General features: G+C 49.8%; 42 protein-coding genes and 2 tRNA genes. 18 read left to right on the forward strand and 26 right to left on the reverse strand.

Annotation, left to right across the window (positions count from 1 at the left end; all coding sequences use genetic code 11):
• On the forward strand, window positions 1-407 hold a 407-nt coding region (gene rplI / locus ABWO75_RS05035), incomplete at its 5' end, for a 50S ribosomal protein L9 (protein WP_353183204.1).
• Between the two features lie 175 nt (window positions 408-582).
• A complete protein-coding gene (locus tag ABWO75_RS05040; protein ID WP_353183206.1) occupies window positions 583-1248 on the forward strand; it encodes a hypothetical protein in 666 nt (221 codons plus the stop codon).
• 91 nt (window positions 1249-1339) lie between these two features.
• On the opposite strand, the gene ABWO75_RS05045 is transcribed toward ABWO75_RS05040, so the two are convergent.
• The 4 genes from ABWO75_RS05045 to ABWO75_RS05060 are packed head-to-tail and all read right to left on the reverse strand — an operon-like array spanning window position 1340 to window position 7197.
• Complete coding sequence (locus tag ABWO75_RS05045) at window positions 1340-1843, reverse strand: lipid-binding protein (RefSeq protein WP_353183208.1); 504 nt, start codon at window positions 1841-1843, stop codon at window positions 1340-1342.
• 20 nt (window positions 1844-1863) lie between these two features.
• Window positions 1864-2481, reverse strand: coding sequence for an immunoglobulin-like domain-containing protein (locus ABWO75_RS05050; RefSeq protein WP_353183210.1), 618 nt, complete (start codon window positions 2479-2481; stop codon window positions 1864-1866).
• Between the two features lie 24 nt (window positions 2482-2505).
• Window positions 2506-4008 carry a SusD/RagB family nutrient-binding outer membrane lipoprotein gene (locus tag ABWO75_RS05055; RefSeq protein WP_353183212.1) on the reverse strand — a complete coding sequence of 501 codons (1503 nt, stop codon included), beginning with the start codon at window positions 4006-4008 and terminating at the stop codon, window positions 2506-2508.
• 12 nt (window positions 4009-4020) lie between these two features.
• Complete coding sequence (locus tag ABWO75_RS05060) at window positions 4021-7197, reverse strand: SusC/RagA family TonB-linked outer membrane protein (protein WP_353183214.1); 3177 nt, start codon at window positions 7195-7197, stop codon at window positions 4021-4023.
• A gap of 559 nt (window positions 7198-7756) precedes the next feature.
• On the opposite strand from ABWO75_RS05060, the gene ABWO75_RS05065 reads away from it, so the two are divergent.
• Entirely contained in the window at window positions 7757-8029 is a 273-nt protein-coding gene (locus tag ABWO75_RS05065; protein WP_353183216.1) for a hypothetical protein, read from the forward strand.
• Here the strand turns inward: ABWO75_RS05065 and ABWO75_RS05070 are convergent.
• From ABWO75_RS05070 to recQ, 6 genes are all read right to left on the reverse strand, one after another.
• Window positions 8022-9314 (reverse strand): sensor histidine kinase, encoded by a 1293-nt coding sequence (locus tag ABWO75_RS05070; RefSeq protein WP_353183218.1) that lies wholly within the window; start codon window positions 9312-9314, stop codon window positions 8022-8024. The two genes, ABWO75_RS05065 and ABWO75_RS05070, sit on opposite strands and share 8 nt — an antisense overlap.
• Window positions 9315-9323: 9 nt before the next feature.
• A complete protein-coding gene (locus ABWO75_RS05075; protein WP_353183220.1) occupies window positions 9324-9998 on the reverse strand; it encodes a response regulator transcription factor in 675 nt (224 codons plus the stop codon).
• Window positions 9999-10057: 59 nt separating this feature from the next.
• Complete coding sequence (locus tag ABWO75_RS05080) at window positions 10058-10942, reverse strand: bifunctional 5,10-methylenetetrahydrofolate dehydrogenase/5,10-methenyltetrahydrofolate cyclohydrolase (protein WP_353183222.1); 885 nt, start codon at window positions 10940-10942, stop codon at window positions 10058-10060.
• 142 nt (window positions 10943-11084) lie between these two features.
• The gene (gene lepA / locus ABWO75_RS05085; RefSeq protein ID WP_353183224.1) at window positions 11085-12875 is read right to left on the reverse strand and encodes a translation elongation factor 4; all 1791 of its coding nucleotides are present in this window, start codon (window positions 12873-12875) and stop codon (window positions 11085-11087) included.
• A gap of 161 nt (window positions 12876-13036) precedes the next feature.
• Window positions 13037-13852: a 3-deoxy-8-phosphooctulonate synthase gene (gene kdsA / locus ABWO75_RS05090; RefSeq protein ID WP_353183226.1), complete on the reverse strand. Its 816-nt coding sequence runs from the start codon at window positions 13850-13852 to the stop codon at window positions 13037-13039.
• An 81-nt stretch (window positions 13853-13933) separates the two neighbouring features.
• Window positions 13934-16126 (reverse strand): DNA helicase RecQ, encoded by a 2193-nt coding sequence (gene recQ, locus ABWO75_RS05095; protein ID WP_353183228.1) that lies wholly within the window; start codon window positions 16124-16126, stop codon window positions 13934-13936.
• A 96-nt stretch (window positions 16127-16222) separates the two neighbouring features.
• Here recQ and ABWO75_RS05100 point away from each other — a divergent pair, with 96 nt between their 5' ends.
• The 5 genes from ABWO75_RS05100 (at window position 16223) to ABWO75_RS05120 (ending at window position 21987) form a co-directional block, all read left to right on the forward strand.
• Complete coding sequence (locus ABWO75_RS05100; RefSeq protein WP_353183230.1) at window positions 16223-17191, forward strand: KpsF/GutQ family sugar-phosphate isomerase; 969 nt, start codon at window positions 16223-16225, stop codon at window positions 17189-17191.
• Window positions 17192-17264: 73 nt separating this feature from the next.
• Window positions 17265-18347 carry a mannose-1-phosphate guanylyltransferase gene (locus ABWO75_RS05105; RefSeq protein WP_353183232.1) on the forward strand — a complete coding sequence of 361 codons (1083 nt, stop codon included), beginning with the start codon at window positions 17265-17267 and terminating at the stop codon, window positions 18345-18347.
• A gap of 30 nt (window positions 18348-18377) precedes the next feature.
• A complete protein-coding gene (locus ABWO75_RS05110) occupies window positions 18378-19130 on the forward strand; it encodes an enoyl-CoA hydratase/isomerase family protein (protein ID WP_353183234.1) in 753 nt (250 codons plus the stop codon).
• A gap of 4 nt (window positions 19131-19134) precedes the next feature.
• Window positions 19135-21057: an OmpA family protein gene (locus tag ABWO75_RS05115; RefSeq protein ID WP_353183236.1), complete on the forward strand. Its 1923-nt coding sequence runs from the start codon at window positions 19135-19137 to the stop codon at window positions 21055-21057.
• Window positions 21058-21114: 57 nt separating this feature from the next.
• A complete protein-coding gene (locus ABWO75_RS05120; RefSeq protein WP_353183238.1) occupies window positions 21115-21987 on the forward strand; it encodes an SMP-30/gluconolactonase/LRE family protein in 873 nt (290 codons plus the stop codon).
• 3 nt (window positions 21988-21990) lie between these two features.
• Here the strand turns inward: ABWO75_RS05120 and ABWO75_RS05125 are convergent, their stop codons facing one another.
• Window positions 21991-22554, reverse strand: coding sequence for a type 1 glutamine amidotransferase domain-containing protein (locus ABWO75_RS05125; protein WP_353183240.1), 564 nt, complete (start codon window positions 22552-22554; stop codon window positions 21991-21993).
• A 186-nt stretch (window positions 22555-22740) separates the two neighbouring features.
• Here ABWO75_RS05125 and ABWO75_RS05130 point away from each other — a divergent pair, with 186 nt between their 5' ends.
• A complete protein-coding gene (locus tag ABWO75_RS05130) occupies window positions 22741-23175 on the forward strand; it encodes an acyl-CoA thioesterase (protein WP_257656666.1) in 435 nt (144 codons plus the stop codon).
• A 70-nt stretch (window positions 23176-23245) separates the two neighbouring features.
• Here the strand turns inward: ABWO75_RS05130 and ABWO75_RS05135 are convergent, their stop codons facing one another.
• From ABWO75_RS05135 to ABWO75_RS05150, 4 genes are all read right to left on the reverse strand, one after another.
• Complete coding sequence (locus ABWO75_RS05135) at window positions 23246-23686, reverse strand: Hsp20/alpha crystallin family protein (RefSeq protein ID WP_353183242.1); 441 nt, start codon at window positions 23684-23686, stop codon at window positions 23246-23248.
• 125 nt (window positions 23687-23811) lie between these two features.
• Window positions 23812-25212 carry an FAD-binding oxidoreductase gene (locus ABWO75_RS05140; RefSeq protein ID WP_353183244.1) on the reverse strand — a complete coding sequence of 467 codons (1401 nt, stop codon included), beginning with the start codon at window positions 25210-25212 and terminating at the stop codon, window positions 23812-23814.
• Between the two features lie 12 nt (window positions 25213-25224).
• On the reverse strand, window positions 25225-25590 hold the full coding sequence (folB, locus tag ABWO75_RS05145) for a dihydroneopterin aldolase (RefSeq protein ID WP_353183246.1): 366 nt from the start codon (window positions 25588-25590) through the stop codon (window positions 25225-25227).
• A 20-nt stretch (window positions 25591-25610) separates the two neighbouring features.
• Window positions 25611-26312: a helix-turn-helix transcriptional regulator gene (locus tag ABWO75_RS05150; RefSeq protein WP_353183248.1), complete on the reverse strand. Its 702-nt coding sequence runs from the start codon at window positions 26310-26312 to the stop codon at window positions 25611-25613.
• A gap of 322 nt (window positions 26313-26634) precedes the next feature.
• Here ABWO75_RS05150 and ABWO75_RS05155 point away from each other — a divergent pair, with 322 nt between their 5' ends.
• The gene (locus ABWO75_RS05155) at window positions 26635-27807 is read left to right on the forward strand and encodes an acyl-CoA dehydrogenase family protein (protein WP_353183250.1); all 1173 of its coding nucleotides are present in this window, start codon (window positions 26635-26637) and stop codon (window positions 27805-27807) included.
• A gap of 65 nt (window positions 27808-27872) precedes the next feature.
• Window positions 27873-28616: a 3-keto-disaccharide hydrolase gene (locus ABWO75_RS05160; protein WP_353183252.1), complete on the forward strand. Its 744-nt coding sequence runs from the start codon at window positions 27873-27875 to the stop codon at window positions 28614-28616.
• A gap of 135 nt (window positions 28617-28751) precedes the next feature.
• On the opposite strand, the gene asnB is transcribed toward ABWO75_RS05160, so the two are convergent.
• Window positions 28752-30440 (reverse strand): asparagine synthase B, encoded by a 1689-nt coding sequence (gene asnB, locus ABWO75_RS05165; protein WP_353183254.1) that lies wholly within the window; start codon window positions 30438-30440, stop codon window positions 28752-28754.
• 345 nt (window positions 30441-30785) lie between these two features.
• Between asnB and purN the strand changes: the two genes are divergently transcribed.
• The 4 genes from purN (at window position 30786) to ABWO75_RS05185 (ending at window position 35104) form a co-directional block, all read left to right on the forward strand.
• The gene (purN, locus tag ABWO75_RS05170) at window positions 30786-31358 is read left to right on the forward strand and encodes a phosphoribosylglycinamide formyltransferase (RefSeq protein WP_353183256.1); all 573 of its coding nucleotides are present in this window, start codon (window positions 30786-30788) and stop codon (window positions 31356-31358) included.
• Window positions 31359-31501: 143 nt separating this feature from the next.
• Entirely contained in the window at window positions 31502-32296 is a 795-nt protein-coding gene (locus ABWO75_RS05175; protein ID WP_353183258.1) for a collagen-like domain-containing protein, read from the forward strand.
• A gap of 326 nt (window positions 32297-32622) precedes the next feature.
• Complete coding sequence (purH, locus tag ABWO75_RS05180) at window positions 32623-34149, forward strand: bifunctional phosphoribosylaminoimidazolecarboxamide formyltransferase/IMP cyclohydrolase (protein WP_353183260.1); 1527 nt, start codon at window positions 32623-32625, stop codon at window positions 34147-34149.
• 85 nt (window positions 34150-34234) lie between these two features.
• Entirely contained in the window at window positions 34235-35104 is an 870-nt protein-coding gene (locus ABWO75_RS05185; protein ID WP_353183262.1) for a DUF72 domain-containing protein, read from the forward strand.
• A gap of 36 nt (window positions 35105-35140) precedes the next feature.
• On the opposite strand, the gene ABWO75_RS05190 is transcribed toward ABWO75_RS05185, so the two are convergent.
• Genes ABWO75_RS05190 through ABWO75_RS05200 form a run of 3 tightly spaced genes read right to left on the reverse strand, consistent with a single transcriptional unit; the run spans window position 35141 to window position 37831 of the window.
• On the reverse strand, window positions 35141-35869 hold the full coding sequence (locus ABWO75_RS05190) for an RluA family pseudouridine synthase (RefSeq protein WP_353183264.1): 729 nt from the start codon (window positions 35867-35869) through the stop codon (window positions 35141-35143).
• A gap of 11 nt (window positions 35870-35880) precedes the next feature.
• Window positions 35881-36945: an NADH:flavin oxidoreductase/NADH oxidase gene (locus ABWO75_RS05195; RefSeq protein WP_353183266.1), complete on the reverse strand. Its 1065-nt coding sequence runs from the start codon at window positions 36943-36945 to the stop codon at window positions 35881-35883.
• Window positions 36946-36985: 40 nt separating this feature from the next.
• The gene (locus ABWO75_RS05200; protein ID WP_353183268.1) at window positions 36986-37831 is read right to left on the reverse strand and encodes a 3-hydroxyacyl-CoA dehydrogenase family protein; all 846 of its coding nucleotides are present in this window, start codon (window positions 37829-37831) and stop codon (window positions 36986-36988) included.
• Window positions 37832-38164: 333 nt separating this feature from the next.
• On the opposite strand from ABWO75_RS05200, the gene ABWO75_RS05205 reads away from it, so the two are divergent.
• Window positions 38165-39100, forward strand: coding sequence for an ABC transporter ATP-binding protein (locus ABWO75_RS05205; protein ID WP_353183270.1), 936 nt, complete (start codon window positions 38165-38167; stop codon window positions 39098-39100).
• Window positions 39097-40398: an ABC transporter permease gene (locus ABWO75_RS05210; RefSeq protein ID WP_353183272.1), complete on the forward strand. Its 1302-nt coding sequence runs from the start codon at window positions 39097-39099 to the stop codon at window positions 40396-40398. The genes ABWO75_RS05205 and ABWO75_RS05210 overlap by 4 nt, the downstream gene beginning before the upstream one ends.
• 11 nt (window positions 40399-40409) lie before the next feature.
• Here the strand turns inward: ABWO75_RS05210 and ABWO75_RS05215 are convergent, their stop codons facing one another.
• The 7 genes from ABWO75_RS05215 to ABWO75_RS05245 all read right to left on the reverse strand — a co-directional run bounded on the left by ABWO75_RS05215 (window position 40410) and on the right by ABWO75_RS05245 (window position 48655).
• Window positions 40410-42251, reverse strand: a complete 1842-nt coding sequence (locus ABWO75_RS05215; RefSeq protein WP_353183274.1) for a UbiD family decarboxylase — start codon at window positions 42249-42251, stop codon at window positions 40410-40412.
• Window positions 42252-42256: 5 nt separating this feature from the next.
• Window positions 42257-43540, reverse strand: a complete 1284-nt coding sequence (locus ABWO75_RS05220) for a M16 family metallopeptidase (RefSeq protein WP_353183276.1) — start codon at window positions 43538-43540, stop codon at window positions 42257-42259.
• Window positions 43530-44777 (reverse strand): M16 family metallopeptidase, encoded by a 1248-nt coding sequence (locus ABWO75_RS05225; protein WP_353183278.1) that lies wholly within the window; start codon window positions 44775-44777, stop codon window positions 43530-43532. Before ABWO75_RS05225 ends, ABWO75_RS05220 begins: the two co-directional genes overlap by 11 nt.
• A 28-nt stretch (window positions 44778-44805) precedes the next feature.
• Window positions 44806-45711 (reverse strand): oxygen-dependent coproporphyrinogen oxidase, encoded by a 906-nt coding sequence (hemF, locus tag ABWO75_RS05230; protein WP_353183280.1) that lies wholly within the window; start codon window positions 45709-45711, stop codon window positions 44806-44808.
• A gap of 22 nt (window positions 45712-45733) precedes the next feature.
• Complete coding sequence (ggt, locus tag ABWO75_RS05235; protein WP_502922393.1) at window positions 45734-47431, reverse strand: gamma-glutamyltransferase; 1698 nt, start codon at window positions 47429-47431, stop codon at window positions 45734-45736.
• 11 nt (window positions 47432-47442) lie between these two features.
• A complete protein-coding gene (locus ABWO75_RS05240) occupies window positions 47443-48450 on the reverse strand; it encodes an NAD(P)H-dependent glycerol-3-phosphate dehydrogenase (RefSeq protein WP_353183282.1) in 1008 nt (335 codons plus the stop codon).
• A gap of 131 nt (window positions 48451-48581) precedes the next feature.
• Window positions 48582-48655: transfer RNA gene (locus ABWO75_RS05245), tRNA-Arg, on the reverse strand.
• Between the two features lie 178 nt (window positions 48656-48833).
• Between ABWO75_RS05245 and ABWO75_RS05250 the strand changes: the two genes are divergently transcribed.
• Window positions 48834-48918 (forward strand) — tRNA-Ser (locus tag ABWO75_RS05250).
• Window positions 48919-50037 lie beyond the last annotated feature (1119 nt).

Genomic DNA, 50037 nt, shown 5'->3' on the forward strand with positions numbered 1-50037 from the left:
GCGAAAAAGACGACATCGTATCGGTAAAACCCGGTTACGGCCGCAATTACCTGATTCCTCAGGGATTTGCCGTATTGGCAACCGAGTCGTCCAAAAAGGTGTTAGCTGAAAACATTCGCCAGGCTCAATTTAAACAAGATAAGATTAAGAAGGACGCTACCGAGCTTGCAGCTAAACTGGAAAGCGTGAAGCTGACCATCGGTGCAAAGGCCGGCGAAACCGGGAAAATCTTCGGCTCTGTAAACAGCATTCAGGTAGCAGAAGCGTTAAAGCAGCAAGGCTTTGACGTAGATCGCCGTCGCATCACGTTTGAAGAAGACCCGAAGGTATTGGGTGAATACGTAGCTAACCTCAATTTGCACAAAGAAGTAAAAGTGCAGGTACCTTTCGAGGTGGTTGGGGAGTAATCCAGATTCCACAAGCATGAAGTAAGGGGATGCCGAATTCGGTGTCCCCTTTTCTTTTACTAATTGTGCTTACACCCTATCGGTACACAAATGACTTCAACGATTGTTTGTTTTCCCAGCCTTATTGATCTGCAGCCGAAATCCGTATATTTACTATACGTAAATAAATGCGATCATGAAAAAAATGACATTAGGGTTATTGATGGGCACCGTATTGCTGGGTTACTCGGCTTCTGCACTCGCCCAACGCGAGATATCCATCGGCGACTACTTGTCGCCTACCCATTCATCCCTGATGACCAATAGCAAAACAAACCTGCTGGAATCACCTTTTTTAAGCACAGATTGGCTGGTTGGGAATATCGTACTGGAAAATGGACAACAATATCAGGACGTACAGTTTAATTACGATCAGTCTTCCGAATCCCTCGTTCTCATGGTAAAGGGCAACGCATATACCCCTAACGCACCAGTCCAAAGCGTCACTTATGAGGATAAAAGCGGCCAAGTGGTGCTCAAGAGCGGGTATTCTCCTGAAAAGAATATTTTGTTTAGGGTCCTTCATGAGGGAAATACGATATTGCTAAAACGCACAAAAAAATCCAAAAGCCAGCGATCGGACCACTTTACTGGTAATACAGAGGTGAAGTTTATTGTTAAGACAGACTACTATCTATTCATCGATAATAAATTGCTGGAAATCAATCCAACAAAAAAAGGGTTGTTAAGTGTACTTGGAAAACGGAAACCCGCAATAAAAACTTACCTGGAAACACAGGACAGCAATTTAAAAGATGATCGGGTGCTGGCCGATCTTATTGCACATTACGACACATTATAATAATCATTAAGGTAAACGGTAACGATTAAAAATTAAAAAGGCAAAACGACTAAAGCCGTTTTGCCTCAATAGCAATTTTTCGGAGTAAGATTTAGGGTTCGTCTTCTAGGAAGCCCGTTTTCTTAAAGCCGGAAATAACCCATGGGGCTGTAATATCCGGGTCATCATCGCTGAATTTCACTTCAAAGTAGATCGAATCGGTAGGTGCATCGGAGCCCGGCCCTTTTGCTGCACCTTTGAGTATCTTGCCGTTTAGTACATCAAATGTCATATCGTAATACTCATTTTGAATTGCGTCAGAAGCAAAAGTCAGGCTGTTGAGATCCACGTTTACTTTTCCCTTGAATTGCCAAAAAGACTCGGCATCATCCAGCCAAATTTCAGTTGCTGTGTTCGCCGCTGTATTATAGGTGAAGAAATGGGCATCATAGCTGTCTGTCTGTTCGACACCATCTCCGTCTACGTATGTCCTTGAAGCGGTTGTATACCATTCACCTGCCATGGCTTCGACTGCCGTTCCGCCGACTTTCTCTTCCTTTTGGCAGGAAGTCGCAATAAGCGCCAATAAAATAAAAATACCTATTATCTTTTTCATATTAATCTTGCTAATAACAGTTATTGTTTGGTCCAATTCCTCGGTACATCGATCAATCCACCTTGATCCAATAAGCTGACCGTCAAAGCCAGATTATTGCCATCCAATTCTCCTGTTCCCAATACGCGGCCATATAACGTATTGGTCAGCGGAAGCACCAGTTCCTTGCCGTCGCTGGTTAATATATAACAGGGAACTTCGCTCCCCCCCCAGATATTATTCATGTAATAAAAGCCGGGAGCATATTTTGTAATCTCAGCAATCTGGCCACCATTGTTGTATTTGTAGTTTCCAGCGATGTTAACACCCGCACTTTCCGCAGCCGGAATGACAGCAACACGCCGTGTCACAGACCCGGGATATCCGTCATTATTCATCGCGGAATAAACCACTTCGTATACACCAACTTTAGTTACATCAACAGTGCCGCGAACGGTTACTTCCTTTTCCTCTTCACCCTCTTTGGCAACCGCTCCCTGGTCTACAAATTCGCCACCGAGCACAATTGATTCGTACGCATCTCCATTTAATTGTATATCAACAAATTGGGTTTCAAATGAAACCCCCTCCGTTTCTAATTTTTCACAGCTTTGAAGTCCGATAACCGCGACAAACAAAACCAATAAATATCTTCTCATGTTCATTTCTATTTAATATCAAAATTATTTTTGATCCCACCAGACGTTGGTCGTTATTGGTACAATAGCCGGAACATTCGGATTGCGGTTCCGTTCGTCCTGCGGAATGATCAATCGCTTCGGATATTGTCCTGCTGTAACACCGTTTTTAGGATAAACAAGCTGACCGGCTATGTATGAAATATCGGTTGAATAAACCGGACTGGTTTTAGGATATCCTGTCCTGTTCTTTTCAATGAAACCTTCCAACGCATGTGCGCCAGGGAAAGAAGCCCATTTTTGTACAATAATCGCCTCCAGTTTGGTTTCAAAGTCGCCCACAGGATATGCGTATACTCCACCGGCTGCGGTAAAATCAGCAGCTTGGCCGGCTACCCCATATTGTGCAAACGCGGCTTCCACACCTTTATCATACATATCCTTTGCACCTGCACCTGCATAGTAACGTTCCAGTGCTTCCGCCTGCAGGAAATAAGACTCCGCTTCCGAAATAAAATGAACAGGGTCTACTGCAGTGGCCCGTGCTACAGAGATATCGGCCAACGCCGGGTCAGGATTATTAAAGTCACCCTGATGATTGCCAGAATAGGTCGTCGTACCTGTAGTCGGCGTAAAATAGGAGCCAATTCTCGGGTCACCATTAGCCTGCAAAAAGGAGAGAAATGTAACACTTGCCCGAAGGTTTGTCGTAGTGTTCAGCCTTCTGAAATTAAATTCATAGAATGGGTTGCTCTTGTCCTGTGAGTTCTCGAAGATGGCTAGCTGGGCGTCGGTATCCAAAAACTGAGCACCGCTATCATACATTGCCCGGATACCAGCCTCTGCCTCGGCGGGCTGGGCATAAACCATCCGGAGGTAGAGCTTAAGCTTCAAGGTATTTGCAAATTTAATCCAGCTATCCATATTAAACCGGAAAATCACGTCCAGTGCCTTATCTTTGGATGGATCCACGGCCCCTGCCACGCCTTCCTGTGCAATGGCATTATCCAGTTCTGCGATCAGCTTCTTATAGATCTCGTATCCGCCTTCATATGCCGGCGTCAAATTGTCAACACCTTGGAAAGCCTCGCTGTAGGGCAGTGTATCGTAGAGGTCCACCATCAGCTGATAGGTGTATGCCTTCATCACTGTACCCATCAGCAAATAATGCCAGTTCTCGGTTTCCTGTGCTTTCTGAATCACAAAATGATAGTCATTGAGGGCACCCGAAAACACCTCGTTAAACCGACCGTTTAAATTGGTCTGGGTTACATTATAGGAATCAAAATCACGGTACTGGCTAGCGACAGAACTCTGTGTCCAGTATTGCGCCCAGATCCCCCCCAATATCGCATATTCACCACCCAATGCACCCGCAGTGGACGCAACAGCAGCCGGAAACACCAATTCCGGAGTGCCTTGTTCTACAGGGGGATTATTCGGGTCCTGGTTAATATCCAGCGCCTGCTCGCAGGCACTTAATGTCAACAGGGATGCCAAGCCGAAAGTTGCGGCCCTTCCCCTTAAACTTCTTATATATATCTTCATCGTTCAGTTCGATTAAAACGTTGCTCTTAATGATAATCCATACGACCTTGTAGTCGGTCCGCCGGCAAATTCGCCGAGATCTCCTCTGAGGTCATTGTTGTAGGTGCTGACATCCGGATCAATGAACCCATTTTCAGCGGGTACCCAAAGCAGCAGGTTGCGTCCGAATGCCGTTAACGACAATCCCTGCAGGCCAATGCGAGACGCAATTGTTTGGGGGAATGCGTACGACAGCGTAACGTCTCGAAGACGCAGCGATGTTTTGTCTAATACGGTACGGCGTGATTCAGTTTGTGTATTGGACGAACTGAATACCGAATAATAGTCTTCGGTGGAGATCGGTGTTGTGTTTTCCACATAGGAAACGTTGCCTTCAGCATCCGTAATCCGGTTTACCGAATTGGGCACGATGTAAGCATTCCGATCGTTATAGGTTGTCCGTACAGAATTTCCTACGAAGTCGGTAAGTTGAGAAGTGTAGCTCCAAAAATGTCCACCTTTCCTGTAATCAAATGCAAAGCCCAGGCTCCATTCCTTCAGGCGCAGGGTGTTGGTTAAGCCCATGGTAAAATCCCGTTGACTCGTGCCGTAGACCTCTTTATTGTCAGCTTGCAAGGGAATTCCGTTTGAGGGGTTGACCACAATATTGCCGTTCGGATCGCGCTCTTCAACCGGACCTTTGTAGACCCCGAGCGGCTGCCCTTTAATGGCCACAAAGTCCACATCGTATCCGTTAGCGATTACCACTTCATCAAGTCCATCAGGAAGCTCCAATACCTTGTTTCGGTTCCTCGCGAACACGTAGTTCAGGTCCCATGAAAAAATATCCGTTTTTACCGGTGTAACATTAAAAGCTAGCTCAATTCCCTTGTTTTCAACTAAACCGAAGTTCATTACCAGGAATCCATAGCCGGAAGTATGGGCAATCGGCACGGGAAGAATCTGTCCATCCGTCCGTTTATTGTAATAGCTAAAATCAACTCCGATGCGGTTATCCAAAAAACGAACGTCTGCCCCTAATTCATACTCTGTTGTGATTTCCGGTTCCAGTGTGCTGTTTCCTATTTGGTTAGCCACCTCGAAAGAACCCACACCACCTAACGGGAACTTGATGTTACCAAAACCCAGCAGCACATCGCCACCTGTTAAGAGCGAGCTAAGCAGATAAACACCTGCGTCGTTACCTGTTTGGCCCAAGCTGGCCCGCAACTTTGCAAAACTGATCCCGTTATCTTTCAATGAAGGCGCTAAATCAGTCAATACGAGACTCAGATTTGCAGCCGGATAGAAGAATGAATTTTTTCCAACGGGCAGAGTCGACGACCAATCGTTCCTCGCGTTCAATGAAAGGAACAGGTAATCGCGGTAACCAAAGTTGGCCTGTGCATAAGCACCGAACAGCCTTCTTTTGGTATAATCTGTTTCTGCCGTAGGCGGCGCTGACGAATTAGACAGCGCATAAAATCCAGGGATCGTCAGATTCGCTATCGAAGCAGTTTGCCTGCGGCTTTCCCGCTGGTTAAAGTTCCAGCCCACCAGTCCATCGAAGGTAATATCTTCGTTGATCGGGGCGATGAAATTTAACAGCACGTCCGTATTGAATTCGCCAAAATAACGAGCTTCTTCCAACACGCCACCGACGTCAGCCTGACGCGAAGCGTTCGGGCTATCGAAATCCGGCCGACTAACGGCCTGCCAATCTTTCAACCGTGAATTGGTGAAGTCGCCACCAACCCGCACCGTAGATGAAAACCAATCGGTAAAATCATATCCGACCTCCGCGTTTCCATAAATCCGGTCACTATTGAAATCGTTGCCATTTTCATTTAATACAAAATATGGATTCTGCGCATAAGGGGTATAGAACGTGTTGATGTCATAGAATTTCGCATGGTAGTCCTTTCCATCTACGATACTGATATCCCGTGGAAATTGAATAAGTTCCTGGAACATCGTCGCGCCGGTATTGGTGCCCTGGCCGGTGGCTACGAATTTCGCCTTCCGACCCACGTAGTTAATCGATCCGGACGCTTTGAATTTTTCATATGCCGTGGAACCGCGGAGGCTCACCGAGTTCCGGTTATAGGAGTCAGCATCTGTTGGGACGATACCGTCACTGGAGATATTGCCATAAGATAAGTAAAACGTAGACCGTTCGTTACCACCGCTAACAGCCACGTTGGTATTCAATTCCATCCCTGTAGTATAGAAATCACGAATGTTGTTCTCCAAGGCTACATACGGTTTAACTAGACGCGCATTATCCACTGTATTTCCCCAGAGCCTGTTGGCGCCATCAAAACGCGCACCCCAGCTTCCCTGTTCAATCGGATCAAATATGCCGCTCCAGCCTTGGCCGAACGTATTCTGAAGTCTGGGCAACATCAAAATAGATGATAACGTCGTTGAATGGTTCAAGTCAACAGATACCCGACCGGCTTTTCCTTTCTTCGTAGTAATTAAGATAACGCCGTTGGCTGCGCGAGAACCATATAAACTGGTTGCGCCTGCACCTTTCAGGATGTTGATCGACTCGATATCTGCCGGATTGATATCATTGGCATTATTACCAAAGTCCGTCGACCGGTTAATCGGCTCGTCCTCACCAAATGTACTATTGTTAACCGGAACCCCGTCGATTACATAAAGCGGCTGGTTATTGCCGGTAATGGACGAATATCCTCGTAATACCACTTTTGTCGATGCTCCGGGTGCTCCGGACTGCGAAGTAATGTTCGCACCGGCGATTTTACCCTGTAGACCATCGAACATACTTACCGGCGAAGTCCTTGTAATGTCGTCGGCACCGACCTTAGTGGCCGAATATCCCAGGCTCCTTGATTCCCTGGAAATACCAAGTGCCGTAACAACTACTTCATCCAGCGTAGATGCATCTTCAGCCAGCCGTACATTAATCACGGACTGATTTCCCAACTCGACACGCTGCGTAGCATAACCGAGAAAACGGAATTCTAGTGCATTCACCGAAGCAGGAACGTCAATGGAGAACACACCTCCCTCATCTGTCTGGGCGGCGACATTAGTGCCAACAGCCAGAACAGACACGCCCGAAATCGGACTATCGTCTGCTGCCGCCGTCACCCTACCACTGATCCTCCTGTCTTGGGCATACGCTGAACCAATCAGCAATACACCCAACATTAGGAAACATAGTAATTTTTGTTTCATGTGTTTGTGAATTTGGTTAAAAATATAGTTGAATAATAAAGCGTTGATATTGTATTTGGGCAATCCCTTACGGGATCAGGTAGTTTGCTATCCCTGACAAGGGATTCACCGGCGTAAACCGTATCCGTTACCGGATACTATTCGCCTGGTTTAATGACAAGGCAATACGTTCCAAGTTGGAAAAACGGCATCATTACCGTCTTAATAAATTTGCTTTCTGATGTGGTCAACTGGGACATTGCCTTCCTTCAAATTGCAATGCAACTGTTTAGCTCTTGGGTGCTATCATAGGTACAATATCGATTTAGCATGACCTTATACCAATGATTTGAGTACAATACCCCTTCCGTGTGCGTAAACTGTGCTTGGTTTTTGTGTGTTCTTATTTGTTCGCCAAAAATACGATATGGTACTGTATAAGCAAAATTTTATGAAAGAAAAAGTTAAAAATAGTTAAAATTTTATGCAAAGCTTCGCTACATATTAGCTATAAGCGGTTTAAATCCACATTTGCATGCTGCGGAATTTTAACCTAATTTTAGTCCCAAATCATAACATTATGCGTGCAAAGACCCTTTTTGTGATCATTGTAACTGTTTTGGTGACAATTATCCTCATGAAAAACATGGATGAGGTCAATTTTTGGATATTTGGCGTGCGGACTGTCCCGAAGCTGGCCGTGTTGGGCACCATGTTTTTCATCGGAGCCATTGTGGGCTTTCTGATCGGACGCCCAAAAAGACGCTCGCACCTACCCGAACACCAGGAAAATCCGGTTACCGGCGGAACATCCCAGCCATTGGATGATCCCGATCGCGATTACATTAGTTAACGGCCGCAGGCCGGGGTTCCCGATGAAACGTGAAACCATGCAACCCATTTTCGTAATGGTACGTGACCTGAATATGATAGAATTGGACAATGGATCGTACGATGGCCAACCCAAGACCAGTGGATGCCGGATTATCCGGCGTGCGATGAAAACGATTGAAAATCTCGGTGGTTTCCAGCGGTTTTGCATGCCCGGTATTCGTAATGCTGAATCCGTTTCCGTCTACGCGGATCTGAATATAACCGCCGGGATGGTTATGTATGATGGCATTTTTCACCACGTTTGTAACTAAAATATCAGCTAGGTCTGCGTTGAAAGACCAGACCAAAGAAGCGCGCTCCGCAATGTCTACCCGGATGTCTTTGTACTCCAGAAGCTCTCTAAAATCATCGGTCTGCTGGCGCAGCAATGCATTGAAATCGATAGCCTCTTCACGGGCAAACTGCCTGTTTTCTATTTTGGAAAGCAGCAGCAATGCCTTATTCAGCCGGGTAAGCCGCTCAAGGTACTGGATGGCGTTTGCCAGTAACTGTGTCTGCTCCTCGGTGCCGTAATGCTGCTCCAGCAATAATTCCAGTTTATTCATTGCAATGGCCAGGGGCGTCTGCAATTCATGTGACGCGTTTTCAATAAACTGTTTCTGTTGCTGGAATGCAGCAATATTGGCTTTAAGCAATTCGGCGACGGTTTCGTTCATGTCCATGAATTCGGACACCCGGGTCTGCGGCGGATTGAATGATTTGTCTTCACCCAGCTTAAAATGGCGGAGCTCGTCCTGCAATTCGTAAAAAGGACGCCAGATTTTACGGAGTACCCAGTTGTTGATGATGAAAGCACTGGCAATCACGGCCACATAAAGCCACAGCAGCGCATGCATCAAATCGGCCACAAGGTCATCCTCTTCTACCATGGACGCGATGATTTTCAACTGGTAGTACCGGTCGTCCGGCGTCGAAAAATAGGTGGTCAGCATGCGGACGGTTTCCAGGCTTTCCTCATACTCCATATACATGGCTGTATCCTTGAATGCTTCCGTAGCCATAATGGCCTTTTCCTTTGCAATCGGCCGGATAGCGTAGTTACTCTCGCCAAAATAATTTTTCCGGAGCAGTGTCGTATCTGTATTGGCCTTTTGGATAATCAGGATTTTGTAATTCTCCAGTCCGTCCTCAATACTGTCGTAAACCTCGTCCATCATGCTGATATAAAAGACAACTGCCCAGATACTGAGAATAAAAATCAGGGAAGCGGATAAATACAGCAATGTATGGTTGAGCAGTTTCATCCGGAAGGGTTATACGGTCAGCTTATACCCCACGCCATATATCGCCTGTATTTCCAGGTCGGCGCCACAGTCTTTCAGCTTCTTGCGAAGGTTTTTAATCTGTGAATAAATAAAATCAAAGTTATCGGCGTTATCAATATGGTCGCCCCATACATGCTCAGCCAGTGCCGATTTATGGATCAGGCGGTTTTTATTGACAACAAAAAAAGCCATGATATCAAATTCCTTTCGGTTGAGTCGAATATCGTTCCCGTTGATCTGCAGCGTACGGTCATCGAAATTAAGCTCCATGTTGTTTATCCGCACCATATTGCGGCCATCTAGCGCTTTTCTTCTGAGCACTGCTTTGATTCGGGCGTTGAGTTCGGCCAGGTGGAAAGGCTTAGTGAGGTAGTCATCGGCACCCAGGTCCAGTCCCACCAGTTTATCATCCAGTGAGTCCTTGGCGGAAATGACAATCACGTTTTCCTGCTTTTCCAGCAGTTTCAGCATCCGGAGTATATCCAGTCCGTTACCATCCGGGAGGCCCACATCCAGCAGGATACAATCGTAATCATACAGGGAGATCTTTTCCTTTGCTGCATGGAAATCCGAAGCGGATTCAACCAGGTATTGCTCCTTGCGGAGAAACTGGATGATATTTTCCCGCAGGTCCGCTTCATCTTCGATAATCAGTATCTTCATTTCAATTGCTCATGAAATGGTAAAGATAAAGCCAAATTCGGTAAAAAGATTGGAAAATATCAGCGCGGGTAAATGGTCCCTTTGGCAGCCTCCAAGGTGTTCTTCAATAGCCCAACAATGGTCATCAGGCCCACTCCGCCCGGTACCGGGGTAATCCAGGAGGATTTTGGCGCCACACCATCGAAATCCACGTCGCCATAAAGCTTATATCCCGATTTGGTCTGCGTGCTGGTTTCCCTGTTGATACCGACATCAATTACAATGGCGCCGGGTTTCACCATATCGGATGTAATAAAATGCTTTTTGCCGATGGCGGCCACCACAATATCCGCACGGCGGACCTCCTCCGTGATGTTTTTTGTACGGCTATGGGTCAATGTTACCGTGCAGTTGCCGGGTACGCTGTTGCGGGCGAGCAGGATACTCATGGGGCTGCCCACGATATTGCTTCGTCCGACGACGACGGCATGCAACCCGGCGGTATCAATCCGGTAATGGTCCAGCATCAGCATCACACCATAGGGTGTGGCCGGAATAAAGCATGGCAGGTTACGTTGCATACGGCCAAGGTTTACCGGATGGAATCCATCCACATCTTTCCGATAGTCAATGGCTTCGGTAATCCGTTCAGGATTGATGTGCGCCGGCAGCGGCAGCTGCACAATAAGGCCATCTACCCGATCGTCGGCGTTGAGCGATTCGATCTTGGCGATCAGTTCAGCTTCCGTAACATCCGCTTCATAATGGATGTTCGTGGATTCAAAACCCACCAGCTCGCAATTGCGCATTTTACTGGCCACGTACGTTTCGCTCGCACCGTCATGTCCCACCAATATAGCCACCAGGTGCGGTCTCCTTCCCGTGGATGCGAGAAAAGCCGCAGCTTCCTGCTTAATATCTTCCTTGATCTTTGCCGATACCAATTTGCCGTCGAGTAGTTCCATATGCTATGCTTGCTTTTGGCCTTCGGTTTTACCCCTCACGCCATCTTCATTATTAATTTAATCCGGAGTTGCTAATTCCCTGTTTATATTCTTATTATTAGCGTTCATCTATCAGACGACAGCCATGTACCGGCAGCTGAAATTAATCCAGCTTCAGGACAGCCATAAACGCCGACTGCGGGATCTCTACGTTACCCACCTGGCGCATGCGCTTCTTTCCTTTTTTCTGCTTTTCCAGTAATTTACGTTTCCGCGAGATGTCCCCGCCGTAACATTTTGCCGTCACATCCTTGCGCAGCGCACGGATATTTTCCCGCGAAATAATTTTGGCACCGATAGATGCCTGGATGGCAATTTCAAATTGCTGCCGGGGCAACAGCTCCTTCAGTTTTTCGCAGATTTTTTTTCCGAAATCGTAAGCATTACTGCGGTGGATCAACGAAGAAAGCGCATCAACAGGTTCACCGTTCAGCCGGATATCCAATTTTACCAGGTCGGATTGCCGGTACCCGATCTGATGGTAATCAAATGAGGCATAACCTTTGGATATGGTTTTCAGCTTATCGTAAAAATCAAATACGATTTCGCCCATTGGCATCTCAAACACCATCTCCACCCGATCAGCCGTCAGGTAAGACTGATTGATAATGACACCCCGTTTCTGGATACACAGCGACATTACTGAACCCACAAATTCTGCCTTTGTAATGATATTCGCTTTAATGTAAGGTTCTTCCACATAATCCAGTTTACTCGGATCCGGCAGGTCCGACGGGTTATGTACAATGATTTCCTCTTTATCTTTCGTCAGATAGGCCTTGTACGATACGTTCGGCACGGTTGTGATCACCGTCATATCAAATTCGCGCTCAAGGCGTTCCTGGATGATCTCCATATGCAGCATACCCAGGAAGCCACATCGGAAACCGAAGCCGAGCGCGGCGGATGATTCCGGTTCAAAAACAAGTGACGCGTCGTTCAGCTGCAGGCGGTGCATACTTTCGCGCAGCTCCTCGAAATCTTCCGTATCTACCGGATAGATACCGGCAAACACCATGGGCTTCACTTCTTCAAATCCTTTGATGGCAACTTTGCTCGGCCGGGCCACGTGGGTAATGGTATCTCCCACTTTCACCTCCCGGGCTTCCTTAATACCGGAGATGATATACCCCACATCTCCGGTCTGGATCAGCTCTTTAGGTACCTGGGTGAGCTTAAGCGTACCAATTTCATCCGCTACATATTCCTTGCCTGTGGCAATGAATTTCACTTTATCGCCCTTCCGTATCACGCCATTTTCAACCTTAAAATAGGCCATGATGCCCCGGAACGAATTAAACACGGAATCAAAGATCAGCGCCTGCAATGGCGCTTCCGGGTCACCAACCGGTGGCGGGACGCGCTCCACGATGGCATCCAGGATATCCTGCACACCCAGACCGGTCTTACCGGAGGCCGGGATAATGTCTTCCCTTTTTCCACCGATCAGCTCGATAATCTGGTCTTTCACCTCTTCGGGCATTGCCCCCGGAAGGTCCATTTTATTGAGTATCGGTATAATTTCCAGGTCGTGTTCCAATGCCAGGTACAGGTTGGAAATAGTCTGTGCCTGTATCCCCTGGGAGGCGTCCACAATGAGTAATGCACCTTCACAGGCAGCAATTGAGCGGGATACTTCGTAGGAAAAATCCACGTGACCGGGCGTATCGATCAGGTTCAGGGTATAGGGCTGCCCGTCTTTAATATAATTCATCTGGATGGCGTGGCTCTTGATCGTAATGCCACGCTCCCGTTCCAGGTCCATGTTGTCCAAAAGTTGCGCCTGCGCCTCCCGCTGGCTGATGGTCGCTGTCACCTCCAGCAACCGATCAGCGAGTGTGCTTTTACCGTGGTCAATATGTGCGATAATGCAAAAGTTGCGGATGTGCTTCATATAAATCGACTTCAAACGGCAAAGATAGGGTTTTGACGTAATATTTCCATCCGATTATCGCATAACAAAAGGACCAATTACTTCCGGGAAAACCACGGAACCGCAGCTTATCTTGCAGTATGCCCCGCACCTTTACAGAAACACAGTTTAGCTGGCTGCGTTTACCGGATTGCTTCCCGTATCCGCAGCAGCTTCTCCAGCAGGTCTTCCAGCAGATCCAGGTGCAGCATGTTGGCCCCGTCTGATTTGGCGTTTGCCGGGTCCGGGTGGGTTTCGATAAAAAGTCCGTCAACACCGACGGCAATGGCCGCCTTGGCGATGGTCTCGATCAGGGCAGGTTTACCGCCGGTAATGCCCGAAGATTGATTGGGCTGCTGAAGGGAGTGGGTACAGTCCATCACAACAGGCACTCCAAAACCCCGCATCTCCGGGATACCCCGGAAATCCACTACCAGATCCTGGTAGCCAAATGTATTTCCCCGATCCGTCAGCAATACCTTGCTGTTTCCGGAATCGACTACCTTGTCGACCGCGAACCGCATGGCATCTGCCGAAAGGAACTGTCCTTTTTTTATGTTGACGGTCTTCCCTGTTTTCGCCGCTGCACTGAGCAATTCGGTTTGCCGGCAAAGGAATGCCGGAATCTGAAGCACATCCACATATTCGGCAGCCATGGCTGCCTCGTGGCTTTCATGGATATCCGTCACGGTGGGCACCCCGAACTCCCGTCCCACCCGGGCCAGTATACGAAGTGCTTTTTCATCTCCGATGCCGGTAAACGAATCCATGCGAGAGCGATTGGCCTTTCGATAAGACCCCTTAAATATGTAGGGAATGGCTAATCGGTCCGTAAGGGATACAATACGTTCCGCAATACGCAGTGCAATTTCTTCGCCTTCGATTGCACATGGTCCGGCCATAAGGAAAAAATTCGGAGAATCGGCATGATTGATGCCGGGAATATGCTGTTGAATCATCTTTTATTTGCTTTGTATTAACCCATAATCAGCCGGTCGCGGTTACGGACCCCGGACAGTTAAAAGCCTGCGGTTAACAGCTTAATTACCCAATTCTGACATAAACTTAATCCGCATGAGCTGGATTTCCTCATACGTATAATCATCTGTGCCTAACTCACGCAGGGCTTCTTCAACGGAGTCCACTTCGGCACTTCGGAAATAGTCAAATACTTCGTCCTGCCGGTCCTCGTCGATCAGCTCATCGACAAAGTAAGCCAGGTTAAGTTTTGTGCCGGAGTTAACAATCGATTCCACCTCGCGAAGCAGGTCCTCATAGCTGATGCCTTTTGCCGAAGCGATATCCTCCAGGCCGATTTTACGGTCAATATTCTGGATAATGGAAACTTTTAAGGCCGACTTATTGGCCGTTCCCTTAATCACCAGGTCCTGGGGCCGGTCAATTTCATTCTCCGTTACGTATGTTTTGATCAGCTCAACAAACTGCCCACCGAATTTCATTGCCTTCCCTGCACCCACACCGTGGATCTGCTTCAGCTCATCCAGCGTAATGGGGTAATGTGTACACATCTCATCCAGCGAAGGATCCTGGAAAATGACAAATGGCGGCAGCCCTTTTTGCTTGGCTATTTTCTTTCTGAGGTCTCTTAATAACTGCAATAGCTGGGTGTCCACCGCGCTGCTCCCCTGTTGCAGCACTTCCTCTGACCCGTCCTCCGATGCCGTCTCCATGGGCTTGTTCAGGATGAATTTGACATGGTATGGATTTTCAATAAATCGCTTACCTGCCTCGGTCAGGACAAGCAGCCCATAGTTATCGATATCTTTCGCCAGAAAATTATTTAACACAGCCTGTCTCACCAATGACTTCCAGTAAAACGGGCCATGCTCCTTCCCACTGCCGAATGCGGGATGAACATCGTGCTTATACGAGGATATGGGTTGGTTATTCTGCCCCATGAACACGTTGATGACGTGGTGATCATCAAACTTATCACCCTGCTGTTGTATAAACTTGAGCATATCCAGCAGTGATTCATCCGCGTCGAAATATACCCGTTCCGAACTGCAGTTATCACACATGCTGTTGCAGCCGGTTTCATCAAAATTCTCTCCGAAGTAATGCAGGATCTGCTTGCGGCGGCATACGGATGATTCGGAATAATCAATCACTTCCTTCAGTATCTGCGTGCCGATTTCACGCTCCGATACCGGCTTATCTTTCATAAATTTGGTCAGCTTCTCAATGTCCTTCTCTGAATAAAAAGCTAAGCAGTGACCCTCACCCCCATCCCTTCCTGCACGGCCGGTTTCCTGGTAATAACCCTCCATGCTCTTCGGGATATCGTGGTGGATCACATAACGCACATCGGGTTTATCGATTCCCATTCCAAAGGCAATGGTGGCCACGATAACATCCACGTCTTCCATCAGGAATTTATCCTGCGTATCAGCCCGGGTCTTTGCATCCAGACCCGCATGGTAAGGCAACGCACGAATGCCGTTGATGTTTAGCACCTCGGCAATCTCCTCTACCTTTTTCCGGCTCAGGCAGTAAATGATGCCTGACTTACCGGTGTTATTCTTGATGAACCGAACAATTTCCTTGACCACATTCCGCTTCGGGCGGACCTCATAATAGAGGTTGGGCCGGTTAAAGGACGATTTAAATAACGTGGCATCGTTCATCTGCAGGTTCTTGCGGATGTCCGACTGTACCTTGGGTGTCGCTGTGGCTGTAAGTGCAATAACCGGGATGTTCTCATCAATGGAGTTGATGACCTGCCTGATTTTACGGTATTCCGGTCGGAAATCATGCCCCCATTCCGAAATACAATGGGCTTCATCCACCGCGACAAACGAAACAGTGATCAGTTTCAGGAACCCTACGTTTTCGGCTTTCGCCAACGACTCCGGAGCCACATAAAGCAACTTGGTCTTGCCCGATACCACATCCTGCCGCACACGGGTTACCTCACTCTTGTTCAGCGACGAGTTGAGGAAGTGTGCAATGCTATCGTCCCCACCAAACGAGCGTAGCTGATCAACCTGGTTTTTCATTAAGGCAATAAGCGGCGAAATCACAATGGCGGTGCCTTCACTCATCAATGCCGGTAACTGGTAGCAAATGGATTTCCCCCCGCCGGTAGGCATGATCACAAAGGTGTCCTTCTTCTGTAAAATGTTGGTGATTATGGCCTCTTGGTCGCCCTTGAATGTGTCAAAACCAAAAAATTCCTGTAAATTATCAAAAAGTATTTTCTCGATTTCCATTTCGCCCTTCGCAAAATAAGCCAGACTGATAACTAAATAATGCCCAAAATAACATATTTTTGCGCATATCAGTATCTAAAATTATAAAATATATTTGTGAAAAGCAATTCCGAAATCAAAAATATTGCAACCGCCGTGCTGACCGAAGAAGCCGCCGCATTGAGCCAATTGACGGCTCGGATTGACGATGGTTTTGCAGCCGTGGTTCAGGCTATTATCCGCCTTAAAGGACGGGTAGTGCTCACGGGGATCGGGAAAAGCGCCATTATCGCCCAGAAAATCGTAGCCACATTGAATTCGACCGGTACACCGGCCATTTTTATGCATGCTGCCGACGCCATACACGGTGATCTCGGCATGATCCAGTCGGACGACCTCGTGATAGCCATCTCAAAAAGCGGCAATACCCCCGAAATCAAAGTATTGGTTCCCCTGCTGAAGCAGACCGGCAACCAGTTGGTGGCCATGGTGGGCAACGCCGACTCCTACCTGGCACAACAGGCGGCATTCGTGCTGGATACAACCGTGGAAAAAGAGGCCTGCCCGCACAACCTTGCCCCCACTACCAGCACTACGGCCCAGCTGGCCATGGGCGATGCACTGGCCATTGCGCTGCTGGAATGCCGGTCATTCAGCGACCGGGATTTTGCCCGTTTCCATCCGGGTGGCGTATTGGGTAAACGGTTATACCTGAAGGTGGCCGACCTGGCGGAACAGAACAGCAAACCCAGCGTAATGCCGGATACACCGGTGAAGGAAGTGATCGTTGCAATTACCCGGCATCGGCTGGGCGCGGTTGCCGTTGTGGCAGGCAACCGACTGGCCGGCATCGTTACGGATGGAGACATCCGTCGCATGCTCGAAAAGTACAGTCACATCGATCAGCTGACAGCCGGACAAATCATGAGCCAGTCGCCTAAAACCGTCCGCCGCGACGAACTGGCCGTCAACGCGTTTGAGTTGATGCGCAGACATAACATCACCCAGCTGCTGGTGGTAAATGACGATCAGGTTTACGACGGGATTGTACACCTGCATGACCTGTTGCGGGAAGGGATCATTTAAAAGATAACAGATAGCAACCGGCCAAACACCGATTGCTGAAAACAGAGCGTATATCAATAACTAATTTATTCCAATGAAAAACCACTATGCTGTGATCATGGCGGGAGGTGTCGGAAGCCGGTTCTGGCCGATCAGCCGTACCAACCTGCCAAAGCAGTTTATCGATATGATGGGCACCGGGAAAACACTGGTGCAGGCCACTTACGACCGTTTTCGCAAGATTGTTCCCGAACGCAACATCTTCATCGCCACAAATGAGTCATATGCCGATCTGGTACTTCAGCAACTTCCAAAACTGACTGCCAACCAGCTGATATTGGAACCCATCATGCGCAATACTGCACCTTCCATTGCCTATGCCAGCCACAAGATTCAGCAGCTGAACCCTGATGCCACCATTGTGGTGGCCCCTGCCGACCACCTGATCCTGGAAACCGACGAATTTGTTCGCAACATCGTGAAGGGACTGAACTGCGCGGCCAGTAACGACTGGCTGATCACCCTGGGCATCAAGCCTTCCAGGCCCGACACCGGATATGGTTATATTCAATATGGGAAAAGCGCATCCGTACCGGGTTTCAAAAAAGTAAAAACCTTTACCGAAAAGCCCAACCTGGAACTGGCCAAAACATTTCTCCAGAGCGGCGATTTCCTTTGGAATGCCGGTATTTTTATCTGGTCGGCTAAATCCATTATCGCCGCTTTTGATAAATACCAGACGGAAATGAATGATGTATTTAAGGAGGGTGATGAAGTATATAATACCGACCGGGAAGCCAAATTCATTTCCGGTGCTTTTGTACGGTGTGTCAATATTTCCATTGACTTTGCCGTAATGGAAAAAGCGGACAATGTTTATGTACTCCCGGCGGATTTCGGCTGGTCGGACCTCGGTACCTGGACTTCGGTATATGAGCTGGCGGAAAAGGATTACCTCGGTAATGTTGCCTCTTCGTCCGAAAATGTCATCGTATACGACACTTCCAATTGCATGATTCACACCCCAAAAGATAAACTGGTTATTATTAAGGGGCTGCATAATTTCATTGTGGTTCAGTCGGAAGATACGTTAATGATCTGCCCGCAGGACCAGGAACAGGGTGTAAAGCAGGTGGTCGCAGATGTGAAAGATAAGTTCGGAAATAAATACATTTAATCATATTGGGTCCAAAAACACAGTCGTTCCATGGAACCGGGATTTGTCAAAACGGAAATTAATACGAGTGGTCTGGCGATGATCACCTTCAGCCATCCCGCACACAACGCATTGCCTGCTGCCCTGCTGCGTGACCTGGCGGACCAGATCCAAGACGCCGGCTCCAAAAAACAGATCCGGCTTATCCTGTTGCGGAGCGCCGGCGAAAAGTCATTCTGTGCCGGAGCGAGTTTTGACGAATTACGGGCCATTTCGGATGAGACGGCAGGAAAGGCTTTTTTTTCGGGGTTCGGCCGTGTCATCAATGCCATGCGCAGGTCGCCAAAGCTCATAATTGGCCGGGTGCAGGGCAGGACTGTCGGCGGCGGCGTGGGGCTGATTGCCGCCTGTGATTATTGCCTCGCAACGGAAAATGCAGCTGTCAGGCTCAGCGAAATTGATCTTGGTATCGGTCCGTTTGTCATTGCTCCCGCTATCGAACGGAAAGCCGGGATTTCAGCGCTGACCGTACTTTCCCTTAATCCCACCCGGTTCTTCGACGCCTACTGGGCAGCACAGCACGGACTGTTTCATGGTATACACCCGGATATAGCGGCACTGGATGCCGCCGTAGGAGAATTAGCCGCGCAGCTGACAAACAAAAGTCAGGCGGCACTTACCGCGCTCAAACAGACCCTGTGGCGCGGCACCGGCGACTGGGAGGAATTGCTTGACAGGCAGGCGGCCATCAGCGGACGTTTAATCGTTGGACCGGAGGCCCGGAGCCGGTTGACTAAAACCTGACATGATGTTTCCGTCGAGATTCAGCTACTTATTGATCCTGTTTCTGTGGTTAGGCGGAATGCTCGTGTTCATGCCGGGATATGCACAGTTGCATTCGGATAACAGACAGGCACAAAGGGCATTTGAAAAAGCGGCTGTCCAGCTCCGGAACGGCCAGTATGATGAGGCGGTCGCTTCGCTCCGGTCGGCGGTGGCTGCCGACACTGGCTTCGCCGCAGCACACCAGCAACTCGGTGATCTTTACCGGCGGCAGAAGGCCTATGAAAAGGCGATACCACATTATGAAAAAGTGACGCAACTGGCGCCGGAATTAACGCCGTTAACCTGGTTCGGACTTGGCGAAAGCCGCCTGCTCACCGGCCAATATGCGGAAGCGCGGACGGCACTGCAACGGTATGCCGAAATGCCGGGTGCAACGGCTGAAACGGTGCAGGCTGCCCGGAAATATATCGCCGATTGCACGTTCAGCCTGCAGGCCCTCAAGCAGCCGCTGCCGGTCCGGCTGCAAAATCCCGGAGCCGCCGTCAACAGCGAATATGATGAGTATTTTCCGAGGCTTACGGCCGACCTGCAAACGATCATTTTCACCCGAAAGACCGCAAACAGGGAAAATTTCTACGAAAGCATACGCGACAGCAGCGGCGACTGGCAGCCTGCGGCCTTACTGACGGGCGCGATCAATTCGGCTTCCTATAACGAAGGTGCACACTGCATCTCGCCGGACGGCAAATACCTTTTTTTTACCGGATGTAACCGTCCCGAAGGACTCGGCAGCTGTGACATCTACGTATCCCGGCGCGAGGTAACTGGGTGGAGTACCCCTCACAACCTCGGAGCGCCGGTTAATACACGGGGGTGGGAAGCACAGCCAACACTCAGTGCCGATGGCCGTACGCTTTATTTCGTCAGCAACCGCACCGGTGGTCAGGGTGGTTATGACATCTGGCGGACTTCCCTTCAGGAAAACGGACAGTGGGGCACACCCCGGAACCTGGGACCGACGGTAAACACGCCCGGCAACGAGAGCTCGCCTTATATCCATGCCGACAACCGGACGCTTTATTTCGCATCAGATGGCTGGCCGGGATTCGGCGAAAAAGACATCTTTAAAACCGTATTGGACACTGCCGGAAACTGGGGACCTCCCGTCAATCTCGGCTCCCCAATTAATGACCATCGGGAGCAAAGCGCATTTTCCGTCAGCATGAATGGCAAGCAGGCCGCTTTTGCCTCCCGCAGGCAGGATGCCCTTGGCGGATTGGACATCTATTTTGTTACGCTTCCGGAAATCCTGCGGCCACATCCGGTGGCTTATCTGAAGGGTATCGTAGTGGATACAGCGACAGATACCTCCTTGCAGGCATTGGTAACAATAACCGATATCCAGACAAACCAGGTGTTGTACCGGGAGCAGGCGGATTATGAAGACGGTACTTTCCTGGCGCCCCTCCCCTTCGGAGAAACGTATGCGCTTCATGTCAGGCAGCCGGGATACCTCTTTTTTTCCGAACATTACGCGCTCAACGACCCAGCGAAACTGAACGATGCGTATGAAGTCCGCATCGCGCTGTCACGGATCAAAACAGGCAAAACGGAAACATTGAACAACGTCTTTTTCGATTACGACGACTATCATCTGTTGCCCCAATCGGAAAGCGACCTCAAAAACCTGGTCGACTTCCTGGTACTGAATCCTTCCGTCCGGATCGAGATCGGCGGGCATACGGACAATACGGGCGATGCGGCATACAACCAGCAGCTGTCTGAAAACCGGGCTAAAGCGGTACACAGTTATTTGGTTGACGCGGGTATTGCGCCGGTACGGTTAAGTTACAGAGGTTACGGTCCCTCGCAACCCGTAGCCACCAATGAAACTGCCGAGGGAAGGCAGCTCAACCGCCGGACCGCATTCAAGATCGTCGAATAGGCATTTGGCGGGATGCAGCTAATTTGTTAGCTTTGGATGAATAGACAAACCGGAATTATGATACTTCGACATTGCTTTTTGCTGCTTGCCGCGCTGGCCATTACCCAATCGGGGCTGGCCCAGGTTACCTCCGATACACTCCAGCTGGTTGGCGACCAGTTCAGCTTTACCGAGGGCCCGGCAGCGGACCGGGCCGGCAACGTATTTTTTACCGACCAGCCGAATAACCGCATCTGGAAATACGGGATCGACGGCAGCCTTTCGGTATTTATGGAAAACGCGGGGCGTTCCAACGGATTGTATGTCGACCGGGAGGGTTTTCTGATTGCCTGTGCCGATGAACACAACGAGCTGTGGCGAATCGGCATGGACGGAAGCCGGGAGAAATTGGTGACGGGGTACCGCGATTCGGTATTCAACGGTCCCAACGACGTATGGGTCTCCCCTGCTGGATTGATTTATTTCACCGACCCTTATTATCAGCGCGACTACTGGGAACGCACCGCGCCCGATATGCAGGCGCAGGCATTGTATGTTTACCACGAGGGACAGGTGAAACGCCTGGACGACGCATTTAAGCAGCCGAATGGCATTATCGGAACGCCGGATGGCAAATTCCTGTATGTCGCTGATATCGGTGACAGTAAAATTTACCGCTATCGCATCCGCCGCGACGGTTCCCTTTCCGACAAACGGCTTTTTGCACCCCAGGGTTCCGACGGAATGACCATTGATGAACAGGGAAACGTCTACCTGACCGGAAAAGGCGTAACCGTGTACAACTCCGACGGCAACCAAATTGACCACATCCCGGTGCCGTCGGGCTGGACCGCCAACGTGTGTTTCGGCGGACCGGAACGCGATTTTCTTTTTATTACGGCGCGCGACAAAGTATTTACACTCAAAATGAATGTGAGGGGCGTTAACTAGCAATCAGGCATGCTGGCCGGCATGCCGGCCTTCTGCAAATTCTTCCAGTATTTTACGATTGAACGCCGGAAGATCGTCAGGCGTGCGACTGGTTACCAAGCCCTGGTCTACCACCACTTCGCTGTCCTCCCAAAGCGCCCCCGCATTAATCAGGTCTTTCCGGATGGCACTAACCGATGTCATCCGCCGACCATCCACCAATTCCGCATCAATAAGCACCTGGGGTCCGTGACAGATCGCCGCAACCGGTTTTCCCTGTTTAAAAAAGGCGTGGATAAAATCCAGTGCCTTTTCGTTCGTCCGCAGCTTATCCGGATTCACCACGCCGCCCGGTAACAGCAGCGCGTCATAATCCGATGCCGACGCATCATCAAGCGACTTGTCTACCGTAAAATCCAGGTGCCATTCATCCCCCTGCCTGGATCGCACCGACTCCCTGTTCGGCGAAACAATGTGTGTGGTTGCGCCAGCCATCTGCAGGGTGTCCCGCGGACTCGTCAGCTCAATTTCCTCAAAGCCATCCGCAGTCAGGATAGCCACCCGGGTTTCTTTTAATTCATCAGCCATAATCAAAATCCTCCTTCTTTAGTAGCACGCCGTTATGGTGTACATTTTTTGCAACTTGAATTAAACATACAGGTTGCCAACAAACGGGCTATACGAATTGTTCGCGCCATTCCTCCGGCTGTTTATTTTACCGTTAACTTTTTCCGGTTGCGTTGCGGTATCCGGTTTTCTTCTTAAGTTTGGGTTATGGATCATATTTTTTATGAAGGGCAGGTAATCTGGGCACAGATTGACGCGAACAGGCATTTAAGACATTCCGCTTATGCCGACTTGTGTGCACAGGCCCGGAGCAACATGCTCCAGCTGCTTGGAATACCGCTTGACAAAATTGCTGAGGCCGGGATAGGCCCCGTTTTATTCCGGGAGGAACTGGTTTACCTGAAGGAAATCAAACTGAATGAATACGTTAAGGTTGTGGTACTGCTGGTTAAATACAATCCTGCCAACTCCAGGTTCACGTTCCGGCACGAAGTTTACCGCGCCGACGGTGTCAAAAGTGCGGTGGTTACCGTTGACGGGGCGTGGATGGATATTGTCCGGCGCAAGCTGACCCCGCTGCCGGATGCGTGGCGGGACCTCGCCAATCGGCTGCCGAAAAGCGAAGATTACGAAGAAGCATAAACGGTATCAATAAAAAAATCCCGCTGGATTGTTTTTTCCAGCGGGACTTGCCAACGAATAAGGTCGGTCCTTATTTTACGTCAATCAGTCGCGAAGCCACCTTTGCTTCTTCCCGCTTCCCAACCAATACTTTCAATACACCGTCCTGATAGGTGGCGTCGATCTTACTGTGGTCAATGCTGTCGGGCAGCGTAAAAGATCGGGTAAAAGAGCTGTAGCTATACTCCCGTTTGCTGTACTTCCGGTCGTCAGCCGCTTGCTCACTCTTCTTTTCCGCTGAAATAGTCAGCACGTCCTTATCCACATTGATCTTAAAGTCGCCCTTCTCCAGACCCGGCGCAGCCAGCTCGATTGCATAGGCGTCGGCCGTTTCGGCAATGTTCACTGCCGGTACGCGGGAAACAAGCCGGTCTGAAATAAAGGAATCGTTAAATAACGAATCAAAAAGATTGTTTGTCCAGGAATCTACTGCCCTGTTTGAATTACCGTTTGAAAATTTTACTAATGCCATTTTTATATCTCCTTTTAAATAAATAACGCTAACATCCCGTCTTCAAATGGTATTCCACTCGATAATAGCGGGAAAAATAACGACATTGTGTCATTATTTTGAATTTAAAAGTGACATAAAGTCATTTATTGGTGTATTTTTCCGGGATTCATGATGCCAAGAGGATCAAAGACCTGTTTGATGCCGCGCATCAACGACAGCTGAAGTTCGTTATATTTAATGGGCATATATTCGCGCTGCACCCAGCCAATGCCGTGTTCACCCGACAAGGTGCCGCCCAGGGAAACGGCCAATGTAAAAATTTCCCGGATACCGTCCTTCAGCCGATGGTGCCAATCGTGATCATTCATCGTACCCTTGATGATATTCACATGCAGGTTACCGTCGCCGGCATGGCCGTAGCAGACGGATTCAAATCCATAAGTCGCGCCGATGGTCTTGATCCCGGCAATCAGCTCAGGCAGCCGGGCACGGGGCACCACGGTATCCTCTTCTTTATATACGCTGTTTGATTTGACCGACGGCCCGATACGGCGCCTCATGTTCCAAAGTGTTTCCTGATGTGATGCCGTTTCAGCCAGCAGCGTGTCCAGGCATCCGTGCGCATCCAGTACGGCATTGATATGCTCGCACTGCACAAACAGCTCATCCGTCCGGTCGCCATCCACTTCAATCAGCAGCATTGCCTGCGCATTAGGCGGCATGTCTATGGCTATCCCTTCGTATTGGCTGACCCACTCCACTGCCCGACGTTCCATGAATTCGAGTGCTGAAGGCGTCTGGCCAGCCTGAAAAATCGCCGACACTGCGCTGCACGCGGCTTCATTGGTCGGAAACGACGCCAGCATCAGCATCGTTTGCTTTGGCCGGGGTACTAATTTCAGCACCGCCCCGGTAACAATGCCCAGGGTACCCTCCGAACCGATAAACAATTGGGTAAGATTATAACCGGAGGCATATTTGATCGTATTGGCCCCTGTCCATATCACGTCGCCGGACGGCAGCACCACCTGGAGGTTGAGCACGTATTCGCGGATGGTCCCGTATTTTACCACCCGCGGTCCGCCACTGCCATGCGCAATGTTTCCACCGATCTGGCACGAGCCCTTGCTGGCGGGATCGATCGGATATAACAACCCTTTTTCGGCAACCGCCTGCTGTAGCACTTCGGTAATCACGCCCGGCTCCACATAGGCCTGCAGGTTATCGCTATCGATCGAAATAATCCGGTTCATCTTTTCCATGGAAATCATCAGCCCCCCGTGAACGGCCAGGCTTCCGCCGCTCAAGCCCGTACCCGCACCCCGCGGCGTAACAGGAATGCGGTGTGCACCGCACAGCTTCAGCAGGGCAGCCACCTGTTCAACCGTCTCGGGAAGCACCACCAGTTCCGGCGCAAACCGCAGATCTTCGGTCTGATCGTGGCAATACGGCTCGAGGTCTACCGACTGCGTAACGAGAAGCCGTTCGGGCAGGATCGCCCGGATTTCGTTTAGGACAGTAGCTGAAATTTCCCGGTAGGCCATCTGAATACCCGTTTAACGTTTCCAGATCAGTTCCACTGCGGCCCCGGCCCGGTCGCCGCCAAAAGGCGGATGGTTTTTAAGGAGCTTTACCCGCGCCTCGTGAACAAAGGCATAATGTGCCCGGACCCGGACCAGGATCGACTCGGCTACGGTTTCGAGTAACTTCCGGGAAACGGCCATTTCTTCCTGCACCATGCGGTATACCACTTCGTAATCCACTGTGGTTTCCAGTGTTTCCGCAGTACCGGAGGAACGGTCAAACACCGCTTCCACCTCAACGATAAATTCGTTACCCAGCACTTGTTCCTCTGGATAATAGCCATGAAAAGCGTAAAACCGCAAATCGCGGAGTGTCACTCGTTGCTGAAGCTGTTCCATACAGCAAACCTACTGATTTTTTACACCATGTTAAATGCCTGGGCGAATTTGATGATGTCATAATGTGTTTTCGCACCGATTTTACGCTTGATATTCCGCCGGTGCGTGTGCATGGTTTTTTCTGAAATGTGGATGCGGCCGCTGATCTCGGCTGTCTTCTGCCCAAGGGCAATGTATTGCAGCAGCTCTTTCTCGCGTTTGGTTAATGAAGCAAAACGCTGATAGTTATTTTTAAGCAGCAGGTTTTCCTCCATCAGGCGCTCCGCCTTCTCGGCGAGATGGTGGTTCGGGTCAAGCTGCAGCGCAAAAGTGAGTGAAAGAATCGGTTTCCCTTCTTCATCGAACACAAATGGCCGGGAAGCGCTCAAATACCATTCAAACCCGTTCCCTTTTCCCGTGGTAACCTGTTGAAAAAAAGAAAACCACTTTGGCGGGTCGGGATTCTGCAGCAGTTCCATGAACTTGGGCAGGTAAAATGCCACATCATCAGGATTGAAGAACCTGGTGTAATACGCCGAGCCCAGCCGCCGGACATCTTCCAGGGAAATCCCCAACAGCTGCAAACCGCGTGGACACATATACATCACCGAGAAATGGCGCACATCGTGAATGATATAGACCGGCAGTTCGTCGGCCACTGCTTCAAGCGCCGTAAGTTTGCGTATGATTTCCTGCCGCACCGCCATGCTGCAATCAAAATCAGCGGGTAAAAAGTCGTCCATGATCAGTAGATTTAGTTGATATTAGGTGTTCTCGATGCAAGATAATGAAAAATACCCAAAAGTGGGTATTCTCAAATTTACATTATCCGGAGTTTGCCCGTTACTGGTTTGCACCTGCTTCGAAGTAAGTGCACCATCTGTCCACGGTGAGTACACGGTGAGTCCACGTCTTTATCGACAAAACGTGCTTTCGTCATGCAGGTACCGTGGCCGGATTCCGGACGGGCAACGAAGCTGGCCCGGCGCAATAATAAACCAGCGCCCAACCTGATACGGAAAATTATCTGTATACTTGTCAGACAGATGGTAAACCTGATGAATCATGAGCCAATACCAACCACCTGATTATTATCTGCTGGACGAACTCATTGGCGAGGAATACCGGCTTATCCGCGACAGCGTAAGGCAGTGGGTAAACAGGGCACTCCTACCTATCATCGAAGATTACGCCCAGCGTGCCGAATTTCCCAGCCAGCTGCTTCCGGGAATGGCGGAACTCGGGCTGTTCGGCCCGACCATTCCGCAGGAACACGGCGGCGGGGGGCTGGATTACCTTGCCTATGGCCTGATGATGCAGGAACTCGAACGTGGCGATTCCGGTATCCGCTCCACCGCTTCCGTGCAGGGGTCGTTGGTGATGTATCCCATTTATACCTACGGCAGCGAGGAGCAGAAGGCCGCCTACCTGCCCAGACTGGCCAGCGGCGCGCTTATGGGCTGTTTCGGACTTACCGAGCCCAACCACGGATCCGACCCGGCCGGGATGCTGACTCATTTTGATGACGCGGGCGACCACGTAATCCTAAACGGATCCAAAATGTGGATATCGAATGCCCCATTCGCCGATATAGCCATCGTGTGGGCTAAAAACCCGGATGGCCAGGTTCAGGGGCTCATCGTTGAACGCGGCATGGAGGGATTCAGCACCCCCGAAACACACAATAAATGGAGTCTCCGGGCATCGGCCACCGGCGAACTCGTGTTCGATCAGGTGCGCGTCCCTAAGACCAACATCTTGCCGGGAATCACCGGGATGCGCGGCCCATTAAGCTGCCTGAATCAGGCGCGGTATGGCATCGCCTGGGGTGCCCTCGGCGCGGCGATGGACTGTTACGACACGGCTGTCCGTTATGCCAAGGAACGGCAGCAATTCGGCAGACCCATCGGAAGCTTTCAGCTGCAGCAGAAGAAATTAGCGGAGATGCTGACCGAGATCACGAAGGGCCAATTGCTCGTATGGCGGCTGGCCTTACTCAAAAACGAAGACCGGGCTACACCCGCACAGATTTCGATGGCCAAACGCAATAGTGTAGCGACGGCACTTCAGGTGGCACGGGAAGCACGCCAGGTACTCGGCGCAATGGGTATCACGGGTGATTATCCGATCATGCGGCACATGATGAACCTGGAATCGGTCGTCACATACGAGGGTACGCACGACATCCATTTATTAATCACCGGTATGGATATTACCGGGTTCAATGCATTCGGATAACGGAAAAGACGAAGTAGCAAGGCAAAGGGAGACCACAAAAAAGACAACAAATTACACATTATACTATGCATATCAAATCAGTCATAACCATCGGGATTGCAGCTTCGCTGACACTTTCCGCTTTTGCGCAGCAAACAAAAATGAAACCCGAAGAAACAGAGATCTGGGATCCTGAACCGCGTATGGTGACCACGTATGCCGACCGGGCGCCATCGGACGCCATTGTCCTGTTCGACGGCACCTCGCTGGACCAGTGGGTCAGCAGCGACGATGGTTCGTCGCCGGCCGGATGGACGGTGGCAGCCGGTGCATTTACGGTGGTAAAAGGCAAAGGCGGCATCCAGACCAAGCAGGAATTCACCGACTATCAGCTACACCTGGAATGGAAATCGCCTACGGAAATTGTCGGGGAGAGCCAGGGGCGCGGCAACAGCGGTGTATTTATGCAGGGGCGGTATGAGGTACAGGTGCTCGACAGTTACAATAACCGCACCTACTCCAACGGACAGGCGGCCAGCATCTATAAACAGCGGATTCCGTTGGTAAATGCCACAAAGCCGCCGGGTGAATGGCAGACATATGACATTATCTGGACAGCGCCGCGATTCAATGCAGACGGTATCTTGGTGAGTAAAGCCCGGGTTACCGTGATCCATAACGGGGTATTGGTGCAAAATAACGTCGAACTCGACGGAACAACGGAATATATCGGGATACCCAAATACAAAGCGCATGGCCCGGGCCCGATTGCCCTGCAGGACCATGGCAACCCCGTCAGCTTCCGGAACATCTGGATCAGGCCGCTCTAGCGGCAGCGATTCGTCCGTTGGCTGGCGACGGGTAACGGACAGCCGGTTAGTCGCCGCAAAAAACATTTCACAAAAAAAGGCCGGGTGTATCGTGCACCCGGCCTTTTTTATGTTCCTGATTGGTCAGTAAACGGCTTACAGCGCTACTGCCTTGGATTTCTCATAACTCTCGTTATGCACCGCAGCTACTGCCCGTCCGGACGGATCGTTGAGGTTCTGGAATGAAGCATCCCAGGCCAGTGCCTCAGGGGTACTGCATGCAACCGATTTAACGGAAGGCACCGTCAATGCCGCTGCATCCGAAGGAAAATGCTCCGCAAAGATTGAACGGTACAGGTATTCCTCCTTGTTCTGCGGCGGGTTAATCGGGAAACGCTCAGCGGCTTTGGCCAGCTCCGCGTCACTTACCTTCTGCGCTGCCTGTTCTTTAAGCGTATCGATCCAGCTGTAACCCACGCCATCTGAAAACTGCTCTTTCTGCCTCCAGGCAATGCTTTCAGGAAGATAGTTCTCAAAGGCCTTCCGCACAATCCATTTTTCCATCCTGCCTTCTCTGATCATTTTATCTTCAGGGTTCAACCGCATGGCAATATCGATAAATTCCTTATCCAGGAACGGGACACGTCCCTCTACCCCCCAGGCAGCCAATGATTTATTGGCGCGGAGGCAGTCGTACAAATACAGTTTACCCAGTTTACGTACGGTCTCTTCGTGGAATTCTTTCGCATTTGGTGCCTTATGGAAATACAGGTACCCGCCAAACAGCTCATCCGAACCTTCTCCCGAAAGCACCATTTTAATCCCCATGGATTTAATCACGCGCGCAAGCAGGTACATCGGAGTGGAAGCCCGGATCGTGGTTACATCATAGGTTTCCAAATGGTAAATGACATCCCGCACCGCATCCAGCCCTTCCTGGATAGTAAAATTGATTTCGTGGTGTATGGTACCGATATGATCGGCAGCACGCTTGGCGGCGATCAGGTCCGGTGAGCCTTTCAGACCCACGGCAAACGAATGCAGTTGCGGATACCAGGCAGTCTCCTGATCGTCGGATTCAATCCGTTTGCCCGCAAATTTTTTCGTAATAGCCGCAATGACTGACGAGTCCAATCCACCGGAAAGCAATACGCCATAAGGTACGTCCGACATCATCTGCCGGTGTACGGCGTCTTCCAGTCCTTTGCGCAGTACGTCAATGTCCGAAACGTTGTTTTCTACATTCGCATAGCTCTCCCAGTCACGGCTGTACCACCGTTGCGGCGTCAGTCCTTCTTTACTGTAAATGTAATGTCCCGGAGGAAATGTTTCAATGCGCTTGCAATAGCCTTCGAGTGACTTAAGTTCAGACGCAACGTAAAACGTACCCGCATCGTCCCATCCCATATACAGCGGAATAATGCCGATATGGTCACGTGCTATTAAAAACGTATCCTGTTCTATATCATAGAGGGCAAACCCAAATATGCCATTAAGCTCTTCAATAAATTGGGGGCCTTTCTTTTCGTACAGTGCTAATATTACTTCGCTGTCGCACTGTGTGGAAAATGCATAGTCTGTCAGCTGATTCCGCAACTGTTGGTGATTATATATTTCCCCATTAACCGCCAATACCGTATTACCGTTGGCACTAAACAACGGCTGACGGCCGGATTTCGGATCAACAATCGCTAAACGTTCATGCGCTAGAATAGCTTTTTCCGAGCTATATATCCCCGACCAGTCCGGCCCGCGATGACGAATCTTTTTCGACATCTTAAGCACTTGGGGGCGCAATTCTTCTGACTTACCTTTCAGGTCAAAAGCACCAATAATTCCACACATAGATAAAAACGTTAAATGTTAATATAGCTATAATGATGCAAAAGTAACAAATAAAATATTGACATTTGCAACAAAATATTATTTTTTTAACGATTTTTTCAAAAAAACACGAGATATAAAGAAATAATATCAACAAAACACGCCATGTAATGTCATGATTTTAATACAAAAACAGGGTGACACGCGTCGGGAATTATTGTTATATTACAGCAGGTTCAGGCGTTAATCGGTGCTAAGATAATGATATTGCCTGCAAATATGCTATTTTTGCCCAGCATTTAATGCATCAAAAAAAATAATGTAAATTTGGGTGGCAACCCCGTACCAACTACTAATTCATATCACGTGAAGAAACGAATCGCTATTTTTGCTTCCGGCTCCGGATCGAACGCTCAAAAACTGATGGAGTATTTCAGGTACCACGACCAGGCCGAAATAGCTTTGGTACTGAGCAACAATCCGGAAGCATATGTATTGCAACGGGCTGATAATTTTGAAGTACCTACCCACATTTTTGACCGGCATGAATTCTTCCATACAGATGAAATTGTCCAGTTGCTTGATAAGCTGAACATCGATCTCATCGTGTTGGCGGGTTTTCTGTGGCTTGTGCCCCAGAACCTCCTTCAAAAATACCCGAATAAAATCATCAACATCCACCCTGCCCTGCTTCCGGCCTACGGAGGAAAGGGAATGTATGGCGACCGCGTGCACCAGGCCGTGCTGGATGCCGGCGAAGCGGAATCGGGCATCAGCATTCATTTTGTCAACGAAAACTTCGATGAAGGCGAAGTGATTTATCAGGCCCGGTTCAGGATCGAACCGGAGGATAGCCTCGAGGTCATCAAGTTTAAAGGGCAGCAGCTGGAACATCAGCATTATCCCAAAGTTGTAGAGAACCTACTGAAAAAAATGTAAGCAACGGACGGCTGCCGTCTCCGATGTTGTTTGTTCGGGTAATTATGGATTGCAATTGCCCTGTTTTTTCATTTTGTCCTTTTTTTACAAATGTAAATGCGCGTTGACCGATACTTTCGCTACTGAACCAAAAAGCATTTACAATGGAAAGCATTTATTTTACCATCAAAAGGTATGGTTACCTGGTGTGTTGCATCATTTGGCTAAGTTTTGTCTATGGCTGTAAAAAAGGAGACATGGGACCGATGGGACCGCAGGGAATACAGGGGGAGCAGGGAACGCCCGGAATCGAAGGTGATAAAGGCGATAAAGGCGACCGGGGTGCTACCGGAGCAAAGGGTGATAAAGGTGATCGGGGCGCTACCGGTGCGAAGGGAGACAAAGGCGATCCCGGCGCAACTGGCGAAACCGGTCCCCGGGGGATTCAGGGCGAAATAGGTCCGGCCGGTCCGCGAGGTGCAACGGGAGCCACAGGTCCAGCCGGACCGCGGGGTGCTACCGGAGCAACTGGACCAAGGGGCCCACAAGGGGAGCCTGGGACCGCGAATGTCAAAGAATACGAATGGGCTGATAGTGGTCTTCCCGGAATCCAATTTGCTGCGGGCGCCGAAAGTTCGCTGGAATTTGTCTTCCCGTTGAAAATTAGTGATTTTCAAAACAGCGTGGTTTTGGTTTATGGCGAATTTGGTAATGGCAACAGTATTCAGATTCCGTATGTATCTAAATTCTATAATTTCAATGCGAGTTTCCTGTATTCAGGGACTGGCACCCCAGACTGTACCATGCGCATTACCAAAACAGCAGGGACATCTACCAACGCCGTTAGATTTATCAAGATCAGGGTGCTGGTTATCCCGGGTGCAAATTTTCAGGACATGAGCAGTGTCATTGATGCAACCGACATGAATCAAGTCCGCAAATACTTCCGGTTAGAATAACGTGAACCCGTTAATTACCCACGCTACCTGAGGTATCATACCAATGGTTCCCGTTAGGAGGTCATGGACATTATGCGGATTTACAACTTCTCTTCGGGGAGCACGTTCATTTTTTTACGCAAGTCGCACGACGCTTTTTACGCAGAGAACGCTAGTACGCTTATCCACGTCCTTTGTGATGAAGCGAAACGCCTTTGCGTTAACGTGAAGGCTTGCTTCGCGTGCAATAACGGATTTTTGCTCACCCATTTATCGATTGGAGCCGTGCGAGCTATCTGCATTTTTTTCTATCTTTGCCGCTCATACACTAAATAGCTGAATAGCGAATGAGCCATCCCGTAAAAATCAAAAATGCATTGATCTCCGTTTACTACAAAGACGGACTCGCCCCATTAATCGAACTGTTAAATAAACAAGGTGTTACGTTCTATTCCACCGGGGGCACGGAAACCTTCCTCCGCGAGCTCGGCCATGAGGTCGTCCCGGTGGAAGACCTCACGGGTTACCCTTCTATTTTGGGCGGTCGGGTAAAAACCCTTCACCCCAAGGTCTTTGGCGGCATCCTGTCGCGGCGGCCACTGGAAGCCGACGGCCAGCAACTCCAGGAATATGATATCCCGGAGATCGACCTGGTGATCGTAGACCTCTACCCTTTCGAAGAAACCGTGGCTTCGGGAGCCGGTGAACAGGAGATCATTGAAAAGATAGATATTGGCGGCATCTCGCTTATCCGTGCTGCGGCCAAGAACTACAACGATGTGGTCATTGTTTCATCGCGGAATGATTATCAGCTGCTTCAGGATATTTTAACGGAAACCGGCGGACATACCCTGCTGGAGCATCGGAAAACTTTTGCTAAGCGGGCGTTCAACGTGTCGTCGCATTACGATACGGCCATTTTCAATTATTTTAATACGACAGAGCCGCTTCCGGTATTCAAACAAAGCGAACAACAGGCCCAGGTGCTCCGTTACGGAGAGAACCCTCACCAAAAGGGCGTTTTTTATGGCAATCTGGATGCGTTGTTCGATAAGCTCAACGGTAAGGAACTATCCTATAACAACCTCGTGGATGTAGACGCCGCGGTGGCGCTTATCGACGAGTTCGATGAACCCACCTTTGCTGTGCTGAAACACACGAACGCATGCGGAGTGGCCTCACGCGGGGATTTGCTTACCGCATGGAACGACGCGCTGGCCTGCGACCCCGTTTCGGCTTTCGGCGGGGTAATCATCTGCAACCGGCAGGTGGATAATGCTACGGCGGAAGAAATCAACAAGCTGTTTTTTGAAGTGCTTATTGCACCGGACTACAGCGTCGGAGCCCTTGATACGCTCACCAGCAAGAAAAACCGGATCCTGCTAAAACGGAAACCGGTAACCCTGCCAACCAAGTTGTTTAAGACGCTGCTGAATGGCGTCATTGAGCAGGATAAGGACCTCGTGATTGAGGGGCCAACCCAGATGAACACCGTAACGGATAAGCAGCCGACGGATCATGAACTCAGCGATCTTTATTTTGCCAACAAAATTGTAAAACATACCAAGTCCAATACCATCGTACTGGCTAAAGACGGACAGCTTTCGGCAAGCGGTGTCGGCCAGACTTCACGTGTGGACGCCCTGCGGCAGGCTATCCTGAAGGCGCAGTCGTTTGGTTTTGACCTGAACGGTGCCGTGATGGCCTCCGATGCATTTTTTCCATTTTCCGACTGTGTGGAAATCGCGGCCGAGGCGGGCATTACTGCAGTCCTGCAACCCGGCGGGTCCATCCGCGACAAGGAATCTGTGGACATGGCCAACCGTAAAGGAGTAGCCATGGTTGTTACGGGTGTACGGCATTTTAAGCACTAGGTCTTAACGGTTAACTGTTAGCAGCCATAGGCCCCTTGATGCTTGCTGCTAACAGTTGACTGCTTTTTCTAATTAAAACAGCGTTATGAAATTTGGAAGCGTAGCTAACCCGGATGCAGTTGATTTCTCCCTGCCCCCGACTCACCCCGATACATGGAAGGCACTCAAAAAAGAGGGAACCGATTTCGAAGTGTACGTCGGCTGTGCCAAGTGGAATAAACAGGACCTTAAAGGTTTTTATCCACGGGGAACAAAGGACGAACTGGTTTATTACGCCACCCAGTTCAACTGCATCGAATTAAACGCCACGTTTTATAATTCGCCCGACAAACACCAGGTGGAAGTATGGAAGAATAAGACGCCCGGGGATTTTAAGTTTTTCCCGAAAATCCCGCAATCCATCAGCCATTATGGTCGTCTCCTCAATGTGGGGGAAAAAGTAACGGCTTTCTGTGATGCCATTAGTTTATTCGAAGAAAAACTGGGCATGAGTTTTCTTCAGTTGCATGATAATTATAAACCTAAGGATTTTGACCGGCTGGCGGCATTTATAAAACAATATCCGAAGGCCATCCCACTGGCCGTGGAGGTACGGAATGCGGAGTGGTTTAACGATGCCGGGGTAAGTCAGGCACTATATGACCTGCTTCGTGAAGAGCACCGTACGGCCGTTATCGTAGATACCGCCGGGCGGCGCGATATGCTGCACATGCAGCTCACCGCCCCCGCCGCTTTTGTCCGGTATGTCGGCGCCAATCACCCCAGCGATTACCGGCGACTGGACGACTGGCTTGTCCGCATCAAGGAGTGGCATGACGGAGGATTGAAATCCCTTTATTTCTTTGTCCATCAAAACCTGGAGGTGGAGTCTCCCCTGCTGGCCCGCTATTTTATCGATAAACTGAATCAGTTGCTCGGACTTCAGGTACGCGGTCCGCACGGCAAGCTTTTCTAAAAAAGCGGTGCACCGGTTGATTCGGCGCACCGACAGTTAATCGTCGTATTTTTCGAGCTGCTTGAGCAGGGCTGCAAAATCTTTCGGGTACGGTGCTTCAAAGTGATACTGCTTTTCCCCAAGTGTGAACCGCAACTCGCGTGCATGAAGCGCAAACCGCTTCATAATCGGCTCTTCTTCACGTCCCTTACCCATGGTAAATCCCCGCTTTTTGATCTGCGAAAGAAAGACAGGCTTGCCTTTGTACAGCTCATCGCCGGCAATGGAGGCCCGTTGGGTAGCTAAGTGGATCCGTATCTGGTGCATGCGGCCGGTAATGGGCCGGCACTCCACCAATGTATAGTGCTTAAAGTAGCGAAGCGATTTAAAGTAAGTTTCTGCCCGTTTACCGTTTGCGCGATCGATCGTCACGTTTTTATTTCCCATATTCAGAATGGGGAGGTCGACCAGCAGGTCTTCAAATATATGCGTGCCCTCGATGACGGCATGATAGGTTTTGGCGACCCGCCGGCGCTCAAATTCGATGGATACCGCACGGTAGGTTTCCGGATTTTTTGCGATAAGCAGTAAACCTGACGTTTCCTTATCGAGCCGGTGACAAACCTGGGCTTCAGCGTAGTACTGCTTAGCCAGGCGATGCACACTCAACCCCTCCCCTTCACGTTCATCCAGCGAGGCCAGGAATGGCGGTTTATTGATCACAATCAGGTTATCATCTTCATGAAGAATTAATTCTTCGAATTTATTGTATTTACTTTTTCCCATTCTATTACTGCTTATGGCCTGGCTCGTTCATATTGTACCGGCCACGGTATATTGACTCCCAGTTGTTTTGCGGCGTGTAGCGGAAAATACGGATCCCGAAGCAACTGCCGTCCCATGAAAACCAGGTCGGCCTGCTCGCTGCGGAGGATATCCTCCGCCTCGTCTGCGCGTGTAATTAATCCCACGGCCCCGGTCAGGATACCGGCTGCCTGCCTGATACTGGCAGCATACGGCACCTGGTACAACGGCGCGGTTACGATCTGCTGGTTGGACGAATTCCCGCCCGAGGAACAGTCAATCAAATCAACGCCCTGTTCTTTTAGCCGTACGGCAAGCTTTATGGAGTCCAATTCATCCCATCCGCCTGCTGTCCATTCTGTTGCGGATATCCGCACAAAGAGCGGTAGTATCTCCGGGATAACCCGCCGGACCTCCCCAACCGTCTGCAACAGCAGACGGGTGCGGTTTTCAAAAGAACCGCCATATTCATCATCGCGGAAATTGCTCAGCGGCGAAAGAAACTCATTCAATAAATAGCCATGTGCGGCGTGGATTTCGAATACCTGGAAACCGGCTTCCACGGCCCTTCGGGCGGCATTTCCGAAATCAGCGATCAACTGCTGAATCTGGGAGATATCCATCGCCGCCGGCAATGGCATACCCTCCCGGTAAGCGACCGCGCTTGGCGCCAGCGGCTTCCATCCGCCCTCGACAGTGGTCAGGAGTCGGTTCCCGTTCCATGGACTGCTGTGGCTTGCTTTGCGGCCAGCATGGGCCAGTTGTATCCCCGCTACAGCGCCATTGCTTTTGATAACTTCGGTCACCTGTGCCAGCCCGGCAATATGCGCATCTTTCCATATCCCCAGGTCATCGGGTGAAATCCGTCCCTCGGGCGAGATGGCTGTGGCCTCGGTGAAGACAATTCCCGCGCCGCCCACCGCCCGGCTGCCCAGGTGAACCAGGTGCCAGTGATTGACAAAACCGTCGGTACTGGAATACTGGCACATTGGCGAAACGGCCAGCCGGTTTCTGGCGGTAATCGACCGGATCGTTATCGGTTGAAAAAGTAAGGACATCGTCGCTGATTAAATGGTATTCAACAAATGAATCAATAGCTCAATAATGATAAAACCCACTGCCTGTCTTTTTTCCCAGTTTTCCCGCGGCAACCAAATCAACCAATAGTGGGCAAGGTGCGTATTTCGGCGTACCAAACCCCTCATGCAGCACATTCAAAATGGACAGGCATACATCCAGTCCGATAAAATCGGCCAGTTGCAGCGGCCCCATGGGATGAGCCATACCCAGTTTCATCACGGTATCAATCGACTCCACTGTTGCAACACCTTCGTATAATGCAAAAATTGCCTCATTAATCATGGGCATCAGCACGCGGTTGGCAACAAAACCGGGGGCATCGTTTACTTCTACCGGAACTTTATCCAGCTGCCTGGCCAGCGCTGCTACCGTTTGCATAGTAGACCCGTCGGTGGCCTTTCCACGAATCACCTCAACCAATTTCATTACAGGCACGGGGTTCATAAAATGCATGCCCACTACCTTGTCCGGCCGTTGCGTGGCGGCCGCGATATGGGTGATGGAAATGGATGATGTATTGGTGGCCAGAATGGCGTGTTGCGGAGTCAGTTGATCAAGCTCCCGAAATACCTGGCGTTTGACTGCCTCATTTTCCGTAATGGCTTCCACAACCAGATCGGCTTCCCGTACACCCGGCCCCAAGCTGGCATGGGGTGATATCCGATCGAGGATAGCCTGCTTAGCTGCTCCGGTAATGACTCCAGCCCCGGATTGCCTATCCAGGTTGCCGGCAATGTTGACTAACGCCCGCTCTAACGCACCGGCATCCGTATCGACCAGGGAAACCTGGAATCCATACTGAGCGAAGACGTGGGCAATGCCGTTACCCATGGTCCCCGAGCCGATAACGCTGATCTGTTGCATGGCGTCGAGTTTGATGCACCGCAAACATAACTAAAAACGCCCGGCCGCCAAAGGCAGACCGGACGTTCATCATCAAACTTAAACCAAAAACTATAAACAATTAAACAATTTGTCTTTCCGGCCGGGATATTTCTGCCGCTATGGCATTTCCCGGGATGCATGTAAACGGACAGTGCCTGTCTGGCCATTCGTTACATTCGCTTACCTGTAAGAGCTTGTTTATCCGGAAAAGTTTAACCGCGCGGCTGTTAAAAAATGTTAAAGAATTAAAGGCTTATTCGTAACAAAAACGACATCTTTGTATCCAATGACAGGCAAGCCCACGGAACACACATGCTGGAAATCAGAAACATCGTAAAACAATATGCCAATCACCTGGCGCTGGATAACATCTCTACGGATATTGCAAAGGGCAGTATTTTCGGACTGCTGGGTCCGAACGGTGCGGGTAAGACTTCGTTGATCCGTATTATTAACCAGATTACAGCTCCCGATAGCGGCGAAGTTTACATGGATGGCGAACGGCTGGGACCGAAACACATCGGCCGGATTGGCTACCTGCCCGAGGAACGCGGACTGTATAAGAAAATGGAAATCGGCGAACAGATGTGTTATCTTGCCCAGCTAAAAGGCCTTCGGCGGCAGGAAGCCGTCGAGCGGATCAAACATTGGTTTGAGAAGATGGAGATGCAAAGCTGGTGGAATAAGAAGATAGAAGATCTCAGCAAGGGGATGCAGCAAAAAGTGCAGTTTGTTGCTACCGTGGTGCACCAGCCGGACTTAATTATTCTTGACGAGCCGTTTTCCGGATTCGACCCCGTCAATGCAAACATCATCAAGGAGGAAATCCTCGCATTGAACCGTAATGGAGCAACCATTATCTTTTCCACCCACCGGATGGAATCTGTGGAAGAGCTGTGCGACAGCATCATCCTGATCAACAAGTCAAAGAAAATACTGGACGGAAAGGTAAAGGCCATTAAAGATACTTATCGGACAAATACGTACCGCGTGGAATACTTTTCCCGCGACGAACCGGTTACGGGAGTGGACGATCTGTTTGCCGTCAGCAGCCGGGAAACGGTAGAGGACCGCACCGTGCTAACCATTCATATCGCGGGGGGACGGACCATTAACGATGTGCTCACTTACCTTATCCCGCTGGTACAACTTCACGAACTGAAGGAAATTGTACCAAGTATACACGACATCTTTGTTGACAAGGTAACCCAAAGGAAGCCGTCCACCGCAATTGAAACCAACCAATGAACAAGATACTACTCATTATCCGGCGTGAATACCTGAGTCGCGTAAAAAAGAAATCGTTTCTGCTGATCACCTTCCTGGTTCCGATTTTTCTAATTGCGGTTTATGCGATTGCAATTTTGCTTGCGGTTAAAAGCTTCGAAAGTAACCGCGCTACCGTACAGGTTATTGATCAAAGCGGCCTGTTTAAGGGAAAGCTGCACAATACGGAAAACATCACGTTTGTGGAAACGTCCGGTAATGTTTCCGATGCCAGAGCAAATATCCGGGGCGCCAAGAAGAAACTGCTGCTGATTATTCCCGAAAACATAACCGAAACGCCACGGGTAGAATTACTATCGTCGGAAATGGCCAATGTCGGCACTCAGAAAACCATCAGCAGCCAACTGGAAGAAGTTCTCCGCGATATCGCTTTTGAAAAAGCGGGAATTGACCGCCAAACGGTAGAAGCCATCCGCCCGTCCGTTACAATTGAGGCACGGGAATTAACCCCTGAAGGTGAAAAGCAAAGCAGCGCGGAAGCCACCGTTGGCATCGCCATGACGCTATCCATTGTGGTGTATATTTGCCTGTTTTTATATGGTACGCAGGTGATGCGGGGTGTTATCGAGGAGAAAAACAACCGGATCATCGAAGTTATTATCTCATCGGTAAAGCCTTTTCAGCTGATGATGGGCAAAATTATCGGCATCGGCCTTGTCGGGCTTACCCAGTTTATTCTTTGGATCATCCTGTCGGCTACACTGATGGGCGGTGCCCGCATGGCCATCATGGATGACATGACGATTGAACAGGTTACCACCACACAGGAGCAAATGCCTTCCGGTAGCGAGCTGGGCGCTTACGGAGACGTAATGCAGGCGCTGAATACCGTGAATTTCCAGGAAATTATCATCGGGTTCCTCCTGTACTTTTTTGGCGGATACTTGCTGTACAGTGCACTGTTTGCGGCAGTGGGCTCGGCGGTGGACAGTGAAACCGAAACCCAGCAGTTTACTTTTCCGATCACGTTACCGCTGCTGTTTGCCTATATTCTTTCGTTCGGCGTATTGGTTAATGATCCTAACGGACCGCTCTCGTTCTGGCTCAGCATGATTCCATTGACATCACCTATTGCGATGCTGGTACGTATTCCCTTCGGTGTCCCTACCTGGCAGCTCGTCCTGTCGTTCGGCCTACTTGCCGGCGGATTTGTGCTGACCACGTGGATTGCCGCCCGCATATACCGGATCGGCATCTTGATGTATGGCAAAAAGGCAAGCTACAAAGAGCTGGTTAAATGGTTCAAATATAAAGGATAAGCGATTATCCATTAGTCAATAATTCCGTGCAGCGGTCCACCCTTAACCGCAAGGGCATCCACCCGTTTTTCGATTTCCGGCACTTTTATCAGCTCCGGCGCATGGTGCGGTTTCTTCCGTGCGTCAATGATCAGCGGGCCGCTGCATCCCCAGTGTTTGTGTCTGATAAAGCTCTTCACACCGTAAATGTCATGTGAAGGGTTACTCCTTGTAAATGTGATCCACACAAAATTATCCGTGTTCGCCGCGGTAAAGCCAGCGTCGTCACAAAGTACCAGCAGCTGTATGCCGGAGAAGTCAAGATCGGCAACGGCGCGGCACCAGGCTTCCACGCGATCAGTTTCAGCCTGACCATCGGTGAATGCGGGTGCTTCCACGGCAATAATGCCCGGCATCACCGGCTTATATGCGCTGAACGGTCTTGGAAGCATGACGCCCGAAGGAAGTGTCGGCGATAGCGCTCGTTTTTTAGGGCCCACGGCGGCAAATACCACTTTGGAACCTGCGTTAAGGTCGCTGCCCGAATAGTCAAGCGTATCGATGGTGGTCTGTGTATGGAAATGCAGGTCGCGTTCCAAATCAATGCGTTCCAGCATATGCGTAAAAAACGCGGGAACATCGTGGATATCCAGCTTGGGATCGTCCTGATGGGCTGCGATAAACAAGTACTTCGCGAGGCTCAGCTGATTCTTCCCCAGCACCTGGTTGGCAATGGTCAGTACTTCCTGTGGACGTTCCGTCCGCAAATACGGCGTATACCGCTCACTTCCAATCGCAAAAAGCAACGGGTGTACCCCCGCCGCATCCACGGCGTGGACAGCATGAAGTCCGTTGATCTCTTTGGGAATGGCGGACCCTGTTATTTCATGGATCAATGCGCCGAAGCTGGTATCTTCCTGCGGCGGCCGTCCCACTACTGTAAACGACCAGATGGGATTTTTGCGGTGGTAAACGCGGTGTACATGCATCACCGGGAATGGATGTACCAGGCTGTAGTACCCCAGGTGATCGCCAAAGGGTCCCTCTGGTTTATTGTCTTCGGGATATACCGTGCCGGTAATCACAAAATCAGCATCTGCGGAAATACAGAAGCCGGCATCATCATAAAAGTACCGGAACCGCCTGTTGCCCAGTGCGCCGGCAAAGGTTAGTTCGGACAGTCCCTCAGGCAACGGCATCACCGCGGAAAGTGCATGGGCCGGTGGACCGCCTACAAAGACACTTACTTTTAAGGGGCGCCCCAGTTCATTGGCTTTGCTCTGATGGACACCGATACCGCGGTGCAATTGGTAGTGAAGGCCCACTTCCTCGTCGGGTATGTAAGCGTTGCCGGCCAGTTGGATGCGGTACATGCCCAGGTTGGCGCCCATCACACCCGGGTGGTCAATATCTTCGGAGTAAACCTGGGGCATGGTAATAAATGGCCCGCCGTCCATCGGCCAGTTGACCACCTGTGGCAACTGGCTGATACGGGTAGTGCCGTATCGGATGGGTGCCCCGCTCCCCTTCTTCCAGGGAAGGGCCGCCAGCGCCGTAGCCGCCACATGGGTGTATCGGAACGGATTACGCAGTGCCCGCATGGGATCCGACTTGACGTCGACCAGCACCTTAATCTTTTCCAGTGTATCCCGGAACATAAAACGGGAACGGTCGAGGGTTCCAAACAGGTTGGATACCGCCGGAAAAGGGCTCCCTTTGACGTTTTCAAACAACAGTGCCGGCCCCTTGGCATCGTAGACACGCATGTGTATAGCTGCCATCTCCAAATAGGGGTCTACTTCTTCTTTAATGCGGACGAGGTGCCCGTGATGTGCTAAATCATCAACACATTCCCGGAGGCTGCGGTATCCCATATGCGTTACATTTTACCTACAACTATTTTCGTAAGGCGGTCATAATCCAGGTAGTTATTGGCTAATCTGCATACCTCTTCGGCATCGATTCGGCGGATAACTTCGTCGTAATAACGGTAGTATCCCAGGCTCAAACCTGAAAAATAGGCGTTTTTAAACTTATCGGCATGGGAAAATACATTTTCCAGGCTTCCAAGCATGGAACCCATCAAATAATTTTTTACCAGCGACAGTTCCTCTTCGCTTACCAACTCCGTTTTCAGCCGCAGGATTTCTTTTTCAATCTCGGTAAGTGCAGCGGCCGTGACCGCTGTTCCGACTTCCGTCGCAATGGTAAAAAAAGCACCATGCTTTAACGAAACAAGTCCCGATCCAACACTGTAAGTATATCCTTTGTCTTCGCGGATGTTGGTCATCAGCCTGGAGCCGAAATACCCGCCCAGTAGTGTGTTGACTACCTGCAACCCGGGGAACTCGGGGTGGCTTCGGGAAATGGACCGGTATCCCAGACGGAGAGCGGACTGCATCGCGTCCTGTCGCTCTTCCAATAACAGTGTGCCTGTGTTCTCCACCGGGAAAACCAGACCGGGCTGCGGTTCCAGCTGCTGCGCGGATGGCAGCCATTCGTCGCCGAACAACTGTTCAACCTGCGTGATAAGCGCGTCAGTAACCCTGCCAGACAGCAGCAACGTGCAATTATCCGGTTGGTATTGTGTCTTAAACAAAGAACGAAGGTCATTACCATTAATGTGGTCATAATCACTTATTTCGGCAGAAATACCATATCGGTTTTCACCAAATACGGCGGCATGGAATAAACGACGGGCAACTACACTGTTTTTCTGGAGTGAAACCTGCAGCTTCTGTTTGTTATTGCGGATATAAGTTGCTAATTCCTGATCGGGAAAAACAGCCCCGGTAAGGACCTCCCGGACAAGCGGCAGTAACTGGCTTAAATGTTTGTTCAATGAAAATAGACTCAGTGTCGACCGGTCAGCTTCTACCTGCGGGACCAGGAACGCCCCATAAAAGTCAACCATCTCCGCAATCTGCTTACTGGTATGCGTTGCAGTGCCTTCCAATAACATCTCACAGGCGCAGGTGTGCAAAAGCGTATTTTCCGTTTGCAAAAACACATGGTCAAATATCCATTCCATGCGTATGATGTCCTGCTCCCCCGCATCAAAAATAAATACCTTCAGTCCGTTCTTAAAAGTCAGCTCACGCGGGGCAATTAAGTCAAATCCGGCAATCGGATGGGAAACAGGAGGGTGATTTCTATCCAGCATTTTTTGTAGCAATGTATACTAATGTTGACGAATTTTCTCTTCTAAACAGCTGCTTAGCCTGTTGCTGAATCGCTTCGGCTGTTACACCGAGGTATTGCGCCGTTTCCCGATTAAAGGCAGCGGCGTCGCCCAGCAGCTCAAAATAAGCCAGGTTCATGGCTTTATCCAGGATGGCCATTTCTGAAAATGCCATCGTGGATTCCACTTTATTTTTCACTTTATCCAGCTCATAATCACCAACAAGTTCCTGCTTGAGGGCTTCCAGTTCTGCCCAGATCGCCGTTTCCGCCGCTTCCATGTCAATATGCGGCAACGGCTTTCCTTCCACTACGAATAAATTAGGCCCGAGGCTACCCGTCTGATAAGCATTCAGCTCGCTGAAAAGTTCCTGTTCTTTGACCAGACGCCGGTAAAGCCTGGACGAAGGTCCCTGGGAAAGCAAATCGGAGATCAGGTCCATGGCATGATAACCCGCTTCCTGTCTGCCTGGACCATGGAACGCGATGTAAAGACTGCTGAGTGGGACATCAGCCACTACAATTTCCCTGCGTGGCTCCAGCTGTGCGGGTTCCGGTGGAAGCTGTCTTGTGTATTTTGGTTTTGCGGGAATGGGTGCAAACCACTTCTCGGCGAGCGCTTTTACCGCTGCTGTCTTCACGTGGCCAGCGACAACCATAATTGCGTTACTGGGCGTATAGTGTTTTTCAAAGAATGCCCGGACATCGTTCATGCTGGCTTCTTCGATATGGGCGAGTTCTTTGCCAATCGTTGCCCAGCTATAGGGATATGTGGTATAAGCCAGCGGCCGCAGACGCAGCCAGACATCACCATAGGGCTGGTTGAGATACCGCTGTTTAAATTCCTCGCACACCACCTGGCGCTGGACCTCCAGGCTCTTTTCGCTGAAAGCCAGACTAAGCATCCGGTCACTTTCCAACCAAAAGGCCGTTTCCAGGTTGGTCGCCGGAAGCGTGACGTAATAATTGGTGATATCGTTGCTGGTAAATGCATTATTCTCGCCACCGACGCGTTGCAGCGGACCGTCAAAATGCGGGATGTTTACGGATCCGCCGAACATCAGGTGTTCAAACAGGTGGGCAAATCCGGTTTTGTCCGGATTTTCATCGCGGGCGCCCACATCGTACAATATATTGACGGCGGCCATCGGAGTGGCCGGATCTTCGTGTACCAGCACCCGTAGCCCGTTAGTCAGTGTAAAACGGTCGAATGTAACCATTGTTTTTTCTTAAGTTATCTGGATGATATTATTCCGCCAGCCAGTCAATTCCCGGTTTAAGCAATGCCAGGGTATCGGCTTCGGGGCTTCCTTTCGGCGCTTCAAAATTATAAGCCCACTGCGCGAGCGGGGGCAGACTCATTAAAATGGATTCGATACGGCCATTCGTTTCGAGGCCGAACTTGGTACCCGCATCATATACCAGGTTAAACTCTACATAGCGGCCGCGCCGGAGTTGTTGCCAGCGTTCATTTTCCGGAGTGAATACCCGATTCCGGTTCCGGTTGGCCAATTCCGAATAAATGGGTACAAACGCCTCTCCGACGTGACGCGAGAAGTCGAAAATACGATCCCAGGACTCCCCGGTCTTCTCGGGCGTAAGCCGATCGTAAAAGATCCCGCCGATACCACGTGTCTCCTGCCGGTGCGGGATGAAAAAATACTTGTCTGCATGTGCCTTGAACTCGGGATAAAATGCGGCATTGGAGCGGTCGCATACGTCTTTCAGCGACTGGTGGAAGAAGCGGGCGTCATCCTGTTCGATATAATGCGGGGTAAGGTCTATCCCCCCGCCGAACCACCGCACGGTGTCATTCAGCTCAAAGTACCGAATGTTCATGTGGATAATGGGTACAAACGGGTTCCGGGGATGAAGAACGATCGACACGCCCGTGGCAAAGAAGTTTTCCTCATCCACACCGAAAGCCTTTTTTACCGGTTCTGGTAAACGGCCGTGCACCGCCGAGAAATTGACGCCTCCGCGTTCAATGAGGTCTCCCTGCTGGATGATGCGTGTGCGCCCGCCGCCACCGCCATCGCGCTGCCAGACCTCCTCTTCAAAGACCGAAACACCATCCAACGCTTCCAGGCCCTGGCATATCCCGTCCTGTATACCGCTGTAATCCGCCGCTATGGTTTCCTTCGTTGTCGTCATATCTTTTGTAAAATCAATAAATTCAATATCCCATGGCCACATCATCGCCCCGCGGATCGGCACCCCCCTGTAAACTACCGTCAGGCTGCACTAAAATTGCATCGACACGACCAATACTGTTACGGTCCACCAGTTTATACCCCGTTGTGGTAAGCATATGGCGGACCTTCTTGCTGACCGCATCGCGTTCAGCCATCACTTCATCCGGAAGCCACTGGTGATGGAACCGGGGCGCAGTCACAGCGTCCTGTACATTCATATTGAAATCGATGACATTGAGCACGGTCTGGAATACAGATGTCATGATCGTGGAGCCACCCGGGGTGCCGACCACCAGGAACAGGCTGCCGTTTTTCTCGATAATAGTTGGAGTCATGGAACTGAGCATCCGTTTTCCCGGTTCGATGGCGTTGGCTGCACCACCCGTCAACCCGAACATATTGGGTACTCCCGGTTTTACCGAAAAATCATCCATTTCGTTATTTAGCAAAAAACCGGCGCCGTCCACCACCACGAACGAGCCGTACGAGCCGTTAATGGTTGTGGTAATGGATACTGCATTGCCGGTCTGGTCCACAACCGAAAAATGAGTGGTTTCCTCGTGTTCGCCGGGGGGCAAAGGTCCGGCATAAATCGCACTGCTGAACGATGCGTGTCCGAAATTCATGTTGCGCATCCGGTTGGCATTATAGGCGGAATCAATAAGCATGGCCTGCGGTACACGGTAAAAATCGGGGTCTCCGAGGTGCGTTGCCCGGTCGGCATATACCCGACGCTCCGCCTCAATCATCACCCGCATGGTAGAATCCTGTTGAAACCCCCATTCCGATAAAGGGAAAGCCTCTACAGATTTAAGCATCGCAATCAGTGCAATACCCCCGCTTGACGGCGGCGGCATGGATATGACCCGGTGGCCGCGATAGGTAGATACAACCGGATCACGCCATTTGGCGTGATAATTTGCTAAATCAGTATGGGAAATAATGCCGTTGCCACGCGCCATTTCCGCTACGATCCGGTCTGCTGTCTCCCCCTCGTAAAATCCCGCCCGGCCCTGCTGGCTGATCAATGTCAGCGTATGAGCCAGCTCCCGCTGAACAAGTGTATCTCCAGGCTGCCACTCCCCTGTCCGGACAAGCGCGGTACCCGCGGCATTATACTGCATCAATGCGGCTTTCCGGTGATTGAGTTCCGCTGCCTGACGGGCCGTAACCGGAAACCCTTGCTCAGCCAACCGGACAGCCGGCTCCACGAGTAATTTCCAGTCCAGTTTCCCGTACTTTTCATGTGCTTTAACCATGCCATCGACCGAACCGGGGATACCTGATGCCAATTGCCCCCGAAGGCTTAGATCGGTAATGGGGTTGCCCTGCGCATCCAGATACATATCCTTGCTGGCCGCTCCGGGTGCGGCCTCACGGAAATCAAGTGCAGCAACAGATCCGTCGGCGCCCCGGTAAACCATGAAACCACCGCCACCAATATTGCCGGCGTTGGGGTAAACTACCGCAAGGGCAAATTGCACGGCTACCGCGGCATCCACGGCATTGCCACCATTTTTCAGTATCTCCAAGCCAACGGCCGAGGCCTCTGGGTGCGCGGTGACCACCATACCGTTGTGGTACGCCGGCAACCGGGTTTCCCCGCGAAACAACTGGCACGAAACCATAGAAAACACCAGCAAAACACTAAAAAAGCGAACAAGCAGGAAGTTTTTCATTTGATTATGTACTAAGTCAATTTTTCGGCCAACCGGCTGATCGCCTCTGCCGGCGAATGATTTTCATATAAAATCTGATATACGGCGCTGCAAATAGGCAATTCAATGTGATGAACGTTGCAAATTTTCTGGATGCAATACGCAGCGTAATATCCTTCAGCCACCATGTTCATTTCCAGCTGCGCCGATTTCACGTGATAACCCTTGCCGACCATATTGCCGAAGGTACGGTTCCGGCTAAACTGCGAATAGGCGGTAACTAATAAATCGCCCAGGTAGGCCGACTCCTTGATATCCCGATCGATCGGTTTTACGGTATTGACAAATTCCGCCATCTCCCGTATCGCGTTTGATATCAATACTGCCTGAAAATTATCGCCGAAACCGAGGCCATGGCATATTCCGCCGGCCACCGCATAGATGTTTTTCAGGATGGCTGCGTATTCGGTGCCGTAGATATCATCGGATACATTGGTCTTGATATAACGCGTTTCAATAAGCGAAGCCACCAGTGCCGCAACATGGGTATCGCGGGAAGCAATAGTGAGGTATGATAATTTCTCGAGCGAAACCTCCTCCGCATGGCAGGGACCTCCGACGACGGCTATTTTATCAATAGGAATGGCATATTGCTGCTGCAGGAAATCACCGACAATCTGATTTTCATCCGGCACAATGCCCTTGATCGCCGATACGATTATTTTGCCCTTCAGCATATCGGGCGTGATTCCCTTTAATGCGTCTTTGAGAAAAGCCGCCGGTGTATTCAAAATAACGATGTCAGCATGGGCTATCACCGTGCGGATATCTGTATGAATATTCCGTTTCGGAATTTTAACCGACACGGCACTTAAATAATTCGGATTGTGTTTATAATCTTTGATATAGTCGGCCGTCTGTTTGTTGCGTACCCACCAAAATATGGATTTTTCGACACGGTTATCGCCTAGCATCTTAATCATAGCCGTTGCCCAGCTACCGCTTCCCACTACCCCTATAGTCTGTTTCGTAAAATTCATAAATGCGTTTATCGTCGTATCTGCGGAGTGTTACAAGTTAATGTTTCCATACGAAAGAAGCAAACGGGCTGTTCCGGTATGTTTGCGTTTTAATAAAAAAGCCCCTCAATTCAACATCAAGAGGCCTTCTGTACGCCAATCAGGATTCGAACCTGAGACCGACGGTTTAGAAAACCGTTGCTCTATCCAGCTGAGCTATTGGCGCCCGCATTGGGGACAAAAATACAACTTAATCCGGTATCCATGCAATATCGGGTAAAATAATCACGATTTTACGGCTGTTATGGACGGCTGAAAAATCGTTTTTTCCTCTAACTGCGGCGGTTACCAAAAAAAAGCATATCGGAATTTGCAAAATATAAGAGAGTTTGTACTTTTGCGGCGGAGAGTTGGCAGAGCGGTCGAATGCGGCGGTCTTGAAAACCGTTGTCTGTAACAGGACCGGGGGTTCGAATCCCTCACTCTCCGCTGTGAGGGATTTCATTCTGAAGTCCCTCTTTTTTTTCTAAAATTAGTAGATTTAAGTCTTTCATTTTCTGATAGTTATTAGACAATATATCTATCATAGTAGGTGTTCGATAGATGTTGTTTTTATACAATTTATAATAGGGTGTCAGTTTTTGTTTTCCTTAATTTTCCCTTATTTACCCAGAGAAGAAACCTGTCATCTTTATCTTTCGTATATCCAACAATTAAATCACCAATGAAATCCATCTTTTCATTGAAACAGGATTTATGCTCAATTTGATTAAACATGGTTTTCGTTAGCCGTTTGTTGCCTACGACAACCTCCCTAACAGTAACATTCAATTGCGTCAATTTATAATCCACCATTTATCGGATGTTTAGGACAATAAAGATATATAACTTATGTGGAATATTTCTTTTTTGGCTTACCGCCTTTATCCCGACTTTTATCGAAATTTTCGAGTGTGCCGAAAAAAATTACATCCACGGGTATGCCATCTGGGAAAAATAAAGTCTGTGCAGCGATCAATTGGAAGTCATCGCCGATTATTCCCCGTTTTTTGTGCCTTTGGATTTCAGGGTCAAAAAACAAGGCCATGAGGTTCTCAAATATGTTATTAACCAAGTCGTCAGAAATTACGAGTGAAAAATAATCCGTTTATTTTTAGCGGTATATATAATACCTGCAAAAATATTATTGCAGCTAATCCCGGGTTCTGTGGTGTACGGTTTTCACCGGGTTGATGTTTATCGGCCAAAAGCTAAACCAAGAGGATTCCTTGGCCCTGAAATTTAGAAGCTTCATAGGCACACCAAATTTATTACGCTCGTAATCGCTGCTTGTCGTGCACCCCTTTGGCACTTTCAAATATTTTCCTATTTTTACAGGGGTTTACGGCAACCGATATCGCTAATAATCCTAACGATCATTAAGCACAACGACGGTTCTAGGTCGATTTAATGATTGTTACCGTTGATTTCGACTGTGACTGTTGTTTATATAACCTATTTTATGAATTACCAAGAACTTTGATGCTCAAGTATGCCTTTTACGTCAGTCAGCGCTAGAATTTCAACCATGCCACTCGTGTTAGTGGGACCAATCTTGAGAAAGGTCAC

The sequence above is a fragment of the Parapedobacter lycopersici genome (assembly GCF_040395035.1).
In the GTDB taxonomy this organism is placed as follows: domain Bacteria; phylum Bacteroidota; class Bacteroidia; order Sphingobacteriales; family Sphingobacteriaceae; genus Parapedobacter; species Parapedobacter lycopersici_A.

Coding starts and splice junctions, on each gene's coding strand:
- ggt (WP_502922393.1), bottom strand. CDS start 47,431: ATGAAAAACTTCCTGCTTGTTCGCTTTTTTAGTGTTTTGCTGGTGTTT.
- folB (WP_353183246.1), bottom strand. CDS start 25,590: ATGGAACAGCTTCAGCAACGAGTGACACTCCGCGATTTGCGGTTTTAC.
- ABWO75_RS05055 (WP_353183212.1), bottom strand. CDS start 4,008: ATGAAGATATATATAAGAAGTTTAAGGGGAAGGGCCGCAACTTTCGGC.
- ABWO75_RS05200 (WP_353183268.1), bottom strand. CDS start 37,831: ATGCAACAGATCAGCGTTATCGGCTCGGGGACCATGGGTAACGGCATT.
- ABWO75_RS05185 (WP_353183262.1), top strand. CDS start 34,235: ATGAAATTTGGAAGCGTAGCTAACCCGGATGCAGTTGATTTCTCCCTG.
- ABWO75_RS05210 (WP_353183272.1), top strand. CDS start 39,097: ATGAACAAGATACTACTCATTATCCGGCGTGAATACCTGAGTCGCGTA.
- ABWO75_RS05190 (WP_353183264.1), bottom strand. CDS start 35,869: ATGGGAAAAAGTAAATACAATAAATTCGAAGAATTAATTCTTCATGAA.
- ABWO75_RS05205 (WP_353183270.1), top strand. CDS start 38,165: ATGCTGGAAATCAGAAACATCGTAAAACAATATGCCAATCACCTGGCG.
- ABWO75_RS05135 (WP_353183242.1), bottom strand. CDS start 23,686: ATGGCATTAGTAAAATTTTCAAACGGTAATTCAAACAGGGCAGTAGAT.
- ABWO75_RS05075 (WP_353183220.1), bottom strand. CDS start 9,998: ATGAAGATACTGATTATCGAAGATGAAGCGGACCTGCGGGAAAATATC.
- ABWO75_RS05060 (WP_353183214.1), bottom strand. CDS start 7,197: ATGAAACAAAAATTACTATGTTTCCTAATGTTGGGTGTATTGCTGATT.
- ABWO75_RS05215 (WP_353183274.1), bottom strand. CDS start 42,251: ATGGGATACCGCAGCCTCCGGGAATGTGTTGATGATTTAGCACATCAC.
- ABWO75_RS05155 (WP_353183250.1), top strand. CDS start 26,635: ATGAGCCAATACCAACCACCTGATTATTATCTGCTGGACGAACTCATT.
- ABWO75_RS05130 (WP_257656666.1), top strand. CDS start 22,741: ATGGATCATATTTTTTATGAAGGGCAGGTAATCTGGGCACAGATTGAC.
- ABWO75_RS05240 (WP_353183282.1), bottom strand. CDS start 48,450: ATGAATTTTACGAAACAGACTATAGGGGTAGTGGGAAGCGGTAGCTGG.
- ABWO75_RS05080 (WP_353183222.1), bottom strand. CDS start 10,942: ATGGAACTACTCGACGGCAAATTGGTATCGGCAAAGATCAAGGAAGAT.
- ABWO75_RS05225 (WP_353183278.1), bottom strand. CDS start 44,777: ATGGTTACATTCGACCGTTTTACACTGACTAACGGGCTACGGGTGCTG.
- ABWO75_RS05040 (WP_353183206.1), top strand. CDS start 583: ATGAAAAAAATGACATTAGGGTTATTGATGGGCACCGTATTGCTGGGT.
- ABWO75_RS05070 (WP_353183218.1), bottom strand. CDS start 9,314: ATGAAACTGCTCAACCATACATTGCTGTATTTATCCGCTTCCCTGATT.
- hemF (WP_353183280.1), bottom strand. CDS start 45,711: ATGACGACAACGAAGGAAACCATAGCGGCGGATTACAGCGGTATACAG.
- lepA (WP_353183224.1), bottom strand. CDS start 12,875: ATGAAGCACATCCGCAACTTTTGCATTATCGCACATATTGACCACGGT.
- ABWO75_RS05140 (WP_353183244.1), bottom strand. CDS start 25,212: ATGGCCTACCGGGAAATTTCAGCTACTGTCCTAAACGAAATCCGGGCG.
- ABWO75_RS05050 (WP_353183210.1), bottom strand. CDS start 2,481: ATGAGAAGATATTTATTGGTTTTGTTTGTCGCGGTTATCGGACTTCAA.
- ABWO75_RS05115 (WP_353183236.1), top strand. CDS start 19,135: ATGTTTCCGTCGAGATTCAGCTACTTATTGATCCTGTTTCTGTGGTTA.
- ABWO75_RS05150 (WP_353183248.1), bottom strand. CDS start 26,312: ATGGACGACTTTTTACCCGCTGATTTTGATTGCAGCATGGCGGTGCGG.
- purH (WP_353183260.1), top strand. CDS start 32,623: ATGAGCCATCCCGTAAAAATCAAAAATGCATTGATCTCCGTTTACTAC.
- ABWO75_RS05160 (WP_353183252.1), top strand. CDS start 27,873: ATGCATATCAAATCAGTCATAACCATCGGGATTGCAGCTTCGCTGACA.
- ABWO75_RS05175 (WP_353183258.1), top strand. CDS start 31,502: ATGGAAAGCATTTATTTTACCATCAAAAGGTATGGTTACCTGGTGTGT.
- ABWO75_RS05220 (WP_353183276.1), bottom strand. CDS start 43,540: ATGCTGGATAGAAATCACCCTCCTGTTTCCCATCCGATTGCCGGATTT.
- ABWO75_RS05045 (WP_353183208.1), bottom strand. CDS start 1,843: ATGAAAAAGATAATAGGTATTTTTATTTTATTGGCGCTTATTGCGACT.
- ABWO75_RS05195 (WP_353183266.1), bottom strand. CDS start 36,945: ATGTCCTTACTTTTTCAACCGATAACGATCCGGTCGATTACCGCCAGA.
- recQ (WP_353183228.1), bottom strand. CDS start 16,126: ATGGAAATCGAGAAAATACTTTTTGATAATTTACAGGAATTTTTTGGT.
- asnB (WP_353183254.1), bottom strand. CDS start 30,440: ATGTGTGGAATTATTGGTGCTTTTGACCTGAAAGGTAAGTCAGAAGAA.
- ABWO75_RS05105 (WP_353183232.1), top strand. CDS start 17,265: ATGAAAAACCACTATGCTGTGATCATGGCGGGAGGTGTCGGAAGCCGG.
- ABWO75_RS05120 (WP_353183238.1), top strand. CDS start 21,115: ATGATACTTCGACATTGCTTTTTGCTGCTTGCCGCGCTGGCCATTACC.
- ABWO75_RS05110 (WP_353183234.1), top strand. CDS start 18,378: ATGGAACCGGGATTTGTCAAAACGGAAATTAATACGAGTGGTCTGGCG.
- ABWO75_RS05125 (WP_353183240.1), bottom strand. CDS start 22,554: ATGGCTGATGAATTAAAAGAAACCCGGGTGGCTATCCTGACTGCGGAT.
- kdsA (WP_353183226.1), bottom strand. CDS start 13,852: ATGATTCAACAGCATATTCCCGGCATCAATCATGCCGATTCTCCGAAT.
- ABWO75_RS05065 (WP_353183216.1), top strand. CDS start 7,757: ATGCGTGCAAAGACCCTTTTTGTGATCATTGTAACTGTTTTGGTGACA.